At 47.4% G+C, this 57,671-nt stretch carries 49 protein-coding genes and 2 tRNA genes (1 of these 51 running past the window's edge); 32 read left to right on the plus strand and 19 right to left on the minus strand.

Going from position 1 to position 57,671, the window contains the following annotated elements:
• Nucleotides 1-126: 126 nt before the first annotated feature.
• Nucleotides 127-1,311 carry a glycosyltransferase family 87 protein gene (locus NBH16_RS02700; protein WP_121961032.1) on the plus strand — a complete coding sequence of 395 codons (1,185 nt, stop codon included), beginning with the start codon at nucleotides 127-129 and terminating at the stop codon, nucleotides 1,309-1,311.
• A 90-nt stretch (nucleotides 1,312-1,401) separates the two neighbouring features.
• On the opposite strand, the gene NBH16_RS02705 is transcribed toward NBH16_RS02700, so the two are convergent.
• From NBH16_RS02705 to yaaA, 3 genes are all read right to left on the minus strand, one after another.
• Entirely contained in the window at nucleotides 1,402-4,644 is a 3,243-nt protein-coding gene (locus NBH16_RS02705; protein WP_250788074.1) for a S41 family peptidase, read from the minus strand.
• Nucleotides 4,645-4,729: 85 nt separating this feature from the next.
• Nucleotides 4,730-5,800 (minus strand): 6-bladed beta-propeller, encoded by a 1,071-nt coding sequence (locus NBH16_RS02710; RefSeq protein WP_121961893.1) that lies wholly within the window; start codon nucleotides 5,798-5,800, stop codon nucleotides 4,730-4,732.
• Between the two features lie 97 nt (nucleotides 5,801-5,897).
• The gene (gene yaaA, locus NBH16_RS02715; protein ID WP_211737802.1) at nucleotides 5,898-6,662 is read right to left on the minus strand and encodes a peroxide stress protein YaaA; all 765 of its coding nucleotides are present in this window, start codon (nucleotides 6,660-6,662) and stop codon (nucleotides 5,898-5,900) included.
• Between the two features lie 151 nt (nucleotides 6,663-6,813).
• Here yaaA and NBH16_RS02720 point away from each other — a divergent pair, with 151 nt between their 5' ends.
• Both NBH16_RS02720 and clpB read left to right on the plus strand, forming a co-directional pair.
• Entirely contained in the window at nucleotides 6,814-7,446 is a 633-nt protein-coding gene (locus tag NBH16_RS02720) for a DUF4858 domain-containing protein (RefSeq protein ID WP_008772083.1), read from the plus strand.
• A 340-nt stretch (nucleotides 7,447-7,786) separates the two neighbouring features.
• Nucleotides 7,787-10,375, plus strand: a complete 2,589-nt coding sequence (gene clpB, locus NBH16_RS02725; RefSeq protein ID WP_121961895.1) for an ATP-dependent chaperone ClpB — start codon at nucleotides 7,787-7,789, stop codon at nucleotides 10,373-10,375.
• Between the two features lie 122 nt (nucleotides 10,376-10,497).
• Here the strand turns inward: clpB and NBH16_RS02730 are convergent, their stop codons facing one another.
• Complete coding sequence (locus tag NBH16_RS02730) at nucleotides 10,498-11,580, minus strand: sensor histidine kinase (RefSeq protein WP_224202333.1); 1,083 nt, start codon at nucleotides 11,578-11,580, stop codon at nucleotides 10,498-10,500.
• Between the two features lie 430 nt (nucleotides 11,581-12,010).
• Here NBH16_RS02730 and NBH16_RS02735 point away from each other — a divergent pair, with 430 nt between their 5' ends.
• The 5 genes from NBH16_RS02735 (at nucleotide 12,011) to NBH16_RS02755 (ending at nucleotide 15,640) form a co-directional block, all read left to right on the plus strand.
• Entirely contained in the window at nucleotides 12,011-12,334 is a 324-nt protein-coding gene (locus NBH16_RS02735) for a hypothetical protein (protein WP_005856696.1), read from the plus strand.
• Nucleotides 12,335-12,380: 46 nt separating this feature from the next.
• Nucleotides 12,381-13,061 carry a YiaD family glycine zipper/OmpA-like lipoprotein gene (locus tag NBH16_RS02740; protein ID WP_005856698.1) on the plus strand — a complete coding sequence of 227 codons (681 nt, stop codon included), beginning with the start codon at nucleotides 12,381-12,383 and terminating at the stop codon, nucleotides 13,059-13,061.
• Between the two features lie 107 nt (nucleotides 13,062-13,168).
• A complete protein-coding gene (locus NBH16_RS02745) occupies nucleotides 13,169-14,230 on the plus strand; it encodes an endonuclease/exonuclease/phosphatase family protein (protein ID WP_250788076.1) in 1,062 nt (353 codons plus the stop codon).
• A gap of 108 nt (nucleotides 14,231-14,338) precedes the next feature.
• Nucleotides 14,339-14,989, plus strand: a complete 651-nt coding sequence (locus NBH16_RS02750) for a DUF4136 domain-containing protein (RefSeq protein WP_005862113.1) — start codon at nucleotides 14,339-14,341, stop codon at nucleotides 14,987-14,989.
• Nucleotides 14,990-15,019: 30 nt separating this feature from the next.
• A complete protein-coding gene (locus NBH16_RS02755) occupies nucleotides 15,020-15,640 on the plus strand; it encodes an outer membrane beta-barrel protein (RefSeq protein ID WP_005862115.1) in 621 nt (206 codons plus the stop codon).
• 78 nt (nucleotides 15,641-15,718) lie between these two features.
• On the opposite strand, the gene NBH16_RS23545 is transcribed toward NBH16_RS02755, so the two are convergent.
• The 5 genes from NBH16_RS23545 to NBH16_RS02780 all read right to left on the minus strand — a co-directional run bounded on the left by NBH16_RS23545 (nucleotide 15,719) and on the right by NBH16_RS02780 (nucleotide 20,247).
• The gene (locus NBH16_RS23545) at nucleotides 15,719-16,906 is read right to left on the minus strand and encodes a metallophosphoesterase family protein (RefSeq protein ID WP_250788077.1); all 1,188 of its coding nucleotides are present in this window, start codon (nucleotides 16,904-16,906) and stop codon (nucleotides 15,719-15,721) included.
• A gap of 90 nt (nucleotides 16,907-16,996) precedes the next feature.
• Nucleotides 16,997-17,719: an HAD family hydrolase gene (locus tag NBH16_RS02765; RefSeq protein WP_048927347.1), complete on the minus strand. Its 723-nt coding sequence runs from the start codon at nucleotides 17,717-17,719 to the stop codon at nucleotides 16,997-16,999.
• Nucleotides 17,720-17,741: 22 nt separating this feature from the next.
• Nucleotides 17,742-18,647: a CDP-alcohol phosphatidyltransferase family protein gene (locus tag NBH16_RS02770; RefSeq protein ID WP_048927346.1), complete on the minus strand. Its 906-nt coding sequence runs from the start codon at nucleotides 18,645-18,647 to the stop codon at nucleotides 17,742-17,744.
• Between the two features lie 21 nt (nucleotides 18,648-18,668).
• Nucleotides 18,669-19,532, minus strand: coding sequence for an ATP-grasp domain-containing protein (locus NBH16_RS02775; protein ID WP_122115030.1), 864 nt, complete (start codon nucleotides 19,530-19,532; stop codon nucleotides 18,669-18,671).
• A 16-nt stretch (nucleotides 19,533-19,548) separates the two neighbouring features.
• Nucleotides 19,549-20,247: a nucleotidyltransferase family protein gene (locus tag NBH16_RS02780; RefSeq protein ID WP_005856716.1), complete on the minus strand. Its 699-nt coding sequence runs from the start codon at nucleotides 20,245-20,247 to the stop codon at nucleotides 19,549-19,551.
• Nucleotides 20,248-20,596: 349 nt separating this feature from the next.
• Here NBH16_RS02780 and rbp point away from each other — a divergent pair, with 349 nt between their 5' ends.
• Both rbp and lpxZ read left to right on the plus strand, forming a co-directional pair.
• Complete coding sequence (gene rbp, locus NBH16_RS02785) at nucleotides 20,597-20,842, plus strand: RNA-binding regulator (RefSeq protein WP_005856718.1); 246 nt, start codon at nucleotides 20,597-20,599, stop codon at nucleotides 20,840-20,842.
• 123 nt (nucleotides 20,843-20,965) lie between these two features.
• The gene (gene lpxZ / locus NBH16_RS02790) at nucleotides 20,966-22,204 is read left to right on the plus strand and encodes an LpxZ family protein (RefSeq protein ID WP_250788078.1); all 1,239 of its coding nucleotides are present in this window, start codon (nucleotides 20,966-20,968) and stop codon (nucleotides 22,202-22,204) included.
• Between the two features lie 99 nt (nucleotides 22,205-22,303).
• Here lpxZ and xyl3A read toward each other — a convergent pair whose 3' ends face one another.
• Complete coding sequence (xyl3A, locus tag NBH16_RS02795) at nucleotides 22,304-24,910, minus strand: xylan 1,4-beta-xylosidase (protein ID WP_250788080.1); 2,607 nt, start codon at nucleotides 24,908-24,910, stop codon at nucleotides 22,304-22,306.
• Nucleotides 24,911-25,115: 205 nt separating this feature from the next.
• Between xyl3A and NBH16_RS02800 the strand changes: the two genes are divergently transcribed.
• Both NBH16_RS02800 and NBH16_RS02805 read left to right on the plus strand, forming a co-directional pair.
• On the plus strand, nucleotides 25,116-25,949 hold the full coding sequence (locus NBH16_RS02800; RefSeq protein WP_005856724.1) for a DUF5032 domain-containing protein: 834 nt from the start codon (nucleotides 25,116-25,118) through the stop codon (nucleotides 25,947-25,949).
• A gap of 126 nt (nucleotides 25,950-26,075) precedes the next feature.
• Nucleotides 26,076-26,831 carry a NigD1/NigD2 family lipoprotein gene (locus NBH16_RS02805; RefSeq protein ID WP_005856726.1) on the plus strand — a complete coding sequence of 252 codons (756 nt, stop codon included), beginning with the start codon at nucleotides 26,076-26,078 and terminating at the stop codon, nucleotides 26,829-26,831.
• Between the two features lie 143 nt (nucleotides 26,832-26,974).
• Here NBH16_RS02805 and NBH16_RS02810 read toward each other — a convergent pair.
• The 3 genes from NBH16_RS02810 to NBH16_RS02820 all read right to left on the minus strand — a co-directional run bounded on the left by NBH16_RS02810 (nucleotide 26,975) and on the right by NBH16_RS02820 (nucleotide 27,945).
• Nucleotides 26,975-27,057 (minus strand) — tRNA-Tyr (locus tag NBH16_RS02810).
• 19 nt (nucleotides 27,058-27,076) lie between these two features.
• A tRNA-Thr gene (locus tag NBH16_RS02815) sits at nucleotides 27,077-27,150 on the minus strand.
• A 147-nt stretch (nucleotides 27,151-27,297) separates the two neighbouring features.
• On the minus strand, nucleotides 27,298-27,945 hold the full coding sequence (locus tag NBH16_RS02820) for a superoxide dismutase (protein ID WP_005862137.1): 648 nt from the start codon (nucleotides 27,943-27,945) through the stop codon (nucleotides 27,298-27,300).
• Between the two features lie 196 nt (nucleotides 27,946-28,141).
• On the opposite strand from NBH16_RS02820, the gene NBH16_RS02825 reads away from it, so the two are divergent.
• The 6 genes from NBH16_RS02825 to NBH16_RS02850 all read left to right on the plus strand — a co-directional run bounded on the left by NBH16_RS02825 (nucleotide 28,142) and on the right by NBH16_RS02850 (nucleotide 33,732).
• A complete protein-coding gene (locus tag NBH16_RS02825) occupies nucleotides 28,142-28,681 on the plus strand; it encodes a pyruvoyl-dependent arginine decarboxylase (RefSeq protein WP_005856730.1) in 540 nt (179 codons plus the stop codon).
• 107 nt (nucleotides 28,682-28,788) lie between these two features.
• Nucleotides 28,789-29,265, plus strand: coding sequence for a PaaI family thioesterase (locus tag NBH16_RS02830; protein ID WP_005856732.1), 477 nt, complete (start codon nucleotides 28,789-28,791; stop codon nucleotides 29,263-29,265).
• A gap of 28 nt (nucleotides 29,266-29,293) precedes the next feature.
• Nucleotides 29,294-30,139 (plus strand): deoxyribonuclease IV, encoded by an 846-nt coding sequence (gene nfo / locus NBH16_RS02835; protein WP_057327723.1) that lies wholly within the window; start codon nucleotides 29,294-29,296, stop codon nucleotides 30,137-30,139.
• 4 nt (nucleotides 30,140-30,143) lie between these two features.
• Nucleotides 30,144-31,553, plus strand: a complete 1,410-nt coding sequence (nhaD, locus tag NBH16_RS02840; RefSeq protein WP_005856736.1) for a sodium:proton antiporter NhaD — start codon at nucleotides 30,144-30,146, stop codon at nucleotides 31,551-31,553.
• Between the two features lie 12 nt (nucleotides 31,554-31,565).
• Nucleotides 31,566-33,206: a dipeptidase gene (locus NBH16_RS02845; protein ID WP_008772095.1), complete on the plus strand. Its 1,641-nt coding sequence runs from the start codon at nucleotides 31,566-31,568 to the stop codon at nucleotides 33,204-33,206.
• 43 nt (nucleotides 33,207-33,249) lie between these two features.
• The gene (locus NBH16_RS02850) at nucleotides 33,250-33,732 is read left to right on the plus strand and encodes a porin family protein (RefSeq protein ID WP_008772096.1); all 483 of its coding nucleotides are present in this window, start codon (nucleotides 33,250-33,252) and stop codon (nucleotides 33,730-33,732) included.
• A gap of 256 nt (nucleotides 33,733-33,988) precedes the next feature.
• Here NBH16_RS02850 and NBH16_RS02855 read toward each other — a convergent pair whose 3' ends face one another.
• Complete coding sequence (locus NBH16_RS02855; RefSeq protein ID WP_005856741.1) at nucleotides 33,989-34,627, minus strand: HAD family hydrolase; 639 nt, start codon at nucleotides 34,625-34,627, stop codon at nucleotides 33,989-33,991.
• 112 nt (nucleotides 34,628-34,739) lie between these two features.
• Between NBH16_RS02855 and NBH16_RS02860 the strand changes: the two genes are divergently transcribed.
• The 9 genes from NBH16_RS02860 to NBH16_RS02900 all read left to right on the plus strand — a co-directional run bounded on the left by NBH16_RS02860 (nucleotide 34,740) and on the right by NBH16_RS02900 (nucleotide 44,852).
• Nucleotides 34,740-35,549: a 3-keto-disaccharide hydrolase gene (locus tag NBH16_RS02860; RefSeq protein WP_005856744.1), complete on the plus strand. Its 810-nt coding sequence runs from the start codon at nucleotides 34,740-34,742 to the stop codon at nucleotides 35,547-35,549.
• 106 nt (nucleotides 35,550-35,655) lie between these two features.
• On the plus strand, nucleotides 35,656-36,957 hold the full coding sequence (locus NBH16_RS02865; RefSeq protein WP_121961036.1) for a phenylacetate--CoA ligase family protein: 1,302 nt from the start codon (nucleotides 35,656-35,658) through the stop codon (nucleotides 36,955-36,957).
• A 20-nt stretch (nucleotides 36,958-36,977) separates the two neighbouring features.
• Nucleotides 36,978-37,403: an ACT domain-containing protein gene (locus NBH16_RS02870; protein ID WP_005856748.1), complete on the plus strand. Its 426-nt coding sequence runs from the start codon at nucleotides 36,978-36,980 to the stop codon at nucleotides 37,401-37,403.
• 66 nt (nucleotides 37,404-37,469) lie between these two features.
• Nucleotides 37,470-38,279: an outer membrane protein assembly factor BamD gene (locus NBH16_RS02875; protein WP_005856750.1), complete on the plus strand. Its 810-nt coding sequence runs from the start codon at nucleotides 37,470-37,472 to the stop codon at nucleotides 38,277-38,279.
• A 24-nt stretch (nucleotides 38,280-38,303) separates the two neighbouring features.
• A complete protein-coding gene (locus tag NBH16_RS02880; RefSeq protein ID WP_005856752.1) occupies nucleotides 38,304-38,636 on the plus strand; it encodes a DNA-directed RNA polymerase subunit omega in 333 nt (110 codons plus the stop codon).
• Nucleotides 38,637-38,712: 76 nt separating this feature from the next.
• Nucleotides 38,713-39,174, plus strand: a complete 462-nt coding sequence (locus NBH16_RS02885) for a DUF4293 domain-containing protein (RefSeq protein WP_196009412.1) — start codon at nucleotides 38,713-38,715, stop codon at nucleotides 39,172-39,174.
• A 181-nt stretch (nucleotides 39,175-39,355) separates the two neighbouring features.
• A complete protein-coding gene (locus NBH16_RS02890) occupies nucleotides 39,356-40,888 on the plus strand; it encodes a sulfatase (protein ID WP_196009411.1) in 1,533 nt (510 codons plus the stop codon).
• A 22-nt stretch (nucleotides 40,889-40,910) separates the two neighbouring features.
• Nucleotides 40,911-41,903, plus strand: a complete 993-nt coding sequence (gene mgrA / locus NBH16_RS02895) for an L-glyceraldehyde 3-phosphate reductase (protein WP_250788081.1) — start codon at nucleotides 40,911-40,913, stop codon at nucleotides 41,901-41,903.
• Between the two features lie 69 nt (nucleotides 41,904-41,972).
• A complete protein-coding gene (locus NBH16_RS02900) occupies nucleotides 41,973-44,852 on the plus strand; it encodes a PD-(D/E)XK nuclease family protein (RefSeq protein ID WP_250788083.1) in 2,880 nt (959 codons plus the stop codon).
• A gap of 151 nt (nucleotides 44,853-45,003) precedes the next feature.
• Here NBH16_RS02900 and msrC read toward each other — a convergent pair whose 3' ends face one another.
• A complete protein-coding gene (gene msrC / locus NBH16_RS02905; protein WP_005862159.1) occupies nucleotides 45,004-45,480 on the minus strand; it encodes a free L-methionine (R)-S-oxide reductase MsrC in 477 nt (158 codons plus the stop codon).
• A gap of 62 nt (nucleotides 45,481-45,542) precedes the next feature.
• On the opposite strand from msrC, the gene NBH16_RS02910 reads away from it, so the two are divergent.
• The 5 genes from NBH16_RS02910 to NBH16_RS02930 are packed head-to-tail and all read left to right on the plus strand — an operon-like array spanning nucleotide 45,543 to nucleotide 50,410.
• Nucleotides 45,543-46,892 (plus strand): MATE family efflux transporter, encoded by a 1,350-nt coding sequence (locus tag NBH16_RS02910; RefSeq protein ID WP_250788085.1) that lies wholly within the window; start codon nucleotides 45,543-45,545, stop codon nucleotides 46,890-46,892.
• Nucleotides 46,882-47,910, plus strand: a complete 1,029-nt coding sequence (locus NBH16_RS02915; protein WP_129984408.1) for an agmatine deiminase family protein — start codon at nucleotides 46,882-46,884, stop codon at nucleotides 47,908-47,910. Before NBH16_RS02910 ends, NBH16_RS02915 begins: the two co-directional genes overlap by 11 nt.
• 19 nt (nucleotides 47,911-47,929) lie before the next feature.
• On the plus strand, nucleotides 47,930-48,805 hold the full coding sequence (locus NBH16_RS02920) for a carbon-nitrogen hydrolase (RefSeq protein ID WP_087342804.1): 876 nt from the start codon (nucleotides 47,930-47,932) through the stop codon (nucleotides 48,803-48,805).
• On the plus strand, nucleotides 48,805-49,812 hold the full coding sequence (locus NBH16_RS02925; protein WP_048927335.1) for an aminodeoxychorismate synthase component I: 1,008 nt from the start codon (nucleotides 48,805-48,807) through the stop codon (nucleotides 49,810-49,812). Before NBH16_RS02920 ends, NBH16_RS02925 begins: the two co-directional genes overlap by 1 nt.
• Entirely contained in the window at nucleotides 49,796-50,410 is a 615-nt protein-coding gene (locus NBH16_RS02930) for an aminotransferase class IV family protein (RefSeq protein ID WP_057326277.1), read from the plus strand. Before NBH16_RS02925 ends, NBH16_RS02930 begins: the two co-directional genes overlap by 17 nt.
• Nucleotides 50,411-50,511: 101 nt before the next feature.
• Here NBH16_RS02930 and NBH16_RS02935 read toward each other — a convergent pair whose 3' ends face one another.
• The 4 genes in view from NBH16_RS02935 to NBH16_RS02950 are tightly spaced (at most 18 nt apart) and all read right to left on the minus strand, a layout consistent with a single transcriptional unit that may run on beyond the window.
• Nucleotides 50,512-52,353, minus strand: coding sequence for a hypothetical protein (locus NBH16_RS02935; protein ID WP_057326276.1), 1,842 nt, complete (start codon nucleotides 52,351-52,353; stop codon nucleotides 50,512-50,514).
• 18 nt (nucleotides 52,354-52,371) lie between these two features.
• Nucleotides 52,372-54,507 carry a DUF5686 family protein gene (locus NBH16_RS02940; RefSeq protein WP_227713770.1) on the minus strand — a complete coding sequence of 712 codons (2,136 nt, stop codon included), beginning with the start codon at nucleotides 54,505-54,507 and terminating at the stop codon, nucleotides 52,372-52,374.
• Between the two features lie 4 nt (nucleotides 54,508-54,511).
• The gene (preA, locus tag NBH16_RS02945) at nucleotides 54,512-56,005 is read right to left on the minus strand and encodes an NAD-dependent dihydropyrimidine dehydrogenase subunit PreA (RefSeq protein ID WP_250788087.1); all 1,494 of its coding nucleotides are present in this window, start codon (nucleotides 56,003-56,005) and stop codon (nucleotides 54,512-54,514) included.
• Between the two features lie 14 nt (nucleotides 56,006-56,019).
• On the minus strand, nucleotides 56,020-57,671 hold the 3' portion of the coding sequence (locus NBH16_RS02950) for a hypothetical protein (protein WP_057326274.1). The gene runs 865 nt beyond the window's last position; the window shows 1,652 of its 2,517 coding nt (coding positions 866-2,517); its start codon lies beyond the right edge, outside the window — the gene reads right to left on this strand; the stop codon is at nucleotides 56,020-56,022.

Raw genomic sequence — 57,671 nt, forward strand, 5'->3', positions numbered from 1 at the left:
TGTTTGATTATTTTTTTGCAACACTAAGTTAAGTGAATCCTCTGACATGGCAAAATCCTGAGCAACTTTTTGTTGCTCAGGTACTTAAAAAAAATATTTTATAATAGTGTTGCGGAATTAAGGGATATGAGATTAAAGACTTTAGCCACCCATCCGGTATGGAGAGAGCCCCGGACTGTATTCGGGGTATGGATGCTAACAGGTGTTATTTTTGCTATTGTCAAGTTGTTGATCGGGAAATATAATAATTATAAGATATTTGAAGGAGTCTACTGGCATGCTATCGAAGGCTTAACCTTATATGGGGATCATTATCCGGAATATTATGATTCAAACCATTATGGAGTCTTATTCAGTCTTATCATAGCTCCTTTCGCCCTGTTACCGGAATGGCTGGGTATGATCTTATGGATAGCGGGGAATACCGCCCTATTATTTTATGCGATTAGCCGATTGCCATTGTCGAGTACCCAAAAAATCATTATTTATTGGTATTCGTATTGTGAGTTGATGACGGCTCAAGGAGTACAGCAATTCAATATATCAGTAGCGGCCTTTATCTTATTATCGTTTGTCTTGATACTGGAGAAAAAGGATTTCTGGGCGGCAGGCATTATTATGCTCGGAACATTTATCAAGATCTATCCAATCGTGGGATTGGCGTTCTTTTTCTTCTCAAGGCAGAAAGTGAGATTATTAGTCTCTTGTCTTTTCTGGGGATTGGTTTGCTTTGTGATCCCGGTACTTTATACACCGGGGATTGAGTATGTGATCTCTCAGTATATAGATTGGTTTGAGCGATTGAAGGTGAAAAATATGTTGAATATGTTCGCTGATCCACAAAATATATCATTATTGGGAGTGGTTCGAAAGATATCCGGGAATCCGGACTATAGCGATATGTGGCTTATCATACCGGGCTTGATTTTATTTTGCATTCCATATTTAAGGATCTCGCAATATAAATATCCGGCTTTTCGCTTTATGCTATTAGCTAATGTTTTATTGTTTGTCGTATTATTCAGTACGGGAAGCGAGGCGAGTGGGTATATCATAGCGATGATAGGAGTCGCTATCTGGTATATATGCAGTGTATCGCCCCATAAGAAATATACTTATTGGCTTTGGATAACTACCTTGGTGATTGTTGGCTTATCCACTACAGAGCTGGTTCCATCGATTGTCCGGAATGGACTGATCCGTCCGTATGTGATAAAAGCTTGGCCTTGCATTGTAGTGTGGCTGACCATTTGCTATGAGATGTGTTTCTTGGATTTTAGTCATTCTCCCTATAAGCATATCACGACTTAGGCAGAGTGAATATCGCCTGTTTTTTAATAGAAGGTTACATAATAAAACGAGACTACTCCCGACAGGCGATGAGAGTAGTCTCGTTTTAAACTACTTTTTATCGATCTCTTTCAGCAATTCATTTACCGCTGTTCTCAATTGCGTATCTTCCCCTTTGACAACAGTTTCCGGAGAATTAGCGACTTTAACATCCGGTTCCAGCTGTGTGTTCTCTAAGTAACTACCGTCCGACAGGCGATAACCGGTAATAGGTGTGCCGAATACCAGCGTCGGATCTTGCAGGGTTTCCCAAGAGACGGTAGTCATTGTTCCCGGTACGGGCATACCAACTAAACGTCCGATGTGTTGATGCTTATAAACCCACGGGGTTCCATGTGCGTTACTATAATTAGCCTCGCATTGGAGCATGATGGAAGGTTTATTCCAGCGGCGGCTAGGCATATCGCAAGCCTCCCGGCCACGTGTCACTTGGGTGAGGTATTTCTCTCCGCTGAACAAGATCTCGATATCCTCATGCAAACGTCCACCACCATTAAAGCGGGTATCAATGACGATGCCCTCCCGGTCGTTATATTTACCTAGGATATCGGAGTAGACAGAGCGGAAACTAGGGTCTCCCATGGATTGGATATGGACGTATCCCAATCGTCCGTTCGACCATTTATCCACGTCGGCGGCACGTTGCTTCACCCAGCGGGTATAAAGCAAGTTATTTAACTCACCGTTACTGATAGGCAAGACTACCTCTTCCCAGCGTTCCTTGGTTTGTGGATCGTAGAGGGAAACCAAGGTCTTCTTTTTGGTCTTATTGTTTAATAGCTTGGAGTAATCCATATCCGGGGTTATTTCTTGCCCGTCTATTTTCTCCATGACGGTACCGGCTTTTACCTTGGAACGTGCGTGATCGAACGGGCCTTTTTCCACTACCTCAGCGATTAATAAACCTTTGCCGCTATGGTTCCAATCGAAAAGTAGGCCTAGGTTGGCGGTAACATTGCCGCTTGTTTGCGGACGGAAGCGTCCTCCGGTATGAGATACGTTGAGTTCTCCCAGATATTCGCTTAGCAACTCTGCGAAGTCATAGTTGTTATTAATATGTGGCAAGAACTTACGGTAGGCGGCGGTCATAGCTTCCCAATTTACGCCATGCATATTCACGTTGTAGAACCGTTTTTGCTCTTGTTTATAGACATGGTCGAACATATACTCACGCTCGGCGGCCAAGTCCATTTTTAAGTTCGCTTGGTAATGAATCGGTGTTAGTTTCTCCGATCCCATATCCATTTTTTGCATGGAATTACTACCCAACAAGAACAGGTTCTTACCTTCCTTATCCATTTCCATGTTCGCCCATCCGGTATTCATCTTGTGGAGTAGCTTGGTCTCTTTCTTGCGCAAGTCCATTTTCCACAGGTCGTATTTGTCTTCGAAAGCCGAGAAATAATATAAGGTCTCGCCATTCTTTGAGATGACGGCACTACCCATTTCGGAGGAATTAGGAGTAAGACGTAGGATACGATCTTGGATTCCTTTCAGTTCCACTACGATATCCTTGGGCTTTTCGTCTTTCTTTTCATCGGCTTTATCTTCTTTTTTCTTGTCGTCGATTTTGTCCCCGGTTACCTCTTTCTGCTCCTTTTCCAGTTCCTTTTGCAACTCATAATCCTCTTTGCTCAAGCGGAATTTATCATAAGCGTCTTGATTCATGAATACCAGCATGGCATCATTCAAGGAGCCCCATGAAGCATGCGCACGCATTCCATAACGCTCGGTGGTGAATAAGATGGCGTTTCCATCCAGTACCCATTGTGGGGAGGTGCTGGTGTAACCGCTATTGGTCAGGTTGGTAATCTCCCCGCCTTGCGCGCTAACCAAGCCGATATCCGAATAAGGATCGTGCTTGTTTCCGATAAACCGGAGCGTGAACCATTTACCGTCCGGCGACCATGAGTAATCGAAACCGCCGGCTGTACTATACCATGTGGAGCCATCCGTGACTTGGCGTACTTTCTTCGTCTCAAGGTTGACTACCATCAGCCGCATACGATCTTCTATGAAAGCGAGTTCCTTAGCATCCGGCGAGAATTGAGGATAATTACGCTCTACGGTCTTAGAAGGCAGGAGAACTTCCTCTTCGATAATCGTCGCGTTCGGGAAATTAGCTTCTTCCTTACGGGCGATCTTAGCCAAGTAAAGTTGCCAATTACCACCACGCTCGCTGGCATAAGCCAAGGTACGGTTATCCGGCGAGAAGCATACGCCTGTTTCGGCGGCCGGGGTATTGGTGATTTGTTTGGTCGTGTTGTAATCGGCCGAGGTGACGAATACCTCGCCTCTTAGGGTTAAGGCGATCTGCTTGCCATCGGGGGATACGGTGGCAGAGGTAGCTCCTTTGCTGGAATTCAGATCGCTGATTTGCTCTTGATCGTCACGGATCAAATCAATCCGCACTTTCTGCGGATTGACTCCCGGACGTTGTGTATAGATCTCGCCATCGTATGTGTAGCATAATGTATTGTCGCTACTTGTAGAGAGGAAACGTACGGGATGCGTCTTGAACTTAGTAACCGCCGTTATAGATTGTGGGGTGTTGAGAGGGAATGAATATACATTGAAAGACCCTCCGTTGCGTTCGCTCAGAAAGTAAACCGTCTGTCCATCCGGGGTAAATACGGCGTTGCGGTCTTCTCCCGCATGGTCGGTCAAATTGGTATGTTTTCCAGTTTGCGTATCGTACATCCATATATCCCGGGTGACGGACGAGGTATGATGTTTACGCCATTCATCCTCGAAGCCCTTACGGTCTTGGTATAAGAATGTCTTTCCGGATTTATCGAAGCAAACCATCTCGGCGGGTGTTCCCAATACTTGCTCCGTACGTCCGCCACCGATCGGCACTTTATAGAGTTCCGTCATGGCCGAGGTCGGGAATAAGGCACTCTGGGCGGGATCTTGTATGGATGCGGAGAAGAGTACGTATTTACCGTCGGGAGTAAAGGCCGATGGAATCTCGGAGGCGGAATGAGTGGTGAGGCACTGTGCCGTTCCACCGTTGGAGGGCATTACGAATAAATCGAAATTGCCGTTACGATCGCTGGCGAAAGCGATTTGTTTTCCGTCTGGAGACCAGATTGGCGTGCATTCATACGATGCTTGGGTGGTAAGTTGTGTCGCTGTTCCTCCTTTGGCCGGTACTTTATAGATATCTCCTTTGTAACAAAACGCGATCTCTGTTCCATCAGGAGAAATTTGTACATCACGCATCCACAAAGGGGTTACAGCGTAGCTGGTAGTCGCAAAGCCCAAGGCAATGCAGGTTAAAAGTTTTTTCATGTACTTAATGCTTTTTTAGAATGGTACGAAGATACATATTATTTTGTACCCATCAGTCTGCTCTCTATTGAAATATTAACTGGATTTACCCTTTCAATTTCACGATAAATAACACGAGGCTTTCCCCTTGGGCCTGTGCGGGGAAAGTATTTCGCAGATCCTCTCCGGATTTGCTGAAACAATAGGAATGGCAATAGGGATCGATAGGGTCCATTCGTCGCACATTTCCGGTTTGATAAAAATTATCTTTTAATCCTTCTTTTACCTGCCAGCATTCTTCCTTCTCCGTATCATAACAGAAGGTGTAATTTCTGGACTCATCCTCTGCGTTATAGTAAGTAGATACCCAGAAACGGCTACCCATGCGGATCGGTAGCAAAGGAAGTGTATTCTTTCCGGCAAGGTTCTCCAAGGCTTGGCTTTGCCGCTTTTGCTTAATATATAAAGTGTCCCGTAATAAGTTCCCGGGTTGATAGGAGGGGGCGTAGGCATAAACCGTTCCGCTTCCGGGCTCCACGGCTACTTCCGGGGCGAGACAACCGATCGGGCATGCGGAACGCTCCAGATCGACCGGACGGATCGTATGAGATTGTAATTTATGGAAAGAGGAATCGTATTCAACGATTTGTTTCTCAATCGTGGCGGTTTTCCCTGCCGTATCCCCATGAATACATTCCTCGGTGGTAAATATCCGGTTATTGTGCATGGATATGGATAGCATATGCCTATTCTCCGGAAGGTCGCATTTCAGTTTCTTGCGGGTAAGGAGATTACCATTGAATGAGTAATAGAAAATATCGTCCGTGTTTCCAAGTACGATCAGCTGCTGGTTGGCCGGGTTCACTACATACCCCGCTACCCGTATGTCATCCGGATGGGTGATGCGACAGATAAATTCTCCCTTGCGATTGAAACGGTAAAGCGTCTCATTGCTGATAAGGAATAGGTTGTCTCCCTCTTGACGGATATACTTGGCCTCCTTGATCGAATGCGTCCCTGAGTCCTGTAATGGAATGGCGATTACCTCATCCGCGATGTCAGACAAGGCTCCGGTAGGGTTGCTCCGGATCGATTCATTCGAGATTAACAGGTTATAGGCTTGCTTTCCGCAAACCAATAGAACAAGTAGTAATAAATATGTAAAGGTTCTTTTCATATCACCGCTAAATTAAAGAAGGATAAACCTTTTTATGATTTTTACGAATTGTTCTTATAAAACGTAGATCATCTGATTTTATTGGATAAGCCTAGAATTATTCTTGTAGAAATACCCAATTATCCCCCTCGGACATGGATTCTTTATAGGAAAAGCCTTCCCATGTGAATGCTTTTAATGCCTCCGGGTCAGAAATCCGGTTCTTTATGAGATAGTGGCTCATTTGTCCCCGGCACATCTTGGCGTAGATCACGATCGTCTCCGCTTTGCCGTTCTTCCAGATCTTGAACTCGGGCGTGATGATCCGGACGGATCGCTCCACCTCCTTCCACTGGAAAGAGGGTTGGATATCCAAGCTGGCTAGATTCAGTAGGATTCCGTCTCCCTGTCGGACGTCATGGATTAATATATTTGTTTGCCTGTCCTTCCAGAAGGTGTACATATTCCCGTCGCCTAGTTCCGGGATTTTTACGTCGAACTCCATCCGGTAAGGCTTGATAAGGTCTAATGGGCGAAGTAACCCGTAGCATCCCGATACGAAACGCATATGTTCTTGCGAGAAAAGAAAATCCTCCTCCGTGAAGTCTTTCGGGCTGATATTCTTGAATACGACACCGGTATAGGCGAGTATCGCTTGTAAGGGCTGGTTGTCTTCCGCATGAAAATCTTGGTATCTGTGGTAACATTCCGCCGCCAGTTTCGGGCTGAGCTTGAGGATACGACTTAATTCGTCAATGGGAAATTGGGTCATATGCAGGGCGATCTCGTTCGCCTCTTGCTGGAAACGTGGAGTCGTGCCTTGCGGCGCTTTTATCTTGGATGTCCCGGTCATTGTCTTAGCCGGAGATAATAATATCAACATATCTATATTGGATTTGGATTGATCGCATAAAGGTAATCCATATTAAGATTCAAATAGGGTATAAGTATCCCAATAAATCTTAAAGTATCTCGACTCGAATGGGGGATTTAATGGAGGAATGAGTCTTGGTGATAGAAATGTAATGAGGATTATGAAGATGAGAGACGTGAAGATGCGACCTATATTCCTTTTGATAGTATTCATCCTACCTACGATGGCCCATGCGCAGTGGACGGAACAGGATTCTTTGCGCCTGCAAGAATTTTTATCCGGCAAGGAGGAGATACGTTTGAATCCTGAGTTTCAGAAGGCGATAGAAAGCGGGACTTTTCTACGACCCGATCAACCGGGAACCCATATGTTATCCTCACCAAGTGAGTTGCCGATTACGAAAGACTTCTCGGAATATGTACAGTTAGATACTTTACGTAGGTTGACTAATCATGATTCGATTACCCCAGTCCTATTCATGCTGCTGAATTTTAAGTCACCTTCCCGTTCATTGGCCATACAGAAGCAAGCGCACACAATTAGGCTCCCTAAGAATCAGGATTGGAAAGAGTTTAAGGTAGGTAAGGTTCCTATGGCTGCCAACGTAAAACTGACTAATATATACTCGGATGTCGTGAAGGATGGCCAGCGAAGGGGAGGGGTACTTGCTACCATAAGAGTCTATTTCGACGCAGAGGATTTACTTGAGACTATTTTCTGGAAAAGTGCCCGTGACAAGAAGAGAAACAGGAAACGGGAGAATACGTGGAAGTATTATAATGACTATCCGTAAATTGTTGGATTTATAGGATATAACCACTCGAAAAAAACACGTACGTGAATTTCAAAAAACATGTACGTGTTTCCGGAAAAACTTGTACGTGTTTTTTTGAGAACATTGACTGTTTTTACCTAGATACTGTGTGTTTACTATCAAAACCTTTTTCTCTCTCTTTTGTTCTTTCTGAAAAGATACGTCCTAATGACATCCGAAATGGACGGTTTGACGGGGAGTTCTCTATTCTGTTTTATAATATTAAGACAAAATGTCATATTTTCGTTTTGGTATTTCTTTTGTAAGGATATAAGTGTAAAATAAATTAGAAAAGAATATAAGAAAGGAGCTTAAATATATGAATTTAAACAATTTTACAATCAAGGCGCAGGAGGCTGTTCAACAAGCTGTACAGTTGGTTACCAAAAATAATCAACAGGTTATCGAACCGGTTCACTTGTTGAAAGCTGTCATTATGACGGGTGAGAGTGTTACTAATTTTATCTTTCAGAAATTAGGGGTAAACGCTCAAAACCTGAATATGGTACTGGATCGCCAAATCGAATCTTATCCTAAGGTTTCGGGAGGCGAACCCTATCTCTCTAGCGAGTCGAACGCTGTCTTACAGAAGGCGATCGATTATTCCTCTAAGATGGGGGATCAATATGTATCGTTGGAGCCGATCATCTTGGCGTTGTTCACGGAAAAGAGCACCGCTTCACAGATATTGAAAGACGCCGGCGTGACAGAGAAAGAGTTACGCCAAGCGATCGAGGAATTGCGTAAAGGAAATAAGGTGACAAGCCAATCCGCCGAGGAGACGTACGATGCCTTAGGAAAATACGCCATCAATTTGAACGAGCGTGCCCGTAGCGGTAAACTGGACCCCGTGATCGGACGTGACGAGGAGATCCGCCGTGTCTTGCAGATCTTGAGCCGCCGTACGAAGAACAATCCGATCTTGATCGGTGAGCCGGGTGTAGGTAAGACTGCTATCGCTGAGGGGTTGGCCCATCGTATCGTTCGGGGTGACGTTCCCGAGAACTTGAAGTCTAAACAGATCTTCTCGTTGGATATGGGCGCGTTGATCGCCGGAGCTAAATATAAAGGCGAGTTCGAGGAACGTTTGAAAGCGGTGGTGAACGAGGTTACGAAATCCGAGGGTGAGATCATCCTCTTTATCGATGAGATTCATACCTTGGTAGGAGCCGGTAAAGGCGAAGGCGCCATGGATGCCGCTAACATCTTGAAACCGGCCTTGGCTCGTGGTGAGCTACGTTCGATCGGTGCCACGACGTTGGATGAGTATCAGAAGTATTTTGAGAAGGATAAGGCGCTTGAGCGTCGGTTCCAGACCGTTATCGTAGATGAGCCGAGTGAGTTGGATACGATCTCCATCCTTCGTGGTCTGAAGGAGAAATACGAGAATCACCATAAGGTACGTATCAAGGATGATGCGATTATCTCTTCCGTGCAGTTGTCTACCCGTTATATCACGGATCGTTTCTTGCCGGATAAGGCGATCGATTTGATGGATGAAGCCGCCGCCCGTCTGCGTTTGCAGATCGATTCCGTACCGGAGTCGTTGGATGAGGTTTCCCGGCGTATCAAACAGTTGGAGATCGAGCGTGAGGCGATCAAGCGTGAGAACGACAAGTCGAAATTAGAGCTACTGAATAAGGAGATCGCCGACTTGAAGGAGGAGGAGACTAAGCAAAAGGCTCAGTGGCAGAGCGAGAAGGAGCAGATCAATAAGATCCAGCAAAATAAGATCGATATCGAGAACCTAAAGTTTGAGGCTGATAAGGCGGAGCGTGAGGGGGATTACGGTAAGGTCGCTGAGATCCGTTACGGTAAGATCAAGCAAAAGGAAGAGGAGATCAGGGAGGTACAGGCTAAGTTGAAGACGATGCAAGGTGCCGCGGCTATGATCAAGGAGGAAGTGGATAGCGACGATATCGCCGATGTGGTATCCCGTTGGACTGGAATTCCAGTCAGCAAGATGATGCAGAGCGAGAAAGATAAGTTATTACGTCTGGAGTCCGAGCTTCATACCCGTGTGATCGGTCAGGAAGAGGCGATCAACGCTATCGCCGATGCGGTTCGTCGTAGTCGTGCCGGCTTACAGGATCCGAAACGACCGATCGGTTCTTTCATCTTCCTCGGTACTACCGGTGTGGGTAAGACGGAGTTGGCCAAGGCGTTGGCCGAGTATCTGTTCGATGACGAGAATATGATGACCCGTATCGATATGAGTGAGTATCAAGAGAAATTCAGCGCGACTCGTTTGATCGGTGCGCCTCCGGGATATGTGGGTTACGATGAGGGTGGACAGTTGACGGAGGCGATTCGCCGGAAACCTTACTCAGTTGTCTTGTTCGATGAGATCGAAAAGGCGCATCCGGATGTATTCAACATCTTGTTGCAAGTCTTGGATGATGGACGGCTGACGGATAACAAAGGCCGTGTTGTCAACTTCAAGAACACGATCATTATCATGACAAGTAACCTAGGTTCTTCCTTGATTCGTGAGAACTTCGAGAAGATGACACCCGCCACGCATGACAAGGTGGTAGACGAGACGAAGATCCAAGTACTGGAACTGTTGAAGAAGACGATCCGTCCGGAGTTCTTGAACCGTATCGACGATATCATCATGTTTACTCCGCTGAACGAGGAGGAGATTCGCAAGATCGTATCCTTGCAGTTGAACAGCGTGAAGAAGATGTTGGCTACGAACGGTGTCGCCTTGGACTTCACGAACGAGGCCTTGGACTTTATCGCCGACAAGGGCTTCGATCCTCAATTCGGTGCCCGTCCGGTAAAACGTGTCATTCAGAAGTATGTCTTGAACGAGTTGTCAAAGGCTTTGCTGGGTGGAACGGTAGACCGTAACCGCCCGATCGTGATCGATAGGAAAGACGATGGTCTGGAATTTAAGAACTAAAGTAGACTTGAACGCTTGACGTTAAGCGTGGTGTTTCTATAAAATAATGAAGGTGGAATGATCCTATGTGAATCATTCCGCCTTTTTATTTTTCACTAATAGGTAGATACGGCTTGGTGCGATTATTTCCGGGTGGGAACCGTGCACCAAAATGTAGATCCTTTTCCAACGCTTGACTCCACGCCGATCTCTCCACCTAAATGTTTAATGATTAATTCACAGATAGACAGCCCGAGCCCCGTACCTTGGGTGAAGGAATCTAATTTAGCGAATCGATCGAAAACACGGGAGATATTTTCTTCCGCTATCCCTTTTCCCGTATCGGTAACAAAGAAATAAATATCGTCTTTCCTTATTTCATATCCGATCGTTATCATTCCCTCGAAAGTGTATTTGCAAGCATTATTGATGAAATTAGCCAGTACTTGGGATAAACGGTTTCTCTCAGTATGGATAATGTAGCTTTCCGCAGGCAGTTCCGTGCGGAATTCTACTCCTTCCTTGATCTTGAATCGGTAACTCCGCCATAGGGTTTGTATAAGCTCGTTAATCTCTACTTCCGTATAAAGGAAATCCAATATACCGGCTTCTATTTTTGACATATCGAGTATGTCATTGATTAAATTAAGGAGTAGCTCATTGTTTGCGTGAATGATTTTAGCGAATTCTTTGATCTCCTCTTTATCCTCACTTTCGCTGATAAGGGTCGAGAAACCTACGATCGCATTCAATGGGGTCCGTATCTCATGGCTCATATTGGCGAGGAAAGCACTTGTCAACCGGTTTGATTCTTCCGCCTTCTCACGTAAGCGGATCACTTCTTCGGCCATATTTCGTTCGGTGTCAAGAATGTCTTTCTTATGCCGATGTTCCCTCATCGAAAGGAGGATAAGTAGAAAGGCGATAAGGGCTATCGCCACTACCTCGAATGGGGACTCTATCATGAAACTCGGGACTACTACGAGGCTCATTTGCTTAAAGGTAGAAATAGGGTAAAGTTTGGGGTTGATTGTTGACGTGGAATGGCCGTATGCTTGATCGGTTTTAGACAGGAATGATTTGTAGGCACCTTTCATGGAATGTTTAAGATCGCTTGGCGTGATTGGACTGATTACATATGAGGTCTTGAATAAGTAAGCCTTGATAGGCCCGATTTTGCTCCGGAGAGCTCGGGTACTTGTGGTACTTTGTATTTTAGGTTCCATTGTAATCATAATTTAATACATTTACTGAGTTCTAAAAGAGCTTAGGTTTTATAGGAAGCAAAGGTAATAAAAATACTTGATTATCATATAGACCTATTATTTTTTATAGCTTCCGGGCAATTTACTGTTCCGCATGATATTTTCTTTGAAAGAATATATTTCCAACCGAGTACCCCAAAGAGACTTCCAATATCTTTATGGATCACAAAAAACACTAAAGCCAGTCTTATTTGTGTTAAAATCAAAATACACCCCATCATTTATTTACATATAGTCATTTGATACTCAAGTTCTTTTAGAACTATGTTCAAGTAAGGGCATTTGCTTTTGTTAAGTCACGTCCGTAAATAAGCTTAATTGTTTTTGGGATATAAAATCAAAATATTTCCGTACATTTGCCGCTATTCAAACCAATTAAACAAGATTAATTATGAGCACGAACAATGACGAGCTACTTTACGACGAGGATGATTCCGTAAAATTTATCCAGAATTATCTTCCCCAAGAACTGAAAGGAAAGTTCAGTAATGACGATATCAACTATATCGTAGACTTGATCTACGACTTCTATGAATCTAATGGCATGCTAGATGATGATGGCGACGATGAGATCGAGATCGATGAGGAAGAGGTTGTAAATTATGTAATTAAAAACGCCCAGAAAGACGGCGTAGGCAAATTCGAACCGGAGGAAATCACTTTTATAGTACAAGGAGAACTTGAATATTGCGATTCGATCAACATGTTTGATTGATATTTGTTATATATATAAAGTTGTTTAAGTGAAATTGTAGAAGATGATGAGGAACATTAAATTATTATCTGTTTTACTGCTATGTATGGCAGTGGTGTTTACGAGTTGCGGAACGTGGAATAACACGGCGAAGGGTACGGCGATCGGTGTAGGCGGTGGTGCCGCTGTCGGAGCTGGTGTTGGTGCCTTGGCCGGAAATACCGCATTGGGTGCCGTGATCGGTGCGGCCGTAGGTGGTACAGCCGGTGCGTTAATCGGTAAGAAAATGGATAAGCAGAAGAAGGAGCTGGAAGCTACCCTGCCTGAGGACACGAAGATCGAGAGCGTGAACAATGGTGAGGCCTTGAAGGTTACTTTTGACTCTGGTATCTTGTTTGCCACGAACTCGAGTACGTTGAGCGACGCTTCCAAGAGTGCCTTGCGTAACTTCGCTACCAGTTTGAAGGCCAATCCGGATACGGATATCCGAATCATCGGCTTTACGGATAACACCGGTAAGGTGGATTATAACCAGACCTTGTCCGAGAAACGTGCGAAGAGCGTTTACGATTACCTGATGATGCAGGGGGTAAGCACGGATCGTATGGTTTATGAAGGCAAAGGCATACATGATCCTGTGGCTAGCAATGACACTCCCGAGGGTCGTTCGTTGAACCGTCGTGTTGAGATCGTGATCTTGGCAAATCAGAAGATGATCCAAGAGGCTCAACAAGGAACGCTTCGATAAGTTTTTTTAAGCTATCCCTGCCGGAAGCGGACAGGTTATAGTGTATGAATTGGGGGACTGTCTTTTCGGGATAGTCCCTTTTTTGTTTAAATCGCAGGATAGGAAGGATGAAGAAGTTGATATATATTTTATTTGTGTTGATTACGATCGCTTTTGCCGTGGCGGCCATAGCCGGATTCGCTACCGGACGTATTAATCCGGAAGGGAAGGAGTGGATCTCGTTTCCCGGATTGGTGTTATTACCGGTATTGGCGGTCAATCTATGTCTTTTCTTGATGTGGTGTGTCTTTAGGAGTCATTGGTGCTGGGTACCTTTGGTGGCGTTATTGTTGAACTGGGAGTTTTTGATATCGATGTTCCAGATACGGGTCTTCCCTAAAGAGATTCCGATAGGGAAAGAAGCGGTTAAGGTGATTACCTATAACGTGAATAATTTCAATACGGACGGAAAGAAACAGCTTCCTAATATAGCGGATTGGCTGAGAAAGGAGGACCCGGATATCGTTTGCCTCCAAGAATGCCCTGTTGAATCGGCCCTGCGGATGGATTCTGTCGCCAAGACCTTATCGTTCCTACCATATTATTGCTCTACCCGTTCGGCTACGAAAGCGGCGGGCAACGCTATTTTCAGTAAATATCCGATCCTTCGTTTTGAGTCTATCCTATACCCGGAGTCTAGCAATAAATCCTTGTTTGCCGTCATGGATATCCAAGGGGATAGTGTTCGTGTATTTAATAACCATTTCCAAACGACTAGCGTGAATGCCGTAAAGCCTCGTCTTTACCAAGCCCATGCAGAGGGTAAACAATTGGAGGAAACCGAGGCCGCCTTCCATATGGCTTTTCAGATGAAGAAGAATTTCGTGAAACGGGCTACTCAGGCGGATTATATCCGTCAGATGTTGGATGCCGGGGAGGGGCCCGTGATTCTTTGCGGTGATTTTAATGATACACCGGCCTCTTATACGTACCGTACCGTGAAAGGTGATTTAACGGATGGGTTCCGTGACTGTGGCTCCGGTTTCGGGTACACCTTTCGTCAATTAAAGCGTATATTTCGAATTGATTACATAATTTATTCTCCTGATTTTAAGGGTGTAACTTATGATTCTCCTAATTTAGACTACAGTGACCATAAGCCCGTCGTATGGTTAGGATATGTTAATTAACACACCCAAAAGGATAGTTTTAGAACCTTTTTCAACTCATGCTGTTTTAATAGTGACTTATATATAAGCACAAATAATAGTATAAACTGTTTTAAACGTTAAAATGAGATGAAAAAGATTTTTCCTTTTTTTCTGTTAGTTCTTCTGCTGGCTTCTTGCCAAAAGGACCCGGACATGTCGAAATTGGACAATGATTTTCTGGTGTTCACGAATCATGATAAGGACGCGAAATTCGAATCGTTCACTACGTTCTACATTCCGGATAGTGTATTGGTTATCGGCACAAGCGAGAAACCTCAGTTCTGGACAGCCAATGAAGCAGACGATATTATCACTACGTTGGTGAATAATATGGAAAGCCGCGGTTTCAAACGCACGCTAGACAAAGATAACGCCGACTTAGGTCTGCAAGTTTCTTACGTACAAAGTACTCAATATTTCGCTGACTACAACGATGGTTACAACTACCCGTACTGGTGGTGGAACTATCCGGGATATTGGAGTCCGGGTTACTGGGGACCGGGTTGGGGAAATTGGTATTACCCGTATCCTGTAGTGTATAGCTATAGTGTAGGTTCCTTGTTGACTGAGTTAGTGGATTTGGATGCTCCTGCCGCTTCTAAGGCAGATGCTAAACTTCCGGTTCTTTGGACCGCTTACATGAGTGGCTTGTTGTCTGGTTCTGATAAATTCGACACTCAGCTAGCTGTTCGTGCTATCGAGCAAGCATTTGTACAATCTCCGTACGTAAAGAAATAATAATTCGAATGATTAAAAGTTTGAGGTTCTATGAAAAAGATAAATAAATTAATCGCTTTACTCATCGTTTGTATGGCGATGCCTGCTCTGGCTGGCGCCCAGGTTTTGAAAAACGCGTATTTTAATGTAGACTGGCAGATCAACTCTCCGTTCGGTCAAGACTTCTCAAAGAAGACTAGCGGTTGGGGTGCTCACGCTGAGGGTGGTTACTATGTGATTCCTAATTTCGCTATAGGTGCGTTCATCTCTTATCATACAAATAATGAGTATGTGGACCGCCAGACGATTCCGGTAAACTCAACATCCGTAATCACTTCCGATCAACAGCATTCTATCTTCCAGTTGCCTTTTGGCGCGGCTTTCCGTTATAACTTCGCTCCGGAAGGACAATTCCAGCCGTATGTTGGCGCTCAGTTAGGTGCTAGCTATAGTGAGATGTCTACCTACATGAACGTGTTGAAGGTTTACGATCGTAACTGGGGATTCTATGTAGCTCCCGAGATCGGTATGACCGTGTACTTCACACCTCAGAAACAGATCGGCGTACATATGGCCGCTTATTATAACTACGCTACCAACAAGGGGGATGTCCTCAGCTATCATATCGATGGTTTGAATAACTGGGGTATCCGCTTAGGTCTAGCGTTCTGATAGACAACGTTTGTTCTTTTAAGTGTTTTATGTAGTTTAGGGAAACGGAGGGCAGTGAATGTCTTCCGTTTCTTGCTTTTATAGGATCTGTAGTTTCACCCCGAATGAAAGGCTTAAATAATCTTTTGGCTTCAAGTAGCTGTTACCGATAGCGTTTATTATATACAAATCGCAGGTGCTCAACTCATAGAAGAAGCTGATGGATTTATGCCAGCTACTATTTGGATTCAGTTTGAGCGTGATCCGCTCCCCGATAAAGATATGGTTACGGATGCGGGTGGAGAACCAATAATATCCCGGGGGATACTTATTCGGTTGCTTGGCCCAGAAATCCCGGTCAAATAGGAAATTTACGTAGATACCGCAACAAAGAGGCTCGAAAGATACTTTTTCTCCCAGATCGATATTCCAAGGAAAATAGTTTTGTTTCAAGGTGAAAGTCACGTTCGCGTGATCATTCGCGTTGCGGGGGACGATACCCAGCAACATATCCGTTTCCCAATGATTCCGGTAATAATTCCAACCGGTACCCACGGAGAGCATCGCCATGGAACCTGCGAATTGTACTTTCGTATAGCGGGGGATGACCCGTTGCCATGCGTTCTCGTACCGTTGCACTCGTTTCGTGTATTTATCCTCTTGCGCATGGAGTGTAAGGGGAATATTGTCGAACTGTTCGTTCCCGGGAGGGGCGTGCATGACTACGATCGTGCGTTTATTACGGGTACTATCCGCTATCTCATTCTTTAGGAAATTAAAATCGGGTACCGGATGGGAATAATCATACTCGATAGCGTTCGTATTGAGGCATACGAATTTCACGTCGCTCACGACAAACGAGAAGTTCTCATTCCCAAAGATTTTACGAAATACTTGGTCGCCATTACCGATCACGTCGTGATTACCGATCAACCCTACGTAAGGCACTTTTAGTTTGGACAAGATATCATCGTTCCACTCGAATTCCTTCTTTAAGCCGAACTCCGTATAATCTCCTCCATGGATAATGAAATCGATGCTATCTAATTGATTAACGTACTTGACGAAATCTTCCGTCTCGTTATAACTTCGCTGGGTATCGCCCATAAAAATAAAACGGATCGTGTCCTTCCCTTCACAGACTTTCTCGATACGCTCGATATTGGTCGGGTTGATCTCCCGGGAAGTATCGGAATCCAGACGGCCGTCATACGGATGATAATCGATTAAGTCGCAAGCCGTGAGGAGCGTAGCGGCAGAAAGGCATATGTATTTCTTTAAAAGCATAGCATCCTAACTTTTTTATATGCAAAGTTAGGATGCTATCAGTACCAAAAAAGGTCATTTCTGAGCTTATACTGGTCTAAAATGTATATTCTATAAAGCGAATACTTGCTTTATTTCCGTGAAGTCAGATAATACGATATCGGCAGTCTCATTTCCTTTATAAGCGCTCCAACCAATACTTTTTAGCCAGATTGTCTGGCATCCGATCCGGGTGGCGGGGACGATATCCTTATCATAGGAATCACCTACGACAACAATCTCGTCGGCGGGAAATCCCAGTTTATCCACTCCTAATCGGAAGATCGCCGGGTCCGGCTTACGGATACCTACGACCGCCGATTCCACGATAGCGCCGAATAAATGATCCAAACCGAAATCTTTCAACACGGATTCTATGTTCCCATAGAAGTTCGATACCAATACCAATGGGCAACGTTCCGCTAATTGCTCCAGAATGGGGCGGGCGCTATCGATTGCCTTCCGGGCGTATTCGTAACACCAATCCGCTAATTGTTCCGGTAACTCCGGGGTAATCGCCTCGGCGGATAAATGCCCGTTCTCTTTCAGCCATTGGATTTGTAAATCGCTTTTCAAGCGCAACATATCCAGAAACGTATGATGAGGCTTCACGATCGGATTCTTTCCAAGCGTTCTTTCTCCATGTACATAGGCATCACGGAAAACCGCTTTGGATACGGGAACCTTCAAGGCCTCATACGCCATCCAGATCACCTCTGCCCAGTGCATGCCGTTACTGTCTATCGTTCCGCCGTAATCAAAGAGGATTCCTTTTACTTTGTCTAAATTGAACATAATCGAATGGGGTAAAAAAACGTTATAACTGTTTGCTGAAATCTTCACAAATATGCTCATGCTTTTTGATCATATAGAGCAACATCGAGTTTAATACGGTCAGCTCGAATACGAAATACAGCCAAGGCATGTCGATGAAAAGGCTGACAAACAAAGCGATCACCCGGGTATTGAATGATAGCATATTCGTATATTTCATTAATGGCAGGCTCTTTGTTCGAAAAGCCTTACGGAACCATTCCGGCGCTTGTCCGTTGTATTTCTCACGGATGATGTTCATCATGTGTTGGAATTTAGGTGTCCATGCTTCTTGACCTATCGTATAATTAATGTAGAAGGTCTCGAACAATTTATAGATAAAGTCATGTTTCCAACTCATCTTCTTATAATTCTCCTTCAATTGGGGAGAGTGGGAGAGCTCGCTACCCGATTTACCTTTCAAGAACAACAAGTGAATATTGCGATAATAATCCGCCATGGCCGCTTGCTTGCTATGGAAGAATCCCGTCGTAGCCGCCAATAGCCAGATCCATATTCCCCATTCCGGCGTGAGGCGTAAGCAGATTGCCGCGTAGATAGCGATAAACCAGAAATCGCCGGCGGCACCGTCCAAGATACGTCCCAAGGCACTTTTCTGTCCGGTCATACGGGCCAATTGTCCGTCTGCGCTATCATACGAGTTTGCCCAGATTAACAGTAACATGCCGATCACGTTGATAGCGAGGCTCTGGAAATAGAAACAGATACCTGCCGCTATGCCGATAAAGATGCTGGCGATCGTGATACTATTGGGCGATACCCCCAATTTATTAAAGAACAAAGCCCATTGGTAGCCAATAGGACGATAGAAATGAATATCGATAAACTCCTCGGTGTCCAAAGATTTTAAGGTTGACTCCAGACTGGGAGTAGACTTAGTCTCACTCATGATTGATTTTGTTAAAACGATTTAGATGTGTTCTCGCATAAGATCCCAGATACGACGTGCGATGTTTGGAGCCGCTTCTTCCCGGCAAGGGGCGAAACTAGGCCAATCATTGAAATCGATAATTCGCATGACACCATCCTCGGAGACGATGCAATCTCCCCCGTAAATATGTATGCTCAATACCTCGGCTGCCTTGTGGCAGAGCAGACGAAGCTGCGCTTCGTCGAAGGGGATCCCCTTCGCTGTACCATTGATAACTTCTAAGCCAAATTTACTATGATGCATGTTCGATGGATAGAACCAATAAAAGAAATCGGTTCCAGCTACCCCGTAAAATTTCACCAAATCGCCTACCAGATGCTCATTGATTACCGCCGACGGGATACCACGGATAGCGTATTCCTTCAATATGCTTTTCGCCTCTTCCGGGTTTCTCACGTAGGTGACGTCTTCCCGGTGGATGGCGTGGAAATCTCCCCGTTTGATCCAGCAATTAAAGAAACCGGCTTTCTCAAGGGCTTCTGTCGGATCCTCATCTGTCCGTAAGATTAAACTTTCCGGATGGGAGATATGATTGGATAATAGGAGGCGGGTCATTTTCTCACGGGTACAATTCTCGATCCCGTAACCCGAGTTCACCACGAAATAATTTTTATCCTCTAGTTCTTGCAGCTTATGGATGGACTTCCAGTCTCTTACCATATTAAAGATACCCTTTTCCTTCGGGTCTTGTAGCAGCAGATCCGATTCGATATATTCGTTTACATCGCATCCCAATTTTCGTAAATGCTGGGCTGTCAAGGCGAAGATCGCCGCGTCGTTGCCGATATGATTGGGGGAGAATTGATTTCCTCTGCGGATACCTGCTAAAGTTAATTTACTCATTGTTAGACAGTATTCTTTATGACTTTAAAAATGATTCGGCTTTCAAAATGTCATCGGCGTGATCCACGTCGATGATCTTGCTGAAAGGATAGGCCTTTAGCCTCAACCCCTCGGCGATGAGCTGCCGTTGATAATTGCGCATTCTCGACATTCCCTGCGAGATGGCGTTGTTCAATACACCCAGAGCCGGACGCCTCAAGCAATAGATACCTCCCGATATGTAACGGCAATCACCGTCTGCCTGATCTAGGAAATTCCGGATGTAAAGTTCGTTGTCTGTTTCTACATATAAGGGTTTCTCGTCGTCAATAAAATCAGTGACGGCCATCAATCCGTCCAGTTTATCCTCTTGGATGAACTGTTGGATATAGCCGCTGAACTCTTCTTCCTTGAAGATCGTGTCTACAGTAGTTAAACAAATCTTATCACCATCCAGATAATGACTCAGCTCGTAGAAGCTGTGCATAGAGCTGGGGGTGGATTTTACCAACAGGTAAAAGGGTATAGGTAGTCGCAGGGCCTTCAGGTAATCCTGTACCTCGGTCATCTCCTCGTTTACGATGATACTGATAGAGGTAGCGTTATTTTTCAAAAAAACGTCTATCAACCGGTCTATCAGAGCGACACCGTTGAGTCTAACCAGAGGCTTTGGCCACTTAACACCTTCTTGCGCCAAGCGGGAGCCTTCGCCGGCGGCAATGATCGCGTAATCCATAACTTTTATTAGTTCAAATAATAATTTCGCAAAGTTACGAGATTTCTGAGATAGTTTTAGGCTATATCGTTGATATAATTGGTCAAAATTTCTATAAATTAGGACTATTTGACTAGAACAACAAAGACGTTATAAAGAGCTTGAATGTTTTTTTGAAAATAATTATCGTTTTATAGTTGCTAATTCAAATAGAATGCTTTCCTTTGTGCCATGAACAAAAGATAGTTTGTATAGCTCTTTTATCTTTTAGCATTTATTCATCAGCGATGATAATACTTTCTTTTAGAGATTGACTTCACCAACCATCCTTGTTTTATTATTAATTTTTATTTTTTTATATCATTTTCGTATGAATATTTACATTGGAAACCTGAATTATCGGGTAAGAGAATCAGACTTACAACAGATTCTGGAAGAGTATGGTGTTGTAGACTCAGTTAAAATCATTGTTGACCGTGACACAAAACGTTCTAAGGGCTTCGCTTTCGCTGAGATGCCTAACGCTGCAGAGGCTCAAAAAGCTATCGAGGAGTTGAACCAAGCTGAGTACGAAGGTCGTCAGATGGTTGTTAAAGAAGCTATCCCTAGACGTTAAATTTTAGAAGAAAGAAATTTTTAAAATAAGACGAAAAAGCGGGGAAACGAGGTGAAAACTTCCGTTTCCCCGCTTTCTTTTTTCAGTGTATTTTGTTTATGTTCGCGAGAAATTTTAAGAGTGATGAAGAATATAGGTGTTAGGAGTCTCATTGTGGGTCTTTGCTTGATGGGATTGGGGAGTTGGTCTCCCTCGCTGAAGGCGCAGATCGCGGATCGTGTCTATAAGACGGATTATCATATCGACCCGGAGAAAGCCCGGGAGTTGTCCGTGGAGTTGGATAATATTAGCTTCTTCAAGGATAACGAGTATACGGGTAAATTTACCAAAGGGTATTCGTTGCCGGGGCTTTGGGTACAAGGCAAAGCGGTTTATTATCCCTTGCGGAATATCAAGTTGGAGGCGGGTGTCCATATGTTGATCTATCATGGGGCGAATAAATATCCGAGCATGGCTTATCAGGATATCGCTTATTGGAAGGGAGACCAATACCAAAAAGGGGTACATGTGTTGCCCTATTTCCGGGCGCAGATGGCCCTCTCGGATCATGTGAACATCGTGCTGGGAAATATTTACGGCGCTTCCAACCATAATTTGATAGAGCCTCTTTATAATCCGGAGTTGAATTTGACCTGCGATCCCGAGGCGGGCTTGCAGTTGTTATATGACTCGAAGGCTTTCGACTTGGATGTGTGGGTGAACTGGCAGAGCTTTATTTTCCGGGAGGATGTGCATCAAGAGGCGTTTACCGTCGGGATCTCTTCACGGGTAAAGTACAACGACCCGGCTTCCCGTTTCCATTTCTATACGCCGGTGCAAGGATTGGTGCAGCATAGGGGAGGCGAGATCGACACGATCTTCAACAATTCTGTGCAAACCTTGATGAATGGCGCGATCGGTGTCGGAGGTGTATGGAATACCGGACATCGTATTTTCAAGAACTTGAACGTGGAACTGGATGCTACCGGTTATTATCAGCAAGCGGGAGAGATATGGCCTTTTGACAGCGGATATGGCTTGTATGCCCGTGCTTCCGCCGATATCTATGATTTTCGGGTGAAAACGTCGTATTGGACCTGCAAGGATTTCATCTCTATGTTTGGTAGCCCGTTTTTCGGGGCGGCCTCGATGATTGATGAGGGGGTTACGTTCGACCGTCCGCAAATGATCTATCTGGGGGTGGAATATTCCCGGCAACTAACGAAGGGTTTCTCGATAGGGGTAGATGTGGACGTTTTTCATCATCTCTCCGGAGATATGAATGATGCGGATGCAGTAAAACAACCGATGGGAAGCGCCACGAGTTTTACGGCAGGGGTTTACATGCGTATCAATCCGTCTTTCTTGATTAAAAAATTCTGATCATTACCTTCATACATAAACACAGTAGTATTCGATTGTGAATACTACTGTGTTTTTCTATGAATACTATTGTGTTCAGCCGTGAATACAATAGTGTTTTTATTCAATTACTAAATCAATCTTTTTCAGTGTCTTATCGTCCGAGGAACCTCCATATAGGATTTGGTATTTACCCGGGCGAACCTCCATGGTCTGCGTATTGTCATTGAAGGATTGGAAAGCTTTCGGTTCCAATTGGATGCTAACCGGTTGTTCGCTGCCAGCCTTCACGTTCACACGTTTGAATGCTTTCATCGCTTTTAGCGGTCCGGCAGGATCGTTCGGGTTCTTGATGTAGATCTGAGCGACCTCGTCACCATCCATCTTGCCTGTATTGGCGATATCGAAGGAGAGGGTAACCGATTCGTTGGAAGCGATCTTATCCTTTGACAACTTAGCGTTCTTATAATCGAATGTTGTATAGCTCAAGCCATAACCGAACGGATAAAGCGGAGTCTGCGTCATGTAACGATAGGTACGGCCTTTCATGCTGTAATCTTGGAAGTCCGGAAGCTGGTCTACGGATTTATAGAACGTGATCGGCAAGCGTCCGGCCGGGTTATAGTCTCCGAATAAAACGTCGGCCACGGCTGTCCCACCTTCTTGTCCGCCATACCAAGCGTTCAAGATAGCGTTTACATGATCGTTCTCCCAGTTCAATGCCAATGCGCTACCTGTACATACCACGTATACCACAGGCTTTCCGGTGGCTACCAAGGCTTTAACCATTTCCTTCTGTACGGCTGGGATCTCGATATTCGTGCGGTCGCCTTTCCGGAAACCTTCAGCGTCTACCGGCATTTCCTCACCTTCCAGACGTGGAGAGATACCACCTACGAATACGATGACATCAGCGTCTTTAACCTTGCTGGCCGTAGCTTGGAAATCTACGGGTGTGCGTACGCCTACCGTAAAGTTCAGGTCAGCGCTACCCGTGCGTTGCATGTATTCGATCTTTATGGGATATTTCTCACCTTTCTTAGCGTTTAGCGTATAGAGTTTTTCCGCTCCATATTCGTTTTCCCATACCTCGGCGACTTTAGCCGTATCGATATACAGGCGGAATGCGTCGTTTCCGGATAGTTTGAACTCGACAGGACCATCTATCGGAGACTCGAATTCACCCGTAAAGCGAGCCGTGAAATTCGTCAAGTTCACGTTCGGGGCGAATTGGGTGTTACCTCCGGTGGTATAATGAAGCTCTTTCGCTAATCCCTTGTAGGCGGGGGTACCCTCGAACTCGGTATTGTTGAAGAATTCGGAGGCGAAACCCTGTCCCGCCGTGGAAGATACGTGGCTACCTAGGTCTGTCACGACAAAATCGGCGGTATGGTTGCAACCCAGCTCGTAGATAACCTCTGCGTTCGGGACTTTATTGCGGATACCTTCCACGATCGTAACGGTCTTGCTAGGGAAGCCATTGTAGTTGGCCCATAGCATGGTAGAGTCCGCCGCGTTCGGTCCGACTACGGCGATCTTCTTGATATTCTTGTCCAGAGGAAGCATATTATTCTTGTTCTTCAACAAAACGATACTTTTACGTGCCATATCCAGTGCCTTGGCGATATGCTCCGGGCTCTCGACTACGCTGTAAGGTATCTTAGAATAAGGAACCTGCTCGTCCGGATCGAACATACCTAGCTCGAAGCGGCCTTTCAGCAGGCGGCGTAAGGATACGTCCAGATCTTTCTCCGAGATCTTACCGTCGGCCAAGGCTTTGTTTAGCGCACGGTAGCTACCGCCACATTCTAGGTCGGTACCGTTCAATACGGCGTCGGCGGATGCGCTCTCAGCGTCCGGGTGCGTCTCATGACGAGGCGTATTCTTGTCTTTCCTCCAGAAATCATCGATAGCTCCGCAGTCGGAGAGGATGATATTGTCGTATCCCCAACTGTTACGCAAGATATCGATCAATAATTTGTCGCTGCTACAGCAAGGTTTACCCTCGAAACGGTTGTAGGCGCACATTACCTCTTGTACATCGCCTTCCTTAACTAATGCCTCGAAAGCTGGAAGATACGTCTCGTACAAGTCACGAGGGGTAGCTTCTGCGTTGAATTCGTGGCGGTTCCATTCCGGGCCGCTGTGTACGGCGTAATGCTTGGCGCAAGCGTGTGTCTTATAATAATTAGGATCATCGCCTTGCAATCCGCGGGTTACGGCTACACCCATCTTCTCGGTCAAGTAAGGGTCCTCGCCATAGGTTTCCATACCCCGTCCCCAGCGAGGGTCACGGAAGATATTGATATTCGGGGTCCAGAAAGTAAGACCTTTGTAACGGTCGTACTCCTTGTCTTTCTGGTATTGGTGGTATTTGGCACGGGCCTCGTCGCTGACCATCGTGAAGGTCTCGTGAACGGCGTTATCGTCGAAGGTAGCCGCCATGGCGATCGCTTGCGGGAATACGGTCGCACGTCCGGCACGAGCCACACCGTGAAGAGCCTCGTTCCACCAGTCGTAAGTCGGGATTCCCAAACGCTCGATGGCGGGGGTTACGTTCATCATTTGGCCGATTTTCTCCTCCGGTGTCAGCCGGGATAGTAAGTCGTCGATACGTTCCTCCAAGGGAAGTTCCGGATTCCGGAAAGGGTAATCTTGTTGTTTTTCACTACAAGAGGCGGTGAGTAGGAGGGTGATCATCGCTACTGTCAGTTGTTTCATTTTCATGTTATTAAATTTTAGATATTGTTTATCTTACATTATTACTTATTGTAAACTATTTTAAGATAGATCGTTATCTTTGATATTGATGATGCAAAACTACGATTTTAGAAGCATTTTTTCAAACAGGAATACTTAAAATAGGTTACTTTCGTGGTTATTCATTTAAAAGCCCTACTTTTGCCGTAACAGATTAAAACACGAAAGAATGATGAAGAAGTATCTATTTTTGTTACTAATAGGGGCCGCTAGTTTGACGGCCTGCGGAGACGATGACGATCCCGTTGTTCCGGAATTGAATAAGCTAACGAAAGTTTCTTGTTATAAAGATGGAGCTTCAAGCCCGCTTTTTACCGCTGATATCAATTATACGAGCGATGGCAAGATCTCAAATATAAATTTGGGAGTGGATAAGTTATTGTTCATTTATTCGGATGGTAAATTCTCTGTCACGGGCATTCATTCCGGTGAGGTTATAGAGGAATATACATTAAGCGGAAATGTAATTACAAGTAAGAAGATCTCTCAAGAGAATCCATACGCCAGCAACGAGATCTATGTAAGCGATGAATATTCCTATCGTTATTCAGGCTCGAATTGGGTGTTGACTTCTTGGAATGCCCGTTGGCCGAAAGAGTTTGGGACGGGATACGAGGAGAGAAGTTATCCGGAGTACGAGAAATATACATGGGAGAACGGCAACGTGGTTCTATATGCCCAGTCATTGGATAGCCGGGAGATGAGGTACGAGTATAGCGTGGCGGAGGCTCCTAAGAACTTCCCTCTGCGAGTGATCGGTTCTTTCTCGCCGGTTGGCTTTGAGTCTGTAACTCCTCTGAACTTGTTATATGGTATCCAGAACCGGAATCTTCCGATCCGTGCCTACACCTATACGATCCCTAACCAGAGCGAGGTGAAAGCTGAGTACAAATACACCTATACCACCGTGGGAGATTATATAACGGGTATGACTATCGATGAGAATGACGGAGGAACCGCAAGCTCTTATAAGTATACTTTCGAGTATAATTTCGCCGTGAAGTAAGGAGACATGCCTTGTTTGGTTTAATTAACATACGCATATGCAGCATTTCCGCCCTAAAACGCATTTCTAATTTTATAGAATTAAAAGGTTGATTAGTTTAATTGATAAACTTAGAAAGGAAGTATTATGAACGGATTCTTTAATTTTAGGAAATTAGTTGTAGGTGTAATGGCGGCTACTTGTTTTATGGGGTTTCAATCTTGCTTGGACGATGATGATGATTATCCTTACAGTAAAGTGTTGCCGAATGCGTTGGTGACGGTTAAGCCGGTCGATGATGGTTCATATTTTCTTCAATTGGATGATAGCACGACCTTGTTGCCTGTCAATATGACCTCTTCTCCCTTCGGGCAGAAGGAGGTGAGAGCGTTGGTGAATTTTGACGAGACGAACGAGTCTAGCGGAATTTACAGCAAGGCCGTAAATATTAATTGGATCGACAGTATCCTTACAAAACCAATCGCTCCGGATTTGGGGGTGACTAGCAACGATTCGATCTATGGCTCCGACCCTGTGGAGATCGTGAACGATTGGGTTACCATCGCCGAGGACGGATATCTGACACTCCGTTTCAGGACGATCTGGGGAGACCGCAATAAGGCTCATTTTGTAAACCTACTGACAGGCAAGGACCCGGAGAATCCTTATGAGGTAGAGTTCCGCCATAATGCTTATGGCGATGTATATGGCGCATATGCGGATGGACTGGTCGCTTTTAAATTGGATAGCCTTCCGGATACGAATGGTAAGACGGTTAAGTTGAAATTAAAATGGAAGTCATTCGATGGCGATAAGTCTGTGGAATTCAATTATTGTTCACGCAAGTCTACTCCGGCAAAAGCATCCATAGCTGCCGAGAGAAGCGCCTTAAATTTGAAATAGGTCGGTTTGATCGTTTAAATAGATGGGGATTTGGCAGGGAGTGAATCTCCCTTGCTTTTTGAAAGTTCTTTCCTAGTGATAGGGAAGGACTTTTTTTATGGATAGAAACAAAAAAGGACTCTTCTTAGAGTCCTTTTTATTCGTGGGCAGTGATGGATTCGAACCACCGAAGGCGAAAGCCAGCTGAGTTACAGTCAGCCCCATTTGGCCACTCTGGTAACTGCCCATTCCAATATGTTTTCTTGAGCCTCTTGTCGGATTCGAACCAACGACCCCGAGATTACAAATCACGTGCTCTGGCCAACTGAGCTAAAGAGGCATCTGTTATTTGTTTGCGGGTGCAAAGGTAGTAATAATATCTTACGATGCAATAGCTGGAGGCATTTTTTTCAAAAGGGAACGAAAAAAACCGTCCGGGAAAACTCTCGGGCGGCTCTTCTCTACACGTAACTTACATCAAATTAAATCAATATCTCTTACCAACGGTTTCCCAGTCGATAATCCCCCACAATGCGTTCAAATGATCCGCACGGCGGTTCTGGTAATCCAGATAGTAAGAATGCTCCCATACATCGAATCCCATGATCGGAGTCAATCCCTTAACGACCGGGTTACTACCGTTGGGTTCTTTGGTAATTGAAAGTTTGCCGTCTTTATCTTTAGCCAACCATACCCATCCTGAGCCGAACAAGCCTGTACCGGCAGCCACGAACTCTTTCTGGAAGTTCTCGAACGATCCCCACGTAGACTTGATAGCCTCGGCTAGCTTACCCGTAGGCTCGCCACCTCCGTTCGGGGAGAATTGGGTAAAATATAGATTGTGATTCAATACTTGGCCGGCATTGTTGAAAATGGCTCCGTCAGACTCACGAACGATCTGCTCCAGCGGAGCGTTCTCGAATTTCGTGCCCTCAATCAGCTTATTAAGGGTATTTACATAGTTCAATAAATGTTTTCCGTAATGGAAATCAATTGTTTGTTTGCTGATAACTGGTTCTAAACCGTCGTTTGCGTACGGTAACTGGATTAACTCGAATTTCATAACTTCTTCTTTTTTATCTGTTATTTGACTATTTGTGATCATTAATAATAAACTTAAACATAATGTAAGCATTGTCTTCTAGTTTTTTATGTTGATTTACTATATAAACAGAGCCGAGGGGATGAAAGTTCTGGGTTCGGTGATGATTTTTTAGTGAAAATATGTTTGCGGCTAAAGTTTTATAGGGAAAACTATGCGTTATATATCGCGAAAGTTTCTATTTTTGTGCGCTCTTAAGCTTTTATTAATTAGTAAAACATATTTGTAGATGGTAAAGAAAGTTGGGAATTTAATTCCAAACACCTTTTTTATTACAAAAGGAAGTGGCGAATCAGACTTGGAGAAACACGCTGGTTCTTACCACATGGCTCTTTATGACGCCGGTATCTCTGATTTTAATATCATGACGTATTCGTCAGTGATACCCGCTACGGCACATCTGGCAACCATGGATGAACTAGACCTTCCTCCATTTGGTTCGGAAATGAAAACGATCATGGCTGTATCCCATGGATATCAGGATGAGTTCGTGTCTGCTGGTGTGGTTTACGCATGGATGTATAAGGATGAGAACTTTGATGAGAAGGTTGGTGGCCTTGTGTGTGAGGTCAGCGGACGTTACCGTATCGAGGAGCTTGAGTCTCGTCTGATCCGTGTTATCAACGATCTTCATCAGAAGACGTATGGGAAGTATTATCTTGGAGAGCTTAACTTTATCACCGAGGGAATCACGATCGAGAAACGCTATGGAACGGCGTTGGCCGCCCTTTGCTTCGTGGATTTCCTTCAACCGGAGATCGAGGAATAAGCCGTGTTGAGTATTTTTTGTGATATTTATAGAGCCGGTTCCTTTCAAGAGCCGGCTTTTTTGTTAACTTTGAGCAACAAAAAACATATAAATATTGTTTTCGTGATATGAAAAAGATAATTAATCCGTGGGAAGGGCTGGACGGTTATATGTGTTTCGGTTGCGCTCCGAACAATCCGCTGGGGCTGCATATGGAGTTTTTTGAGGATGGTGACGATATCGTGGCGTTCTGGAAGCCTCAAGGTACTTACCAAGGATGGCTGCGTACGTTGCACGGAGGTATACAGACTACGCTGATGGATGAGTTGGCCGGCTGGGTGGTCTTGCGGAAGTTGCAGACCTCCGGGGTGACTTCACGCCTCGACGCCAAGTTTATGAAGAGTATCTCTACGGACGAGCCCCAGCTGACGATACGGGGACGGATGACAGACCGGAAACGGAACGCCATCTTCATAGAGACCGAGATCTATAACTCGGCGAATGAGTTGTGTACCCGTGCCGAGATGGTTTATTTCATCACCCCGCAAGAACGTGCGATGGAGGAGTTTGGTTTTTGTGGGTGTAAGACTGAGGATGAACATTAGTATAAATAAAAAGAAAAGTTAGGTTATTATGAAGTATGTTGGGGCTCACGTGAGTGCGGTCGGTGGGGTTGAGAATGCCCCCGTTAATGCCCATGAGATCGGTGCGAAGGCTTTTGCCCTTTTCACCCGGAATCAGAGGCAATGGAAGTCGCAGCCGTTGAAGGCGGACAGTATCCATTTATTTAAGGAGCGGTGTGAAGCGTACGGTTACGATCCGGGATGTATCTTGCCGCACGATAGCTATTTGATCAATCTGGGGAACCCGGACGCCGAGGGATTGCAGAAATCCCGTGACGCTTTTCTGGACGAGATGACACGCTGCGAGCAACTGGGACTGAAAATGCTGAATTTCCATCCCGGAAGCCATTTGGGGAAGATGGAGGTGGATACCTGCCTGTCTCGCATCGCCGAGTCGATCAATATCACGTTGGCTCAGACGAGTGGCGTATGTGCCGTGATAGAGAATACGGCGGGGCAAGGCTCGAACTTGGGATATACCTTCGAGCAGATCGCCTATATTATAAACGAGGTAGAGGATAAGAGCCGGGTGGGAGTATGCCTCGATACGGCGCACACGCTTGCCGCCGGTTACGATATAAAGACACCGGAGGGATTTTCCGAGACATTCCGTCATTTCGACGAGGTGGTCGGCTTTTCTTATTTAAGGGGGATGCACTTGAACGATTCTAAAAAGGAGCAGGGATCACGTGTGGACCGGCACGAGAGTATCGGTAAAGGCTTGATGGGCCTTGATACCTTCCGCATGATCATGGCGGACCCCCGTTTCGACAATATGCCCTTAATCCTAGAGACCCCGGACGAGGCGCTTTGGCCGGAGGAGATACAGCTTCTATATAAACAATTAAAATCTTGATTATATGTTCATTTTAATGCCTGTCATTTTTGTCTTAGGAATCCTCGCTATTGCCTTGGAGGATAAGATCAAAATAAATAAAGCGGCCATAGCGTTGTTCATGGCTATCTCTATGTGGATGATATTGATGTTCGATGCCTACAATATTTTCGTCGAACGCTCTAGTACGATCTTTCAAGAGTTCTTGACCCAGAACCCGGAGATGGCCAGCTTGCCCCCGCATGAGCAATTTATTAATTTTATATCGAACCGTGCGATTGTTTATCATTTAGGAAACGTCTCCGAGACGCTTTTCTTCGTGATGTGTTCCATGTTGATCGTGGATATCGTGGATAAGCATGGTGGTTTTAGGGCCGTGACCGGGTATATCCGTACGCCGAATAAACGTAAGCTGTTGTGGTATATAAGTTTCGCTACTTTTTTCTTCTCCGCCTTGTTGGATAACTTGGCAGCCGCTATCGTGATCATGGCGGTGTTGCGTAAGCTGGTACCGGATCGTACGGATCGTTTGAAATATGCCTGTATGGTGATTATAGCGGCGAACGCCGGTGGCTCATGGTCGCCGATTGGTGATGTGACGACCATCTTGCTTTGGGTCGGAAAGAATATCTCGGCGATGCACCAGATCTCTCACGTATTTATCCCCGCTTTGGTTAATATGTTGGTGCCGTTGACGATCGCCCATTTCTGGTTGTTCAAGAAAGGATCTACCTTGCGTGTGTTGAGCGAGGAGGAGCAAGGCGACGAGTACATACCAGAGATACCGAACCGCTCACGTCGGATGATCTTTGTGATCGGCGTGCTTTCCTTGGCGTTGGTGCCTGTCTTCCAGATGGTGACGAACTTGCCGCCGTTCTTGGGCGTCTTGCTGGGATTGGTGATCCTTTGGTTCTATACGGATTTGATGTATAGCAAGCTGCATATGCATGAGTCCCAGAAACTCCGTATTTCCCAATTGTTGCCGAATATCGATTTGGCTACGATCTTCTTTTTCTTGGGGATCTTGATGGCCGTGGGAGCATTGGAGACTTCCGGGCAGCTAGGGATCATGTCCGCTTTCTTGGATAAGCATGTGCATGAGCCGTATCTGATCAGCTTCGTGATCGGTGCCTTGTCCTCCTGCGTGGATAACGTAGCCTTGGTAGCTGCTACGATGGGTATGTACCCGATCGTGGAGCAGGTGGCCGACTTATCGCCTTATGCCCAGTTCTTCGTATCGGACGGTGGTTTCTGGACCTTCTTGGCTTATTGCGCCGTGACGGGTGGTAGCATCTTGATCATCGGATCGGCTACGGGCGTTACGGTAATGGGATTGGAGAAGATCGATTTTATGTATTATACGAAACGGTTCTCTATCTTGGCGTTGATCGGCTATTGTTGCGGCGCCGGTGTATATATGCTTTTATTTGCTTAAAACTTTATTTATATGAAGAAGAGTTGGATTTTATTAACCGCTTGCGCCGCCCTGTTATCCGGGGTGGAGGCTATCGCCTGTACCGGTTTGCTGGTGGGCAAGAAGGCTTCGACAGACGGTTCGGTAATGATTAGTTATGCGGCGGACTCGCATTCCCTGTATGGGGAGATGTATCGTTGGCCCGCCGCTACATGGCCGAAGGGCGCCATGTTGGAAGTGAAGGAATGGGATACGGGGAAACCGCTGGGCAAGATCGCCCAAGTGGAGAAGACCTATTCCGTAGTGGGTAACATGAACGAGCATCAGGTGGCTATCACGGAGAGTACGTTCGGAGGACGCCATGAATTGGTGGATACGACGGGTATCATGGATTACGGTAGCTTGATCTACATCGCTTTGCAACGTTCCAAGTCGGCTCGTGAAGCGATCAAGGTCATGACGGACTTAGTAAAGGAATATGGCTATTACAGCAGTGGCGAGACGTTCTCTATCGCCGATAAGAACGAGGCTTGGGTGATGGAGATGATCGGCAAGGGACCGGGTAACAAAGGTGCCGTTTGGGTAGCGATCCGCATCCCGGACGATTGTATCTCGGCGCATGCCAACCAGTCCCGTATCCAGCAGATACCGTTTGACGATAAGGAGAATTGCATGTACTCGCCGGATGTGGTTTCTTTCGCCCGTGAGAAAGGATATTTCAAGGGAAAGGACGCTGATTTCAGTTTCGCCAAGGCTTATTGCCCGTATGATTTCAGCGCCTTGCGTGGATGCGAGGCTCGTGTATGGTCTTTCTTCCGTAAATATGATACCACGATGGATCAGTATATGGATTTTATCAAGGGTGATCCTTCCAAGGAGCCGATGCCTCTGTATGTGAAGCCGAATCGTAAGCTTTCCGTTCAAGACGTACAGAATGGCATGCGCGACCATTACGAGGGAACGGATCTGGATATGACGAAAGATGCCGGTGCCGGCTCGTATAAGGTTCCTTACCGCTGGCGGCCGATGACGTTCGAGGTAGACGGGCAGGAATATACGAATGAACGTGCCATAGCGACGCAACAAACGGGCTTCGTGATTGTTCCACAAATGCGTAACTGGTTGCCGGACGCTATCGGTGGTATCTTGTGGTTTGCCGTGGACGACGCTGATATGGCGGTCTTCACTCCTGTATATGCGTCGGTAACGGATGTTCCGGAGTGCTATCGGGTGGGAAACGGCGATTTGCTGAACTTCTCTTGGACTTCCGCTTTCTGGATTCATAACTGGGTGGCTAATATGGCTTACCACAAATATAGCTTCATGATTCAGGATATCCGTAAGGTACAGCAGGAGTTGGAGAATGGTTATCAAGAGACCGTACCGGCTATCGATAAGGCGGCTCAGGAGTTGTATGCCAAGGACCCGGCGGAGGCTGTCAAGTTCTTAACGTGGTATAGCACGACTAATTCAGACTCCGCTACCGCCCGCTGGAAGCAATTGGGTGAGTATTTGCTGGTAAAATACATCGATGGAAACGTGAAGAAAGAGGTGAACGGACAGTTCAAGCGTAATCCGTACGGCCAGCCTGCGTCTCCCGATTTTCCCGGATATGACGAGGACTATTACCGTAGCATCGTGAAGAGTGCCGGCGATCGACTGAAAGTAAAATAAATACCAATAATAATCTAATGTTGAACTAAACGAAAGAAAGCGTATGAAAAAGTTTGTAATGATGCTGATGTTAGCAGTCTTTAGTCTGGGAGCTTATGCGCAGACGCAGCAAGGACAATCTGCCGTGGGATTTAACATCGGTTATGGATTCGATTCGAAGAATGCCACGTTAGGAGTTGATTACCGCTATTGTATCACGGATGCGGTACGTTTGAGCCCCTCTCTTACTTATTTCGTAAAGAATGATAATCACAGCACTTGGGCGATCGACTTGAATGCTCATTATGTAGTGAAGTTAAGTGAGATGTTCGGTTTTTATCCATTAGCGGGGCTTAGTCTGTCCTTTTGGAATTGGGATGCGGGCCATGGCCTTTCTCATAACGAGACTCGTCTGGGAGCCAATATCGGTTTAGGCGGTGAGGTTTATGCTACCGACAATCTTTCGATAGGATTGGAGGTGAAGTATAATATCATCAAGGATTTCGATCAGGCCATGCTGGGTGTTCGCGTAGGATATAGTTTCTGATCCCAATATAGTCACAGCCCCACGGCAGTACTGCCGTGGGGTTACACCAGTACTGCTTCCGGCTCTCGCCGATACTGGTGTAGCCCATTGACGGTACAGGCGTTTCCTTTATTCCTTCATTCCTTCACCGGCTCCTACACACACACGCACGTATACGCATACGCGTATTATTAATGTACGCATACATGTGTGTGGGTGTGTGTAAAGGGGTAGGTGAAGGAATGAAGGAAATAATCATTTCCTTTTTCTCGATTGCTTACCATCTCAAATAATCCTCGAACGTGACTTTCTCGAAATTGGGGATTACCTCATATACTTTATCTCTTAAAGATTCCGCCGGATTCGTCGTACTTAACCCGATGACACGCATCCCTGCGTCCTTCCCGGACTGTATGCCGTTGAAAGAATCCTCGAATACGATACAATCCTCGGGAGATACGTTCAAGTCTTTCGCCGCCAATAGATAACACATCGGATCGGGCTTACCTTGCGTGATGCGGTCGGCGGTCACTAGGGTATCGAATAGATTGTCCAGATGTAGAAGCCCGAAAGCCCGTTTCACCTTCGCGTTATCCGAGCTGGTAACCAAGCCTATCTGTACGCCGTGCTCCTTCAGCATACGGATGAACTCGATGGAGCCGGGCATGGGAGGCAAGGGCATCGTCTTCTCATACTCTGTAGATTCTTTGGTCACCATTTGGCGGAACTCCTCCGTATATCCGGAAAAATACTTCTCCAGAATATACGGTAGGGTCGTACCCTTTATAATATCAGCGAAATTATCGATACCTAAGCCATAACGTTTAGCGGCATCGTTCCAGAATAAATCGTAAATAGGTTCCGTATCTACTACTACGCCGTCAAAATCGAACAAGGCGGTCTTTAGTTGTTTCATATAAATAATCATTTAATATTTATATCGCGAAGATACGTCTATTTTTTATGAAATCGATTATCTTTGTGGACGCACACATTGCTTGATTATATACATTAAAAATAAATAAGACATGAAGACACTAGTAATTTGTACCGCCATGAGCGCTATGATCCTTTGCGCCTGCGGTGGAAAAAACACGCAAAGTACGGAAGAGACAGCTAAGGTAGTACCGATGGCCGTAATTACACCGGCGATCAATCAATTGACCGACCAAGAGAAAGCCGAGGGTTGGGCGCTCCTTTTTGATGGTAAGACAACGAAAGGCTGGCGTGGAGCGCACAAAGACGCTTTCCCGGATCACGGATGGATGGTGAAAGATGGCGAATTGATCGTGCAGAAATCCGACGGTAGCGAGTCTACGAACGGAGGCGATATCGTTACGGAGGGTGAATATTCCGCCTTTGAGTTCAGCGTGGATTTTAAGATCACCGAAGGGGCCAACAGCGGTATTAAATACTTCGTGACCGAGCAAGAGAAGCAAAAAGGCTCCGCTTACGGCTTGGAGTTCCAGCTATTGGATGACGCTAAGCACCCGGATGCCAAGCTTTACACGACTTTCCCCGGTAGTCGTACCCTTGGAAGCTTGTATGATCTGAAGAAAAGCGAGAACATCCATTTCAACGGCGTAGGAGAGTGGAATACGGCCGTGGTGAAGGTATTCCCGAACAACCACGTAGAGCACTGGCTGAATGGTGTGAAGGTATTGGAGTACGAGCGTGGCAGCAAGGAGTTCCGTGATTTGGTGAAGGGCAGTAAATACGCTGATCCATCTTATAATGCGGGTGGTGCTTTCGGCGAGGCTCCGAAAGGACACATCCTTTTGCAGGATCATGGGGATGAGGTAGCGTTCCGCAATATCAAGGTGAAGGAGTTGAAATGATCGCCTCGTGACTAATTTTTCGTAACAAAAGGGTGCCGATTTAAAAAAAGTTGTTACTTTGCGGCGGATTTAGACTACTAACTTTAAAAGATAACAGACAAATACCATGATTTGGAACGAAACTATTGAATGTATGGACCGTGAGGAAATGCGGAAACTACAGAGCCTACGGTTGAAAAGAGTTGTTGAACATGCTTACCATAACTCCCCGTTTTATCGTAAGAAAATGCAGGAGATGGGCATTACTCCCGACGATGTACAGACAATAGATGATATAACGAAATTACCGTTCACGGTAAAACAAGACTTGCGTGATAATTATCCTTTCGGCTTGATGGCCGTGCCGATGTCCGAGATTGTCCGTCTGCATGCCTCTTCCGGTACGACAGGTAAGCCTATCGTCGTGGGATATACCCGTAAGGACTTGGGTATCTGGGCCGAGGTAGTGGCTCGCTGCCTGACCGCCTACGGTTTGACAAGGAACGACTCCGTGCAAGTATCCTACGGCTACGGAATGTTCACCGGAGGTCTGGGCGCCCATTGCGGCGTGGAGAATATCGGTGGTACAGTGATCCCGATGAGTAGCGGTAACACCCAGAAACAAATCCAGTTGATGCACGACTTCGGCGCAAAGGGCTTGGCTTGTACGCCCTCGTACGCCTTGTATCTGGCGGAGACCATCCACCAGTCCGGCATACCCTTGGAGGAGTTCCAACTGCGTGTCGGGGCATTCGGTGCCGAGCCTTGGACGGAGAATATGCGTAAGGAATTAGAGACGAAACTAAATATCAAGGCTTACGATATCTATGGCTTGACGGAAATCTGCGGTCCGGGCGTTGGAGGCGAGTGTGAGTGCCAGAACGGTACCCACCTGTGGGAAGACCATTTCTTCCCGGAGATCGTGGACCCGAATACCTTACAACCGGTGGAACCGGGACAAGTAGGAGAGTTGGTCTTCACCACGCTTACGAAGGAGGGTATGCCGATGCTTCGTTACCGTACACGTGATTTGACCTCGCTGACTTACGAGAAGTGCGCCTGTGGACGTACGGCGGTTCGTATGGGACGTATTTTAGGTAGAAGTGACGATATGTTGATTATTCGTGGCGTAAATGTTTTCCCGTCTCAGGTAGAATCCGTAATTTTGGAGCTGCCGGAGTTCGAGGCGCATTACCTGATCGTGGTGGATCGTATGAACAATACCGATACTTTCCAGATACAGGTGGAGGTTCGCCAAGAATACTACTCGGACGAGATGAACAAGATGATCGCCTTGAAAAAGAAGATCGCCGCCCGCATGCAGAGCGTGATCGGTTTGCAACCGGACATCAAGATCGTGGAGCCGCGTAGTATTGAACGTAGTATGGGTAAGGCAAAACACGTGATCGATAAACGTAAGTTAGTATAACCTCTAAAAGATTAAGTACTATGTTAATAAAACAATTATCAATCTTTCTGGAAAACAAGAAAGGCCGTTTTACGGAAGTCGCCAAGATATTAGGGGAGGCAGGGGTCAATATGTCCGCTTTCACGGTAGCCGAGAATTCCGATTTCGGTATCCTTCGCCTAATCGTATCCGATACGGAGAAAGCGATATCCGTGCTTCGTGAAAAGTTATACGCTGTAAGCGTGGCCGACGTGGTATGCTTGCATTGTCCCAACCAGCCGGGAGCCTTGGCAAAGGCGATGGATATCATTACCTCGGCCGGGATCTTCATTGAATATATGTACGCTTTTTCTCAAGGCGACGCTGCTAACGTGATCATCCGTCCGGACGATGTCAATAAGTGCGCGGAGGTTTTGAAAGCGAATAAATTGGAATTGATCGCTGCTAGCGATTTATATAAGTTGTAAATATTAACGTTTTGGGTTTCATTTATTCGCCTAAAAGCACTAATTTTGCACGCTAAAAGTATGTGAATGAAAAAGGTTGTATTTTTACTGATGATGATGACAGTACTATTATCCTCTTGTGGAGAGTATAATAAGATACTGAAGAGCACGGATTACGAATTGAAATATTCGTACGCGAAGAAATACTTCAACGCGAAGCAATACTCGAAATCCGCTACTCTGCTGGATGAACTGGTTACAATCTTTAAAGGAACAGCTTATGCCGAGGAGTCCTTGTACTTGTTGGCGCAAAGCTATTACGGTCAGAAAGATTATCAGACGGCTTCGCAATACTTCGAGACCTATTATACGACCTATCCGAAAGGGGAGTTTACGGAATTATCCCGTTTCTATTCCGGTTATGGTTTGTATCTGGACTCTCCGGATCCCCGGTTAGACCAGTCGCAGACGTATAAGGCGATCGAGCAGTTGCAACTTTATTTGGAGTATTATCCGCAAAGTGAACGGGCCGAGGAAGCGCAGAACATCATGTTCGAGCTTCAGGAGAAGTTGGCTTACAAGGAATTGATGGCCACCCGCTTGTATTTCAATCTAGGTACCTATATGGGGAATAACTTCCAGTCTTGCGTGATCACGGCGCAGAACGCCTTGAAGAATTACCCGTATTCCAAGTATCGTGAGGAATTCATGTTCCTTATCATCCGTGCGAAGTACGAGTTGGCGCTAGTATCCGTAGAGGAGAAGTTGCAGGGCCGTTACCGGGATGTGGTTGACGAATATTACAACTACATGAACGAGTATCCGGAAGGTAACTACGTAAAGCAGGTAACGAAGTTCTACGACTATGCCAGCAAGCGAATTACAGATGCATATTAAGCGAATTTAATCAATAAAACGAAAATGGATTACAGAAAATCAAACGCTCCTACCAATACGGTAACCCGTGACATGATGAAGTTAAGTGAAGAAACGGGTAACGTATATGAGACAGTCGCTATCATTTCAAAACGGGCGAATCAGATTAGTGTTGAGATGAAACAAGATCTGGAAAAGAAACTTCAAGAGTTCGCTTCTTACAATGACAACTTGGAGGAAGTCTTTGAAAACCGTGAGCAGATCGAGATTTCACGCTACTATGAGAAACTTCCGAAATCAACGTTGATCGCCGCTCAAGAGTACGAGGATGGCAAGGTTTATTACAAGAATCCTGCTAAAGAGAAGAATAACTTCTAAGAAGAAATATTTTTGAACATCGGAAAGGCTGACCCTCAAATGAGTCGGCCTTTCCATTTAAAACGAACTAATTACCATGTTACAAAGAATACAAACTGTTTACCTGCTAATTATCGTGGCGCTTACGGTCGCTACCTTATTCTTGCCGTTGGCCGTGTTGCAACAAGGAGACGCTCTCTTCTCGTTCGATGCTAGCGGGTTGAGCACGATGATCGGTGAGCCGGAATTACTATACCCGGCGTGGGGCTTATTTGCCTTGACCGCTATCATCGCTATCATTGCCTTGGTGACGATCTTCTTATATAAGAAAAGAATCCTGCAAATCCGTCTTTGCGTGTTCAACGCATTGCTGATATTGGGCTTTTATGGTTTCTTCGCCTTCTTGATCTATTCCTTGAAGGGGGATATGAAAGGTGCCAGCGTAAGTGTTAAGATCGCTCTTTCCTTCCCGTTGGTCAATCTGATCTTGGATTATCTGGCGATCCGTAATATCGGGGCCGATGAGGCGCTGGTACGTTCCTTGGATCGTTTGCGTTAAGGCTTTCCAGATAAATCATTGGGTATAAGATATTAGGTAAGGGACTCTTTTTGTCAAGGGCCCCTTATTTTATGTCCGGAAAAGTATAATACATAAGACAATATTATTTTGTATATGAAACAATATTGTTTTTCGGTGAAATATATCTACTTTCGTAGAATACAAATATCCGTTGCCAATCATGAAGAAGACTCAGCTTATCCCCATCGCTTTATTGTCGGTATCGGCGGTAGCGAACGCCCAGAATGCCAGTCGTCCCCCGAATATCATCTTGTTCTTGGTGGATGATATGGGATGGGAGGATACGTCCTTGCCTTTCTGGACTCAAAAGACGCATTATAATGAAGTATATGAGACCCCGAACATGGAACGATTGGCGAAAGAGGGTATGATGTTTACCCAAGCCTACGCTAGCAGTATCAGCTCGCCTACCCGTTGCAGCTTGATCACGGGGACGAACGCCGCCCGTCACCGGGTTACGAACTGGACACTTTTTAAGGATAAGACGACCGACCGGGAGAGTGATGTGCTTACCCTGCCGGATTGGAATTATAACGGCGTGGCCCAAGTGGGCGGGACGAATAATACGTTTGTGGGTACTTCATTCGTGCAGATATTGAAGAATAACGGATATCATACGATCCATTGCGGCAAGGCGCATTTCGGGGCGATCGATACCCCGGGGGAGGACCCGCATCATTGGGGATTCGAGGTCAATATAGCCGGGCATGCCGCTGGAGGTCTCGCCAGTTACCTCGGCGAGAATAATTACGGGCATACCAAGGATGGTAAACCTTACGCTCCGAACGCTATCCCCGGATTGGAAAAGTATTGGGGAAGCGACACCTTCGCTACGGAGGCTCTAACGCAGGAGGCGATCAAGGCGTTGGACAAGGCTAAGAAATATAACCAGCCGTTTTACCTATATATGTCACATTATGCGATCCATATCCCGATTGATAAGGACAAGCGTTTCTACCAGAAATATATCGATAGGGGGTTAACGGCTAAAGAGGCGGCTTACGCTGCCTTGATAGAGGGTATGGATAAGAGTCTGGGCGATTTGATGGACTGGTTGGAGAAGAATGGCGAGGCGGATAACACGATCGTGATCTTCATGAGCGATAACGGTGGTCTTTCCAGCGAGCCCGGATGGCGTGACGGCGAGATCCATACGCAAAACTATCCCTTGAACAGTGGTAAAGGCTCCGCCTATGAGGGAGGAGTCCGTGAGCCTATGATCGTGCGTTGGCCGGGGGTGGTGAAGCCGGGAAGCAAATGTGATAAATACTTGATTATCGAGGATTTCTATCCTACTATCTTGGAGATGGCAGGCATAAAGGGGTATAAGACCGTACAGCCGATAGATGGCGTCAGTTTCATGCCTTTATTAAAAGGTACGGGAGATCCTTCCGTGGGACGTAGCTTATTCTGGAACTGCCCGAATATATGGGGTAATGACGGGCCGGGAATCGGTCCGACTTGCTCGGTCCGTAATGGAGACTGGAAACTGATCTATTATTACGAGACGGGGAAGAAGGAATTGTTTAATATCCCGGAGGATATAGGGGAACATAATGACGTGGCAAGGCAGCATCCCGATATCGTAAAGCGTCTGTCCGGGGAATTGGGTACGTATTTACGGAAAGTGGACGGGCAACGTCCGTCGTTTAAGGCGACAGGTAAACCGGTTCCTTGGCCGGATGAGATATAATAATTAAAAAAAGAAAGAGCATATGGAGTTTTACAAAGCGGAAGAGAATCGCTATGCGGATATGGTATATCGGCGGTGCGGACGGAGCGGTATCTTATTGCCGGCCGTTTCCTTGGGATTGTGGCACAACTTTGGTAGTGTGGATGTGTTCAGTAATTTTATCCAGATCGCTCACGCCGCATTCGATCATGGCGTGACTCATTTCGACTTGGCGAATAATTATGGCCCGGCCTACGGATCGGCGGAGGAGAATTTCGGCCGGATATTGAAGAAGGGCTTGGGCGCTTATCGGGATGAGATGATTATCTCTACGAAGGCGGGCTACGATATGTGGCCGGGACCGTATGGGAACTGGGGAAGCCGTAAATATTTAATGGCTAGCTTGGATCAGAGCTTGAAACGGATGGGACTGGAATACGTGGATATCTTTTACTCCCATCGTCCGGACCCGGAGACTCCGATCGAGGAGACGATGGGGGCCTTGGCTGATATCGTCCGGCAAGGAAAGGCTTTGTATGTAGGTATCTCCAACTATGACGCGGACCAGACCCGTAAGGCCTTGGTCGTACTGAAAGAACATAAGGTGCCTTGCCTGATTCACCAAGCCCGCTATTCGATGTTCGATCGTTGGACAGAACCGGATTTATTGCCTGTATTGAAGGAAGAGGGTGTGGGTATGATAGCGTTCTCGCCGTTGGCGCAAGGCTTGCTTACGGATAAGTATTTGCGTGGAATCCCGGAGAATTCTCGTGCGGCGAAATCGACCGGCCATTTGCAGACCTCTCAAGTTACCCCGGAGGCCTTGGAAAAGGCCCGTAAGCTAAACGAGGTAGCCGCCCGCCGTGGACAGACCTTGGCGGAGATGGCGCTCGCTTGGTTATTAAAGGACGAACGGGTAACTAGCGTATTAATTGGCGCTAGCTCTGTCGCCCAATTGATGGATAACCTGAAAGCGTTAGATAATATCTCTTTCTCCGGGGAAGAATTGCAGGAGATAGAGAACATCTTAATATAACGTGAATCGTATCCGATTGTAGAGACGGGGCGTGCCCCGTCTCCGCAGCCTGTACAAATTTTAGAATAAATGAAACCGTTCTTATATCAAGTAGCGTCTCTTTTTTACGAGAAATGGGGAGCGGAGGTCAGTCGTCTGGCCTTTGTTTTCCCAAACCGGCGTACGGGACTTTTCTTCCAGAAATATCTCTCGGAGGTAGCCGATACCCCCCTTTTCTCTCCGACAATCCTTACGATCAACGATCTCTTTATCCAGTTGAGCGGAAAACAATCCGCCGACCGGATCAGTATGCTTTTTACCCTGTACGACATCTACATCCGCCAAAGCGGTTCCACTGAGACTTTCGATGAATTCCTGTATTGGGGCGAGATGTTGCTCAACGACTTCGACGATATTGATAAGTACATGGCAAATGCCCGCATGCTATTCAGTAACGTGACGGACCTACGGGAGATAGAGAATGATTTCGATTTCTTAAGTGATGAGCAGATCGCCGCTATCCGTAGTTTCTGGTCCAGTTTTTATCCCCGGGGCGATACGCCGAACCAGCAACAGTTCTTGGCGGTCTGGCAAGTGCTATACGATCTCTATGAGGAATTCCGTGCGACCATGGCCGCCGAGGGAAAAGGTTACGAGGGCATGATCTTCCGGGAGGTCGTGGAAAGCATGGAACGGGGCGAGTCTCCGGATTTACCTTACGAGCAAATTGTCTTCGTCGGTTTGAACGCCTTGTCCGTATCGGAAGAACGTTTCTTAGCCCAGTTGCAGAAGCGGGAGATAGCGGATTTCTATTGGGATTATGTATCCGATAAGGTAACCGATCCGGATAATAAGGCTTCTTACTTCGTCTCCCGTAACTTGAAGAGCTTCCCTTCCTCGATGAAATTACCCTCCGAGGAGAAGGTAAAGACCGAGATCGAAGTGATCGGCATCCCTTCCGGTATCGGGCAGGCCAAGCACGTCTACACCCTGTTGAGCGATTGGTGCAAGGAAGCGGAGATGAGTTCGGAAGAAGCCCTGCGTACGGCGGTGATCTTGCCCGATGAACATCTGCTGATCCCGGTGCTGAACGCCATTCCGGAGCAAATCCGGCGTATCAACGTCACGATGGGTTATCCCTTGGCGGGAACCCCGGTCGCCTCGTTGATCGAGTATATCTTGGCGTTGCAGAAGAACGTACGCTACATAGACCGGAATCCGCTGTTCTATTTCCGTGACGTGCTGCCGGTATTGAACCATCGCTATATCCTCTCCACCTCACCGGAGATTATTTCCTCCTTGGTGAAAGAGATCACGGAGAACAACAAGATCTATATCTCGCATACGGAGTTAGAGAAAACGCCTTTGCTAGAAATCCTGTTCACGCCGGTGACCGGGGTGGAGGCCTTCTCGGACTATCTGATCAAGGTGTTGGAAGAGCTGAACAAGGTTATGTCCGCCCTTTCCGATGAAGAAGAGGAGGACGCTACCCTACGGACGAACGATTTGGAGCAAGAGTTCATCTTCCATTATTTCACCACGGTAAACCGCATGAAAGAGGTAATGAAAGACGCTCGTATAGAGATGAAAATAGATACCTTCTTCCGCCTATTGAAGCGGGTAACCGATACGATCACGATCCCTTTCCACGGCGAGCCGCTTTCCGGCCTCCAGATTATGGGTGTGCTCGAGACCCGTGCCCTGGATTTCGACCGTCTGATTATCTTATCCATGAACGAGGGTATTTTCCCGCAGCGGAAAGCGGCGAACTCCTTTATCCCTTATAACCTACGCAGAGGTTTCGGGTTGCCTACCTACGAGCATCAAGATAGCGTATGGGCCTACCATTTCTATCGTTTGATAGAGCGTGCCAGCCACGTGAGCCTTTTATACGATACCCGCAGCAACGGATTGCAGACGGGAGAGGTAAGTCGCTTTGTCCACCAGTTGCATTATCATTATGAGGTGCCGATGCGAGATAAATTGGTGGTCTATAACGTATCTTCCTCCAAGACCCCGCCATTGGCCGTGCCGAAAAGGGAGGATATCATGCGCCGTTTAGACGCTTACCGGAAAGGGGGGAGCAAGGCGATCTCGGCGAGCGCTATCAATACGTATCTGGATTGCCCGTTGAAATTCTATTTTTCCGTCGTGGAAGGTATCCGAGAAGAAGAGGAGGTGAGCGAGACGATCGAGAGCGATGTATTTGGAAGTATCTTGCATAAGGTGATGGAGGAACTTTACAAGCCGTTCCAAGGGAAGATGGTTACCGTGGATTTGCTGAAAGCGATCCGTAAGGATACGGCCTTGCTTACCGGAGCTATCGCCCGGGCTTTCGCCAGCGAGTTTTTCAAGACAGAGGTGGTTCGCTCCCTTACCGGACAAAACTACCTGATCGGCGAGATGATCCGTAAATACGTGGAGAAGATCTTGGAGCGTGACGGCAAGCTGACCCCTTTCGTTTACATCGAGTCCGAGCGTAAGATAAACGGCTTGATCAGCCTTTCCGACCATTCCGAGATCCGGTTGAAAGGCTTTATCGATCGTGTGGACGAGGTTCTCGACGCTATCCGTATCATCGATTACAAGAGCGGTAGCGGAACTACGACTTTCAGTAGTATCGAGAGCCTATTCAACAAGGAGGAGAAAGATCGTGCGAAAGCCGTGATGCAGGTATTCATGTATTGCTGGATGTACGCCCATTTCACCGAGAACAAGGGAAAGACGATACAACCGGGCATTTATTACGTCCGTTCCCTCTTCTCCGATCCGTTCGACCCATCTGTCTACCATCGTATCGAACGGGGGAAGTCGGAGAAGGTAGAGGATTTCTCCGGTTATGCCCAAGCGTTCGAGGAGGGGTTGCGGGGCTGCTTGGACGAGATCTTCAATCCAGAAATTCCCTTTACGCAAACCCCTACGGGGAAGGCTTGCTCTTATTGTCCGTTCAAGGGTATTTGCGGTAAGTAGCATTTGTCCCGGTACTTCTGGGAGAGTACCGGAGTACTCCTTGTAAAGTACTGTGGTATTTCTCCGGATAGTACTGGAGTACTCCTTACAAAGTACTGCGGTACCTCTTAGGCAGTACTACAGTACTTCTTGCGAAGTACTGAGGCGAGGCTTACTGATGAGGAAGCAATTCCACTATCTTTTCCAAAAAGATCTGATCAGTCTCATCGAAACTATCCGGTTGATCACTGTCTATATCAAGGACAGCGATTACCTTATCCGCCCATATCACGGGAACTACGATCTCAGAGCGTGACGCCGAGCTACAAGCGATATGTCCCGGGAAAGCGTCTACGTCCGGTACGATGATCGTACGGGTCTCCTTCCAGGCCGTGCCGCAGACCCCTTTTCCGTATTTGATTCGTGTACAGGCGATAGGGCCTTGAAAAGGCGCTAATACCAACTGATTGTCTATGACCCGGTAGAAACCTACCCAAAAGAAACCGAAAGTCTGCTTGAGTGCCGCGGCGATGTTCGCCATGTTAGCGATTAGGTCGGTCTCGTTACCTACCAATGAGGCGATTTGCGGGAGCAATGTCTCATACATCTCCTGTTTATCACCGTTTTTAATCCGTAGTTCCTCTGCCATATTTAAACTATTATAAGGTCGCGAATATAAAGAATAAATCGAAATATCCGTATCTTTGCGGCATGACAAAACAAAATTCTCCATTGGTATTAGGGACCGAGCCTATCGGTAAATTACTTACGCAATATGCGATTCCTGCGATTATCGCAATGACAGCTTCTTCTTTATATAATATGGCCGATAGTATTTTTATTGGCCATGGAGTGGGGGCGTTAGCGATTTCCGGCCTAGCCTTGACCTTTCCGTTGATGAACTTGGCGGCCGCCTTCGGTTCGTTGGTGGGAGTCGGTGCCTCTACGTTGGTTGCCGTGAAGCTGGGGCAGAAAGATTATGAGGGGGCGAATAAGGTGTTGGGGAATGTGTTGATCTTGAATGTGGTTCTGGGTGTCGCTTTCACGATCGCTTTCTTGTTCTTGCTTGATCCCGTGCTGTACTTTTTCGGTGCTAGTGAGAACACGATCTCATATGCCCGTGATTATATGCGGATTATTCTGTATGGCAATGTGGTTACGCATATGTATTTGGGATTAAATGCGGTCTTGCGCTCCTCTGGGTTCCCGAAGATGGCGATGTATGCTACGTTGGCGTCGGTTGTTATCAATTGCGCCTTGAATCCGTTGTTTATCTTTGGGTTTGGATGGGGTATCAAAGGGTCGGCTTGGGCGACGGTGATCTCACAGGTGATCTCGCTTACCGGGCAGTTGATCCATTTCTCGAGACCGAAGCAACTCCTTCATTTCAAGAAAGGTATTTATAGGCTGCGCTCGGAGATCGTGAAAGGCATCTTGTCGATCGGTTTATCTCCGTTCTTGATGAACCTTTGTTCCTGCTTGATCGTGATCCTTATCAACCGGGGATTGAAAGAGCATGGGGGAGATATGGCGATTGGCGCTTATGGTATCGTGAACCGTATCGCTTTTCTTTTCGTGATGATTATCATGGGATTTAATCAGGGTATGCAACCGATAGCCGGTTATAATTATGGTGCCCGACTCTATTCCCGGGTGACGGACGTGACCCGTCTGACGATGCGCTGGGCGGTAGGAGTGGCTACGCTGGGGTTCTTGCTATGTCAGTTGGTGCCGTCGTGGATCGTCCGTATGTTTACGAGTGACGGGGAGTTGATCAGTGCCGCCTCTTATGGCCTGCACATCGTCTTCGCCGTATTCCCGATCGTGGGCTTCCAAATGGTGGCGACTAACTTCTTCCTTTCCATCGGCATGTCTAAGAAAGCGATCTTTCTCTCCTTGACCCGGCAGATGCTTTTCTTGATACCCTGTTTAATCATCCTCCCCCCGTTATTCGGAACTCTCGGTGTCTGGATCAGTATGCCTATCGCCGATACGGTGGCGGCGATCGTGACGGCGATCGTGCTTGTGAAACAATTTAAACAATTCAAATATGGAACATAACGTGATATTACCTGCGGAATGGTATCCGCAAAGTGCCGTGCAGCTTACGTGGCCGCATGAGAATACGGATTGGGCCCCGATATTGGACGAGGTGATTCCTTGCTTCGTGGCTATCGCCAAGGAAGTGATCAAGCGAGAGAAGTTATTGATTGTCTGTCCGGACGAGACCGCCGTACGTGAGCAATTGGGTGAGGTTGATTACGACCGTATCATTTTTCGTGAGATGGATACGAACGATACGTGGGCACGGGATCACGGGGGAATTTCCGTCATCGATGAGGGAACGCCCATGCTTTATGATTTCGTGTTCAATGGCTGGGGAATGAAGTTCGCCGCCAATCATGATAATTTGATTACCCGTAATCTTTGTCATATGAAGACCTTCTCCGATGAGGTGGTGCCCGCTAATATGCAACCTTTCGTGCTGGAAGGCGGTAGTATCGAATCGGATGGGAAAGGTACGTTGATGACTACCGTTGAGTGTCTGGCATCCGTAAACCGTAATGAGTATTTGCAACAGGAGGAATTGGAATGTTATTTGAAAGACGTATTTGGCTTGGATCGTATCCTTTGGATTACCAGTGGTTATTTAGCCGGAGACGATACGGATAGCCACGTGGATACGCTCGCCCGTTTCTGTAGCGAGGATACGATCGCTTATGTCCGTTGCGAGGATGAGGAAGACGAGCATTATGAGGAATTGAAGGCGATGGAAGAGGAGATCAAGGAGTTTACTAGGGCGAATGGTGAGCCTTATCGTCTGATTCCACTTCCGATGGCCGATAAGGTGGAATGGGAAGGGGAGCGCTTGCCCGCTACCTACGCTAATTTCTTGATCATGAATGGGGCCGTATTGGTTCCGTTCTATGACTCACCGAAAGATGAGATCGCTAAAGCGGCTTTGCAGGAGGCGTTCCCGGACCGTGAGATCGTGGGTATCAATTGCCTTCCGCTTATCAAGCAACACGGTTCCCTGCATTGTGTAACGATGCAGTATCCAGAAGGCTTTATCGAATAACAACTACAACCAATTAAATATGAAAGTAGGATTAATACAACAAAAGAATACCGCTGATAGAGCGGCGAATATAGAGAAGCTAAAGGTAAATATCCGTAAAGCTGCCCGGGAGGGAGCGGAATTGGTCGTTTTACAAGAACTGCATAACGGCCTGTATTTCTGCCAGACGGAAGATACGAATATGTTTGACTTGGCGGAGACGATCCCCGGCCCATCGACGGAAACCTTCGGTGCCTTGGCGAAAGAATTGGGTATCGTCTTGGTGCTTTCCCTTTTCGAGAAGCGTGCCCCGGGCCTGTACCATAACACGGCCGTCGTCTTGGAGAAAGACGGTACGATCGCCGGGAAATACCGCAAGATGCATATCCCGGATGACCCCGCTTATTACGAGAAGTTCTATTTTACCCCCGGTGATTTAGGCTTTGAGCCTATCGATACCTCTGTGGGGCGTCTTGGTGTGTTGGTTTGCTGGGATCAATGGTATCCGGAAGCAGCCCGTTTGATGGCTATGCGTGGTGCCGAGATGTTGATCTATCCGACCGCTATCGGCTGGGAAAGTAGCGATACGCAGGAAGAGAAGGACCGTCAGCTGGGTGCGTGGGTGACCATACAGCGGGGACATGCCGTGGCGAACGGACTCCCGGTCATTTCCGTAAATCGTACCGGTCATGAGCCGGACCCTTCGGGACAAACGGGCGGTATCCGGTTTTGGGGAAACAGTTTCGTGGCCGGTCCCCAAGGTGAGCTATTAACCGTATTCCCGAATGACGAAGAGGAGGTACGTGTGATAGAGATCGACAAGACTCGCGGTGAGAACGTGCGTCGTTGGTGGCCTTTCTTCCGAGATCGCCGTATCGATGCGTTTGGTGGTTTGACAGAACGATTTTTAGTATAATGACCGAATACACGCAAGAAGAGGCCGTCTTCCGCATGAACGAAATGGGGAAAGCGGGACGGCCTTTCCTTTTTATCATTGATTATAAACGAGAGCGGATCTACGTGGAGAGTCCGAAAGAGATCGCTCCCTCCGAGTTATTGTACGATTTGAACGGCTTTACGAATACAAATCATGAATGTAACTTGCGGGATTCCTCTCATCTTATATCCGGAGAACCTGTTGAATGGCAACCCTCGTATGTTTCTTTCGAGGAGTATGCCCATTCATTCGAGACCGTTGCCCGGCATATCCATGCGGGTAATTCTTATTTGGTAAACTTGACATGCGCTACTCCGGTATATACGAACCTCTCCTTGAAAGATATCTTTTACCATTCCAAGGCGATGTATAAGCTTTGGATGCGGGATCGTTTCGTGGTATTCTCGCCCGAGATATTCGTGCGGACGCGGGATGGTCTCATCTATTCGTATCCCATGAAAGGTACGATCGACGCTACGCTGCCCGATGCCCGGAGACGTATCCTCGATGATCCCAAGGAAGCGGCGGAGCATGCCACGATCGTGGATTTGATCCGGAATGACTTGAGTATCGTAGCCTCCGAGGTTTGTGTTCCCCGGTATCGTTATATCGATGAATTGCGTACGCATAACGGAAGTTTGTTGCAGGTCAGTTCTGAGATAAGAGGCCGGTTGCCGGAGGGATGGAACGGCCATGTCGGGGAGATTTTGTTCAGCCTCTTGCCTGCCGGCTCCATCACGGGCGCTCCCAAGAAAAAGACCTTGGAGATCATCGCCGAGGCGGAAACCTATGAGCGAGGCTTCTATACGGGGGTGATGGGGTATTTTGACGGCCAAGATTTAGACAGCGCCGTGATGATCCGTTTTATGGAACAAGTCTCTCCCCGTTCGTTTATTTTCAAGAGCGGTGGGGGAATCACCTCTAAAAGTGAGGTGAGATCGGAGTATAACGAGATGAAACAAAAAGTATATGTGCCCATCTATTGAGACCTTATCTGGGAGTCCGTTTGTGGAGACGATCCGTATCGAGAAGGGACGGATACATAACCTTCCGTACCATAATGCCCGGATGAACCGTACCCGCAGGGAGCTATTCGGAGCGAGAGAAGAAATTGATCTCGCGGGTTATATTCATCCGGGGCCTCATCAAGAACGTACCAAATGCCGGGTGGAATATACCCGTGAGGTCTTAAAGGTAGAATACGTTCCTTACCGTATGCGTCCGGTTCATTCCTTGCGATTGGTTACATGCGATGAGATCGATTATTCCTATAAGAGTACGGATCGTCAATGCCTAAATGATTTATTCGCCCAACGAGCGGGACATGACGATATCTTGATAATCCGTGACGGTTTGCTGACCGATACTTCCATTTGTAATGTCGCCCTTTGGAATGGCACCTCTTGGATCACTCCCGCACGCCCTTTGTTATGCGGTACGATGCGTGCTTACTTATTGGATAAAGGCTTGGTACAGGCCGGGGATATCCCGGTAGGGGATCTGCCTAAGTATACCCGGATCCGTCTGTTTAACGCCTTGATCGGGTTCGGTGAAATCGATGAGATCACGCGTATATACGTATGACCCTACGCGAGTATCGGCGTAGCCCTGTGCCTATATAGGTAAGGGGTTACACCGATATCCGTGTGGCCTCTTACCTATATAGGCATGAATCAAGGTGTTTCCTAGAACAATATATCCACCTCCATATTGCTGATCCATTCTACCGGACGGCCGGCCACCTTATTGCAAGTGACGGCGAATTTCAAGGGGAGGATAATTCCCAACGGAATGCGTAACCATCCCGGCATATTGAAATTATGGACACCGATCAGGGAACCTAGCTGGATACCGACCGAGGGAGCTACCAAGAAACGGGTCTCGTCATTACGGCGGTCTATACCCATCTCGAAATAACTATACAGGCCGAGGAAACGTTTCGGGGAAACGAATATATCCATGTTATAATTGGCGCCCGCCTTCACGTTCCAGTTCTTGATCGTGTAGGAGGAGGAAGGGGCGTGCATATAATAACCGGAGATCGTAGGGGATACCCAATGAGCGATGTCGCCCGGCTCCATGATCATGCCTTTCCCTTTCCCGAACTTATGCCAATTGATCATGCTGACGTTCAAGCGACCGCCATACGTCATGACACCGTCTCGGTTGCTATGGATCGGCGTACCGATCAGGAACATGAAAGAGTTGGCTACCCTCGACCGGATAAAGTTGCGGGTAAAAGGCTCTTGTACGATCAGCTGTAGCTCATCCTTGCGGTCGGCGACAGAAGCTTCCAAGGGGACGTCATCCAGATCCGTCCCGAAGGGGATCGGGAAATCCTTGATTACCGGGAAACGATCGTAGACGAACTGGGGCAGGTCGTCTCGTTCGGAAGGGATCTCGTTCAAGATATTCTCGCCTGATCCTTCCAAAGCATTCTGGTAAGCTTTCCAGACTTCTACGATAGACTCGCAGGTGGCAGTCACGACTTGGTAGAATACCTTCGTTTCCCGCTCGTAGCTATCGCCTTTCTCCAAAGAATAAGGGTGCTTCTCTGTGACCCGGATATGCCGGTAATCATCGGCCTCGTTGTACTCCATCCTGTTTTGGTTCAGACGTTTATCGCCGTAAGCACTCCATGTCTCGCCTTTTAGGTTAGCGGTCTGTACGGGGATGGTATTGTAGAAATCGTGCAGGCTCTTATTGTTGGATACGGCGGAGGCGGAGAAGCCCCTACGTACCATTTGGTGTCCGGAGGCGAAGGAGTCTTGTAGGAAATGCTCGGCGAAAGCCTCGTACATCGTGGCGTAGAACATAAGGTTGCTCGCCATTTGCGTATCTCCTTTACACATTTCTTTGCCTGCCTCTTGTGCTAGATAGATGGCGAAGATGTGGATGCAGAAATACTTGCTCATGGAGGGCAACTGATTTAATTTATCGAAGACCTTGTTTACTTCCGAGGGGCGTTGAAGGCGGCGGATCAGCTCGGGGTCGATCATCTTCAGATGCTCGTTCAATCCCTTGCCATAGGCGTAGAAGTGGGAGAGATCCTTGATCGCCAGGATACCGTAAGCCAGATTGATGTCGAGCAGCTCCTTGCTGTTGGCTCCGGTGAGGAACTCGTTCATGGCTTGTGTCTCCAAAGCCAGCGTACGGTTCGTCTTGGAGAAATGGGTCTGCAGGCCTGTCTCCAAGAGCATGGGATTTTCCACATGGTCGCCGGCCAATCCGCAAAGCGTACCGTAGGTCACGATATTCGGCAACTGCGTCAGCTCATTCATGGCGTAGGCGTTCGAGCCGGGCATATGCGACATGTTGAGGATTTGCAGCAAGGCGCTATCGGCGACGGCCTCGTTGGGGAAGATCCCGTTTTCCACCAGATAACGCGGGAGAAGGCTCATGGCACGGTCGCCGATCTTACGGTGCTCGGCGAAATCCCATGCGAAGGCCGAACTTGTTATTGCGCTGATACCCATAAGTAGGCATCCGCGGTGAAGAAGTTGTTTAATAGTGTTTCTCTTGTTCATATCTATACTTGTTTATAATTATCTGAATAACTCAAGCGCGAACTTCAACCCGACGCTTTGATACTTGAACTCCTCGAAGCCTAGGAAAAGCGCTATATGAAAAAGGTCGCTACCGATACCATACCCGAGCTCGCTGTAATTCGGCAATACGGGAGTCCATAGCTGGCTGAGGTAGAAACGTTCGGACACGAGGTATTTATGCGCCTTGGGATTGGGCTTGAGGAATCGCAATAGAATGAATGGGCTCTCGTACATGAGGTGCCCTTGAATATATTTGTCGGAGGCATTGTACCAATCCCCACCCAGATTATGAAAGATCCCGCCAAACCGATCGCCCCAAGGCTCGGGGAAATAACGTTTGGCGAAATAGCTGAAATCGGCGAAGTACATGTTATGCTGGTTAAAAAAGAGTCCACCGCTTAGATTGTAACTCAGTCGTTCGGATAAGCCCAGCCGTACGGTCTGGTTCATGCCGGCCTCCATCCGCCAATAATTTCCCGTACAGCCGAGCAGGTCCGGTATACTTCGTGCCAGCTCGATCCGGAAGGTCGGGTAATGGGAATGTAGGTACTCTTTCCGGTAACCGTCCATCCAGTAATATTGCCGGGGCGTGTAGGTAAGGCCGATAACCGGGGTGAACTCATTATGATCCTTTAGATCCAATCCGGTATCCTTATTCTTTTTCACGGGCGTACGATAGTGGTATGCGAGTCCGGCCGAGAGCCGGAAGCCGTTCATCAGTTCTATCTGGTTCATCAGCTTGGCATAGTAGTGCTGGAAATACTTCAAGTTGAGATCTTCGAAACGGATTGGGGTATCTTTTAGGATCTCGTTGATCTGGTGGATCACTTCGGAGGAATAGCTTTGGTTGTCATTGGCTATCGTGAGGTTGAGGATGCCTTGACGCTCGGGGTGATACTCCCAGTCGGTTGTTAGCCGTAGGCGTAGCTCTTTCTCCTTGAATAGGAAACCGATCTCGGGGTGGAAGCGTAGCTGACGGTCATGCTCGAATGTCTTACTGATACGTGCTTCTTGCTTATAGGTGATCCCGTTGCTTCCGAAAGATAGCTGGAACGGGTTGAGAAGGCCGGAATACTTCACACGAGTACTCTTGTAATCCCTGTTGACCGTGCTGGTGAGCCGCTCGCCGAGTTGGAGGTAGCGAGTGAGAGCGCTGCTGTCCGCTTCCGTCCTCACCACGTTCGTTCCGGTGGTGTACAAGGCTTTCTCGTCGGTAGTGAGCGGCTTGTCTCTCCGGCTGTTCCAATAAGTGCTGTCTTGGGTAAAGGAGAGTGTGTCGGAGGTGATCGTATAGTATTGGGTTTGATCGAGCGAGTATAATTTCCTGCTCTCATGGTCTTCCTCTACCCAAGAGATCGATTTATAGCGGAAAGCGGCGTGGATGTCGCTCTCTATCCGGTTGCCTAGGGCATGGTAGCAGACTTGCAGGTCAGCCTCTTCCGGGAGGATGAAATGCTTCTCGTCACGGTTGAAACGTATGCTTAGGTTGAACTCGGAGAAAGAGGAGTGCCCTTGTATCTCGATACGGTCGATGGTCCAGAGTTCGTCGGTTACGTACAGGTTTCCGGATAGTAGTTTCTGGCTCCATTGGCGAGGGGTGAAACGGATGTTATACACAGGGATGCCGGAGATCGTGTCTGTGCCTTCCTGCCGAAACGTGTAATATTTGAAAGCATCGGGCGAGAGTGGCATGATGATTCCCTTATTGTAGATCGTGGGGGAGTAGACGTTCAAGTTGACGAATGAGGCTATCTCCTTGTAATGTCTTCCGGCGGCGAGATGGCTGCTGTTGATGGCTACAATCTTGTTGCGATAATGGTTGGGAGCGTCGTAGCGGGTGAGGCCACTCATCTCGAAGAAGGCATCGCGGGGATGACGCTCTATCGGGAAGACCAGATAGGCGTATTGTAGCAGCTTGTTCTTCCGGGGAACGTGCGTACGGCCTTTCACGTAGGTCTCCGCTTCATAGCTCTCGAGGACGTGCTCGTAGATGGGGGCTTGATGGATTACCTGCCGCATGATGGAGTCGGCTCGTGTGACGAGTGTCTTCTCTTGTGCCCGCAGGTCTGAATGGACTAGCGGGCACAGAAGAAGTATGGATAGTAGAATAAGGTGTCCCGTCTCGATCCTCATCCTGTCAATGTATGGCGAAGGTTGGGCATACTAATGCGCAAAGATGGCAGCCGACACATTTTTGCTCGTCTATCACCGGTTTGCGCATAGAGGTGAAACGGATAGCTTGATGTCCACCGTCGTTACAGGAAACGAAACAGCGTCCGCAGCCGAGGCATAGGCTGTTATCTACTGTCGGGCGGTGTATCTGCGTACGTTCCAGTTTCTCGGGGGGTACGATGTTCGGTAAAGCGATACCTATGAGATCGGATAGGGTTTTATATCCGTTCTCTTGCATGAACAGTCGTAACCCTTCGCATAGATCGTCGATGATCCGGAAGCCGTATTGCATCACGGCGGTACATATCTGTAGGTTCGTGCAGCCTAGTAGCAGGAAATCGAGGGCATCCCGCCAAGTCTCTATACCGCCTATCCCGCTGATAGGCATCTTGCCGGCAGAAGGATCGCTCGCCAGCTCATGTATGAACCGGAGAGCGATAGGGCGCACGGCTTTCCCCGAATAGCCGGACACGCTGCTCAGTCCGCAGACAACGGGCCGGGCCGTAAGCGCTTTCTCATCGATACGGGTGATACATTTGATGGTGTTGATGGCGGCTATCCCGGTGGCTCCTCCTTCGTGGGCGGCGAGCGCCACGGGTGTCATCTGCCCGATATTCGGTGTCATCTTCGCTAGTATCGGCAGATGGGTACCCCGGCGTGTGGCGGCGGTGAACCGGCGTACCAGTTCCGGGCTTTGTCCTACGTCACTGCCCATCCCTTCTTGCGTCATTTGTGGGCAAGAGAAGTTGCACTCAATGATATCGGCCCCGGCCTGCGTGGAGTATTGGGCGAGCCGTGTCCACTCATCGTCTGTCCGTCCCATGATGGAGGAGATGATTAATTTGTCAGGATAGCGTTGCTTGAGGCGATAGAGAGTATCGAAATTCTCTTCGACAGGGGCTTCCGACAATTGTTCCATGTTCTTGAATCCGATGAAAGGCACGCCATCCACCTCCATTTGGTCGAAGCGGGGGGATACCTCATGGCTCGGATAGAATGATATCGTCTTGAAGCAGATACCGGCCCAACCGGCTTCGAGGGCCCGGACGCACATCTCGTAATTATGGGCTACGGGCGAGGAGGCCAGTATAAAGGGGTTGGCGCAGCGGATGCCGCAAAAGTCGATCGCCAAGTCCGGAGACGAAGTGAGGGGAGAACTATCCGTCGGGTTTGGCATATCTTGTAATTGCCGTACGATCTGGGTGATGGATATCGCCCGGTCGGTTCGTCCGCGGAGGCAGGCCTTCTCGCAAGGATGCCCGTCGCAATCCTTGCAGGCTTCCATCCGGTAGGCCCGGAGGATAGCTCCCGCTAGGTTGTCCATTTTACAGGCCCGCAGCAAGCGGCCCGGATCTAGTCCGGGCTTGCATGCCTTCGTGCAGACAGGGTCATCGCACAGATAACAGCGATTCGATTCTTCCGTTAGGAGGCGTTTTCTCTGGAGGAGGTTTGTCTTCATGGCTTCTAACTGTATTATCTCACTACTTTCTGTACTTTCCGGTAACGTTCGGTCACGACCTCCACGGTGTACAGGTGTCCGGGCAGGCTGAAGATTGCTTTTCCGGATACCGCTTGCTGGTGACCGGTTAACGTGCCGTTCATGCTGTAGACGTTGACGGTGGCTCCCGGCAGGCAATCTACCGTAAGCATGCCGTCGAGGAAGCGGATAGACAGGGGCTCGTCGGTCGTTACCTCCTCATTGCCAGTGGCGCTCACGTCACCTCGTACATAGGTGATGTTGTTGATGTCCCACGCCAATACGAAGGGTTTGTCGCTGTTTACCATGAAGGGAAAGGTGTCGGTGCCGAAGCTGATCTTCCGTTCGAGTAGCTTGGGGTAGTACTGGTCACGGAGCGTGTTCGACTTCTCGGCAGTGAGCAGATAGAGGGTGGATGAGAAGGACTCGGCTGTCTCTTCCGGCCTGACGTGCTTGTCCGTGCGTCGTATCTTCGAATAGGATGCGCTGATACCCTGCGAGGTTGTCGCCGTGGTCTGGTCTGTCCATTCCCAAGAACTTTGGTTCTCCAGTTGGAAGAAGGGGAATTTCAAATCCATAAGGCTGATGGCACCTTTGGTCTGACTGTCGGAGATTGTGCCGCTGGTTTCCAGCGTCATGTCGATCCGTTCGGAGTTGAGGCTGAAGTTGACGGACTTGCTGACATTTGGCTCGCTGGCGGTCATGGTGAGGATCTCACGGGCCTCCCAGTCTCCAAGTTTGCTTGGATTGTCTATGCGGAAAGGCTCTAGGTCGAGAGGCACTTCTACTTGTTTGATACTCTGCCGTGTCATGTAAGTATAGCTGAATATGGGCATTCGTACACTCTGTCTCCGGGTGGGGGAGAGGTATTCTAGGTCGCAACGGGTCAGAATGGGTACAGAGTAGAGGGCGATGGCCCGGTAGTCTGCTGTGTCGTTTGCTTCGAAGGTAACGGTGATGGACTCGGACTGGCTTGTTACTTCCTCGTGTTGTTTCTGGAAGGAGTATCCGCCGCCGAATGCTGCCGTGAGTTTGTCCGTATGCGGCCCGAAGGAGCATTTGAGATCGCTCTTGTAGAGCCGACTCACGGAGTTGCTGGTGCCCGATCCCATGGTGAAGGAGAGGCTGGAGGCTACGCCGAGATCCTTGAACCAGTCGTTATTATCCACTATCGTTGGAGGTGGTCCTTCGATGATGCCGATGAGACGCACGAGGTTACGTAGCTCGCTGTTGCCGAACAGGGCCTTCTCGTCGTTGAAGGAACTGCGTCTCTCCACGATCTCGTTGGAGCGGATGGAGGCGATGTAGGCGTGCTTGTACCAATGGTATGGAGTCTGGTTACCTCGCAGCAGGTAGATATATTGCTTGTAGTAGAGCCCTCCGCCGGGAGCTGTCTCGGTGGTAGGATCTGCTGCGGTGGCTACGACCGTGTAGCCGTAGGGCAGGTCGGTGTAGATGGGTGCGTCGGTGGCGAAGCTGTTGCTGCCGGGGTAGAATTTCTTTAGGAAGTGTTCGCCCGTTCCCTTGCCATCATAGGTACAGTAGCTGAAGATCAGGGGATTTGAGGAAGCTTTGTAGCCGCTGGTATTGTCGGCTGCGTAGCTTTCTATATCGGCTTGGATGAGCTTGAGCGAGAAGGTCTTCGAGC

Source organism: Parabacteroides sp. Y3-G-102 (assembly GCF_023656845.1).
GTDB classification, from domain to species: domain Bacteria; phylum Bacteroidota; class Bacteroidia; order Bacteroidales; family Tannerellaceae; genus Parabacteroides; species Parabacteroides distasonis.

Coding starts and splice junctions, on each gene's coding strand:
- NBH16_RS02900 (WP_250788083.1), top strand. CDS start 41,973: ATGAAACCGTTCTTATATCAAGTAGCGTCTCTTTTTTACGAGAAATGG.
- NBH16_RS02850 (WP_008772096.1), top strand. CDS start 33,250: ATGAAAAAGTTTGTAATGATGCTGATGTTAGCAGTCTTTAGTCTGGGA.
- nfo (WP_057327723.1), top strand. CDS start 29,294: ATGAAGTATGTTGGGGCTCACGTGAGTGCGGTCGGTGGGGTTGAGAAT.
- lpxZ (WP_250788078.1), top strand. CDS start 20,966: ATGAAGAATATAGGTGTTAGGAGTCTCATTGTGGGTCTTTGCTTGATG.
- NBH16_RS02710 (WP_121961893.1), bottom strand. CDS start 5,800: ATGAAAAGAACCTTTACATATTTATTACTACTTGTTCTATTGGTTTGC.
- NBH16_RS02805 (WP_005856726.1), top strand. CDS start 26,076: ATGAACGGATTCTTTAATTTTAGGAAATTAGTTGTAGGTGTAATGGCG.
- NBH16_RS02935 (WP_057326276.1), bottom strand. CDS start 52,353: ATGAACAAGAGAAACACTATTAAACAACTTCTTCACCGCGGATGCCTA.
- NBH16_RS02920 (WP_087342804.1), top strand. CDS start 47,930: ATGAAAGTAGGATTAATACAACAAAAGAATACCGCTGATAGAGCGGCG.
- xyl3A (WP_250788080.1), bottom strand. CDS start 24,910: ATGAAAATGAAACAACTGACAGTAGCGATGATCACCCTCCTACTCACC.
- NBH16_RS02775 (WP_122115030.1), bottom strand. CDS start 19,532: ATGAGTAAATTAACTTTAGCAGGTATCCGCAGAGGAAATCAATTCTCC.
- NBH16_RS02800 (WP_005856724.1), top strand. CDS start 25,116: ATGAAGAAGTATCTATTTTTGTTACTAATAGGGGCCGCTAGTTTGACG.
- NBH16_RS02870 (WP_005856748.1), top strand. CDS start 36,978: ATGTTAATAAAACAATTATCAATCTTTCTGGAAAACAAGAAAGGCCGT.
- NBH16_RS02885 (WP_196009412.1), top strand. CDS start 38,713: ATGTTACAAAGAATACAAACTGTTTACCTGCTAATTATCGTGGCGCTT.
- NBH16_RS02730 (WP_224202333.1), bottom strand. CDS start 11,580: ATGGAACCTAAAATACAAAGTACCACAAGTACCCGAGCTCTCCGGAGC.
- NBH16_RS02770 (WP_048927346.1), bottom strand. CDS start 18,647: ATGAGTGAGACTAAGTCTACTCCCAGTCTGGAGTCAACCTTAAAATCT.
- msrC (WP_005862159.1), bottom strand. CDS start 45,480: ATGGCAGAGGAACTACGGATTAAAAACGGTGATAAACAGGAGATGTAT.
- NBH16_RS02860 (WP_005856744.1), top strand. CDS start 34,740: ATGAAGACACTAGTAATTTGTACCGCCATGAGCGCTATGATCCTTTGC.
- NBH16_RS02820 (WP_005862137.1), bottom strand. CDS start 27,945: ATGCTTACATTATGTTTAAGTTTATTATTAATGATCACAAATAGTCAA.
- NBH16_RS02865 (WP_121961036.1), top strand. CDS start 35,656: ATGATTTGGAACGAAACTATTGAATGTATGGACCGTGAGGAAATGCGG.
- nhaD (WP_005856736.1), top strand. CDS start 30,144: ATGTTCATTTTAATGCCTGTCATTTTTGTCTTAGGAATCCTCGCTATT.
- NBH16_RS02915 (WP_129984408.1), top strand. CDS start 46,882: ATGGAACATAACGTGATATTACCTGCGGAATGGTATCCGCAAAGTGCC.
- NBH16_RS02705 (WP_250788074.1), bottom strand. CDS start 4,644: ATGAAAAAACTTTTAACCTGCATTGCCTTGGGCTTTGCGACTACCAGC.
- preA (WP_250788087.1), bottom strand. CDS start 56,005: ATGAAGACAAACCTCCTCCAGAGAAAACGCCTCCTAACGGAAGAATCG.
- NBH16_RS02855 (WP_005856741.1), bottom strand. CDS start 34,627: ATGAAACAACTAAAGACCGCCTTGTTCGATTTTGACGGCGTAGTAGTA.
- NBH16_RS02700 (WP_121961032.1), top strand. CDS start 127: ATGAGATTAAAGACTTTAGCCACCCATCCGGTATGGAGAGAGCCCCGG.
- NBH16_RS02910 (WP_250788085.1), top strand. CDS start 45,543: ATGACAAAACAAAATTCTCCATTGGTATTAGGGACCGAGCCTATCGGT.
- NBH16_RS02880 (WP_005856752.1), top strand. CDS start 38,304: ATGGATTACAGAAAATCAAACGCTCCTACCAATACGGTAACCCGTGAC.
- clpB (WP_121961895.1), top strand. CDS start 7,787: ATGAATTTAAACAATTTTACAATCAAGGCGCAGGAGGCTGTTCAACAA.
- NBH16_RS02720 (WP_008772083.1), top strand. CDS start 6,814: ATGAAGATGAGAGACGTGAAGATGCGACCTATATTCCTTTTGATAGTA.
- NBH16_RS02765 (WP_048927347.1), bottom strand. CDS start 17,719: ATGTTCAATTTAGACAAAGTAAAAGGAATCCTCTTTGATTACGGCGGA.
- NBH16_RS02750 (WP_005862113.1), top strand. CDS start 14,339: ATGAAAAAGATTTTTCCTTTTTTTCTGTTAGTTCTTCTGCTGGCTTCT.
- NBH16_RS02755 (WP_005862115.1), top strand. CDS start 15,020: ATGAAAAAGATAAATAAATTAATCGCTTTACTCATCGTTTGTATGGCG.
- NBH16_RS02735 (WP_005856696.1), top strand. CDS start 12,011: ATGAGCACGAACAATGACGAGCTACTTTACGACGAGGATGATTCCGTA.
- NBH16_RS23545 (WP_250788077.1), bottom strand. CDS start 16,906: ATGCTTTTAAAGAAATACATATGCCTTTCTGCCGCTACGCTCCTCACG.
- rbp (WP_005856718.1), top strand. CDS start 20,597: ATGAATATTTACATTGGAAACCTGAATTATCGGGTAAGAGAATCAGAC.
- NBH16_RS02780 (WP_005856716.1), bottom strand. CDS start 20,247: ATGGATTACGCGATCATTGCCGCCGGCGAAGGCTCCCGCTTGGCGCAA.
- NBH16_RS02740 (WP_005856698.1), top strand. CDS start 12,381: ATGAGGAACATTAAATTATTATCTGTTTTACTGCTATGTATGGCAGTG.
- NBH16_RS02940 (WP_227713770.1), bottom strand. CDS start 54,507: ATGAGGATCGAGACGGGACACCTTATTCTACTATCCATACTTCTTCTG.
- yaaA (WP_211737802.1), bottom strand. CDS start 6,662: ATGTTGATATTATTATCTCCGGCTAAGACAATGACCGGGACATCCAAG.
- NBH16_RS02745 (WP_250788076.1), top strand. CDS start 13,169: ATGAAGAAGTTGATATATATTTTATTTGTGTTGATTACGATCGCTTTT.
- NBH16_RS02890 (WP_196009411.1), top strand. CDS start 39,356: ATGAAGAAGACTCAGCTTATCCCCATCGCTTTATTGTCGGTATCGGCG.
- NBH16_RS02875 (WP_005856750.1), top strand. CDS start 37,470: ATGAAAAAGGTTGTATTTTTACTGATGATGATGACAGTACTATTATCC.
- NBH16_RS02830 (WP_005856732.1), top strand. CDS start 28,789: ATGAAAAAGATAATTAATCCGTGGGAAGGGCTGGACGGTTATATGTGT.
- NBH16_RS02845 (WP_008772095.1), top strand. CDS start 31,566: ATGAAGAAGAGTTGGATTTTATTAACCGCTTGCGCCGCCCTGTTATCC.
- NBH16_RS02925 (WP_048927335.1), top strand. CDS start 48,805: ATGACCGAATACACGCAAGAAGAGGCCGTCTTCCGCATGAACGAAATG.
- mgrA (WP_250788081.1), top strand. CDS start 40,911: ATGGAGTTTTACAAAGCGGAAGAGAATCGCTATGCGGATATGGTATAT.
- NBH16_RS02930 (WP_057326277.1), top strand. CDS start 49,796: ATGTGCCCATCTATTGAGACCTTATCTGGGAGTCCGTTTGTGGAGACG.
- NBH16_RS02825 (WP_005856730.1), top strand. CDS start 28,142: ATGGTAAAGAAAGTTGGGAATTTAATTCCAAACACCTTTTTTATTACA.